This window comes from Shewanella loihica PV-4 (genome assembly GCF_000016065.1).
Lineage (GTDB): Bacteria > Pseudomonadota > Gammaproteobacteria > Enterobacterales > Shewanellaceae > Shewanella > Shewanella loihica.
Genome location: NC_009092.1, coordinates 2,534,418 through 2,592,088 on the forward strand (window position 1 = coordinate 2,534,418; position 57,671 = coordinate 2,592,088).

General features: G+C 52.9%; 46 protein-coding genes and 1 other annotated feature (1 of these 47 only partly in view). Of the genes, 26 read left to right on the plus strand and 20 right to left on the minus strand.

Annotated elements, in window-relative coordinates:
- The first annotated feature begins 149 nt into the window (after window positions 1-149).
- Entirely contained in the window at window positions 150-1,745 is a 1,596-nt protein-coding gene (gene nhaB / locus SHEW_RS11280) for a sodium/proton antiporter NhaB (protein ID WP_011865973.1), read from the plus strand.
- A gap of 87 nt (window positions 1,746-1,832) precedes the next feature.
- Entirely contained in the window at window positions 1,833-2,348 is a 516-nt protein-coding gene (dsbB, locus tag SHEW_RS11285) for a disulfide bond formation protein DsbB (protein ID WP_011865974.1), read from the plus strand.
- Window positions 2,349-3,260: 912 nt separating this feature from the next.
- On the opposite strand, the gene SHEW_RS11290 is transcribed toward dsbB, so the two are convergent.
- The 7 genes from SHEW_RS11290 to SHEW_RS11320 form a co-directional block, all read right to left on the minus strand.
- A complete protein-coding gene (locus SHEW_RS11290; RefSeq protein ID WP_011865975.1) occupies window positions 3,261-3,857 on the minus strand; it encodes a hypothetical protein in 597 nt (198 codons plus the stop codon).
- A gap of 131 nt (window positions 3,858-3,988) precedes the next feature.
- Complete coding sequence (locus SHEW_RS11295) at window positions 3,989-4,234, minus strand: hypothetical protein (RefSeq protein ID WP_011865976.1); 246 nt, start codon at window positions 4,232-4,234, stop codon at window positions 3,989-3,991.
- 148 nt (window positions 4,235-4,382) lie between these two features.
- Entirely contained in the window at window positions 4,383-5,300 is a 918-nt protein-coding gene (locus tag SHEW_RS11300) for a hypothetical protein (RefSeq protein WP_011865977.1), read from the minus strand.
- Complete coding sequence (locus SHEW_RS11305; RefSeq protein WP_011865978.1) at window positions 5,290-5,862, minus strand: DUF6932 family protein; 573 nt, start codon at window positions 5,860-5,862, stop codon at window positions 5,290-5,292. Before SHEW_RS11305 ends, SHEW_RS11300 begins: the two co-directional genes overlap by 11 nt.
- Before the next feature lie 1,152 nt (window positions 5,863-7,014).
- Window positions 7,015-7,455, minus strand: coding sequence for a YcgN family cysteine cluster protein (locus tag SHEW_RS11310; RefSeq protein ID WP_041406638.1), 441 nt, complete (start codon window positions 7,453-7,455; stop codon window positions 7,015-7,017).
- Between the two features lie 114 nt (window positions 7,456-7,569).
- Window positions 7,570-8,508: a lytic murein transglycosylase gene (locus tag SHEW_RS11315; protein ID WP_049766522.1), complete on the minus strand. Its 939-nt coding sequence runs from the start codon at window positions 8,506-8,508 to the stop codon at window positions 7,570-7,572.
- A 335-nt stretch (window positions 8,509-8,843) separates the two neighbouring features.
- Window positions 8,844-9,125, minus strand: a complete 282-nt coding sequence (locus SHEW_RS11320) for a YcgL domain-containing protein (RefSeq protein ID WP_011865981.1) — start codon at window positions 9,123-9,125, stop codon at window positions 8,844-8,846.
- A 126-nt stretch (window positions 9,126-9,251) separates the two neighbouring features.
- Between SHEW_RS11320 and minC the strand changes: the two genes are divergently transcribed.
- From minC to minE, 3 genes are read left to right on the plus strand one after another with little or no spacing between them, the layout of a single operon-like run.
- Entirely contained in the window at window positions 9,252-9,917 is a 666-nt protein-coding gene (gene minC, locus SHEW_RS11325) for a septum site-determining protein MinC (RefSeq protein WP_011865982.1), read from the plus strand.
- A gap of 24 nt (window positions 9,918-9,941) precedes the next feature.
- On the plus strand, window positions 9,942-10,751 hold the full coding sequence (minD, locus tag SHEW_RS11330) for a septum site-determining protein MinD (protein WP_011865983.1): 810 nt from the start codon (window positions 9,942-9,944) through the stop codon (window positions 10,749-10,751).
- A 2-nt stretch (window positions 10,752-10,753) separates the two neighbouring features.
- On the plus strand, window positions 10,754-11,014 hold the full coding sequence (gene minE / locus SHEW_RS11335) for a cell division topological specificity factor MinE (protein WP_011865984.1): 261 nt from the start codon (window positions 10,754-10,756) through the stop codon (window positions 11,012-11,014).
- A 109-nt stretch (window positions 11,015-11,123) separates the two neighbouring features.
- Here the strand turns inward: minE and rnd are convergent, their stop codons facing one another.
- The 7 genes from rnd to tsaB all read right to left on the minus strand — a co-directional run bounded on the left by rnd (window position 11,124) and on the right by tsaB (window position 18,089).
- On the minus strand, window positions 11,124-12,230 hold the full coding sequence (rnd, locus tag SHEW_RS11340; RefSeq protein ID WP_011865985.1) for a ribonuclease D: 1,107 nt from the start codon (window positions 12,228-12,230) through the stop codon (window positions 11,124-11,126).
- A 90-nt stretch (window positions 12,231-12,320) separates the two neighbouring features.
- Window positions 12,321-13,994: a long-chain-fatty-acid--CoA ligase FadD gene (fadD, locus tag SHEW_RS11345; RefSeq protein WP_011865986.1), complete on the minus strand. Its 1,674-nt coding sequence runs from the start codon at window positions 13,992-13,994 to the stop codon at window positions 12,321-12,323.
- A 198-nt stretch (window positions 13,995-14,192) separates the two neighbouring features.
- Window positions 14,193-15,128 (minus strand): alpha/beta fold hydrolase, encoded by a 936-nt coding sequence (locus tag SHEW_RS11350; RefSeq protein ID WP_011865987.1) that lies wholly within the window; start codon window positions 15,126-15,128, stop codon window positions 14,193-14,195.
- A 2-nt stretch (window positions 15,129-15,130) separates the two neighbouring features.
- On the minus strand, window positions 15,131-15,979 hold the full coding sequence (locus SHEW_RS11355; protein WP_011865988.1) for a class I SAM-dependent methyltransferase: 849 nt from the start codon (window positions 15,977-15,979) through the stop codon (window positions 15,131-15,133).
- 82 nt (window positions 15,980-16,061) lie between these two features.
- Window positions 16,062-16,763, minus strand: coding sequence for a M50 family metallopeptidase (locus SHEW_RS11360; protein WP_011865989.1), 702 nt, complete (start codon window positions 16,761-16,763; stop codon window positions 16,062-16,064).
- Between the two features lie 145 nt (window positions 16,764-16,908).
- Window positions 16,909-17,280: a hypothetical protein gene (locus tag SHEW_RS11365; RefSeq protein WP_011865990.1), complete on the minus strand. Its 372-nt coding sequence runs from the start codon at window positions 17,278-17,280 to the stop codon at window positions 16,909-16,911.
- Between the two features lie 65 nt (window positions 17,281-17,345).
- Window positions 17,346-18,089: a tRNA (adenosine(37)-N6)-threonylcarbamoyltransferase complex dimerization subunit type 1 TsaB gene (gene tsaB, locus SHEW_RS11370; protein WP_011865991.1), complete on the minus strand. Its 744-nt coding sequence runs from the start codon at window positions 18,087-18,089 to the stop codon at window positions 17,346-17,348.
- A 429-nt stretch (window positions 18,090-18,518) separates the two neighbouring features.
- Between tsaB and SHEW_RS11375 the strand changes: the two genes are divergently transcribed.
- Window positions 18,519-19,436, plus strand: a complete 918-nt coding sequence (locus SHEW_RS11375) for a DMT family transporter (protein ID WP_011865992.1) — start codon at window positions 18,519-18,521, stop codon at window positions 19,434-19,436.
- Window positions 19,437-19,448: 12 nt separating this feature from the next.
- A complete protein-coding gene (locus tag SHEW_RS11380; protein ID WP_011865993.1) occupies window positions 19,449-20,750 on the plus strand; it encodes an NAD(P)/FAD-dependent oxidoreductase in 1,302 nt (433 codons plus the stop codon).
- A gap of 12 nt (window positions 20,751-20,762) precedes the next feature.
- Here SHEW_RS11380 and yoaA read toward each other — a convergent pair whose 3' ends face one another.
- A complete protein-coding gene (gene yoaA, locus SHEW_RS11385; protein ID WP_011865994.1) occupies window positions 20,763-22,688 on the minus strand; it encodes a DNA repair helicase YoaA in 1,926 nt (641 codons plus the stop codon).
- A 282-nt stretch (window positions 22,689-22,970) separates the two neighbouring features.
- Window positions 22,971-23,091, plus strand: a sequence feature (His leader region).
- A gap of 68 nt (window positions 23,092-23,159) precedes the next feature.
- Here yoaA and hisG point away from each other — a divergent pair.
- The 17 genes from hisG (at window position 23,160) to SHEW_RS11465 (ending at window position 47,703) form a co-directional block, all read left to right on the plus strand.
- Window positions 23,160-24,059 (plus strand): ATP phosphoribosyltransferase, encoded by a 900-nt coding sequence (gene hisG / locus SHEW_RS11390; protein ID WP_011865995.1) that lies wholly within the window; start codon window positions 23,160-23,162, stop codon window positions 24,057-24,059.
- 34 nt (window positions 24,060-24,093) lie between these two features.
- Window positions 24,094-25,395 carry a histidinol dehydrogenase gene (gene hisD, locus SHEW_RS11395; protein WP_041407212.1) on the plus strand — a complete coding sequence of 434 codons (1,302 nt, stop codon included), beginning with the start codon at window positions 24,094-24,096 and terminating at the stop codon, window positions 25,393-25,395.
- A gap of 1 nt (window position 25,396) precedes the next feature.
- Window positions 25,397-26,479: a histidinol-phosphate transaminase gene (gene hisC / locus SHEW_RS11400; protein WP_011865997.1), complete on the plus strand. Its 1,083-nt coding sequence runs from the start codon at window positions 25,397-25,399 to the stop codon at window positions 26,477-26,479.
- A gap of 67 nt (window positions 26,480-26,546) precedes the next feature.
- On the plus strand, window positions 26,547-27,614 hold the full coding sequence (gene hisB / locus SHEW_RS11405; protein WP_041407214.1) for a bifunctional histidinol-phosphatase/imidazoleglycerol-phosphate dehydratase HisB: 1,068 nt from the start codon (window positions 26,547-26,549) through the stop codon (window positions 27,612-27,614).
- The gene (hisH, locus tag SHEW_RS11410) at window positions 27,611-28,285 is read left to right on the plus strand and encodes an imidazole glycerol phosphate synthase subunit HisH (RefSeq protein ID WP_011865999.1); all 675 of its coding nucleotides are present in this window, start codon (window positions 27,611-27,613) and stop codon (window positions 28,283-28,285) included. The genes hisB and hisH overlap by 4 nt, the downstream gene beginning before the upstream one ends.
- Window positions 28,282-29,019 carry a 1-(5-phosphoribosyl)-5-[(5-phosphoribosylamino)methylideneamino]imidazole-4-carboxamide isomerase gene (gene hisA / locus SHEW_RS11415; protein WP_011866000.1) on the plus strand — a complete coding sequence of 246 codons (738 nt, stop codon included), beginning with the start codon at window positions 28,282-28,284 and terminating at the stop codon, window positions 29,017-29,019. The genes hisH and hisA overlap by 4 nt, the downstream gene beginning before the upstream one ends.
- Window positions 29,001-29,774: an imidazole glycerol phosphate synthase subunit HisF gene (gene hisF / locus SHEW_RS11420; protein ID WP_011866001.1), complete on the plus strand. Its 774-nt coding sequence runs from the start codon at window positions 29,001-29,003 to the stop codon at window positions 29,772-29,774. Before hisA ends, hisF begins: the two co-directional genes overlap by 19 nt.
- A gap of 28 nt (window positions 29,775-29,802) precedes the next feature.
- A complete protein-coding gene (gene hisIE, locus SHEW_RS11425; RefSeq protein WP_011866002.1) occupies window positions 29,803-30,423 on the plus strand; it encodes a bifunctional phosphoribosyl-AMP cyclohydrolase/phosphoribosyl-ATP diphosphatase HisIE in 621 nt (206 codons plus the stop codon).
- A 488-nt stretch (window positions 30,424-30,911) separates the two neighbouring features.
- Window positions 30,912-31,991 (plus strand): GGDEF domain-containing protein, encoded by a 1,080-nt coding sequence (locus tag SHEW_RS11430; protein WP_190272387.1) that lies wholly within the window; start codon window positions 30,912-30,914, stop codon window positions 31,989-31,991.
- Window positions 31,992-32,388: 397 nt separating this feature from the next.
- A complete protein-coding gene (locus SHEW_RS11435) occupies window positions 32,389-33,129 on the plus strand; it encodes a response regulator (RefSeq protein ID WP_011866004.1) in 741 nt (246 codons plus the stop codon).
- A 6-nt stretch (window positions 33,130-33,135) separates the two neighbouring features.
- Window positions 33,136-35,418, plus strand: coding sequence for a tetratricopeptide repeat protein (locus SHEW_RS20135; RefSeq protein WP_011866005.1), 2,283 nt, complete (start codon window positions 33,136-33,138; stop codon window positions 35,416-35,418).
- Between the two features lie 510 nt (window positions 35,419-35,928).
- Entirely contained in the window at window positions 35,929-37,746 is a 1,818-nt protein-coding gene (locus tag SHEW_RS11445) for a S8 family serine peptidase (protein WP_011866006.1), read from the plus strand.
- A 258-nt stretch (window positions 37,747-38,004) separates the two neighbouring features.
- Window positions 38,005-38,172: a pentapeptide repeat-containing protein gene (locus SHEW_RS21035; RefSeq protein ID WP_223294814.1), complete on the plus strand. Its 168-nt coding sequence runs from the start codon at window positions 38,005-38,007 to the stop codon at window positions 38,170-38,172.
- A gap of 387 nt (window positions 38,173-38,559) precedes the next feature.
- Window positions 38,560-42,036 (plus strand): S8 family serine peptidase, encoded by a 3,477-nt coding sequence (locus SHEW_RS11450; protein WP_011866007.1) that lies wholly within the window; start codon window positions 38,560-38,562, stop codon window positions 42,034-42,036.
- A gap of 81 nt (window positions 42,037-42,117) precedes the next feature.
- Entirely contained in the window at window positions 42,118-43,329 is a 1,212-nt protein-coding gene (locus tag SHEW_RS11455) for a proprotein convertase P-domain-containing protein (RefSeq protein ID WP_011866008.1), read from the plus strand.
- 275 nt (window positions 43,330-43,604) lie between these two features.
- Window positions 43,605-44,711, plus strand: coding sequence for a phosphoribosylaminoimidazolesuccinocarboxamide synthase (locus SHEW_RS11460; RefSeq protein WP_011866009.1), 1,107 nt, complete (start codon window positions 43,605-43,607; stop codon window positions 44,709-44,711).
- Between the two features lie 829 nt (window positions 44,712-45,540).
- Complete coding sequence (locus SHEW_RS11465) at window positions 45,541-47,703, plus strand: M3 family metallopeptidase (RefSeq protein WP_011866010.1); 2,163 nt, start codon at window positions 45,541-45,543, stop codon at window positions 47,701-47,703.
- Window positions 47,704-47,819: 116 nt separating this feature from the next.
- Here SHEW_RS11465 and lpxM read toward each other — a convergent pair whose 3' ends face one another.
- From lpxM to pheS, 4 genes are all read right to left on the minus strand, one after another.
- Window positions 47,820-48,755: a lauroyl-Kdo(2)-lipid IV(A) myristoyltransferase gene (gene lpxM, locus SHEW_RS11470; protein ID WP_011866011.1), complete on the minus strand. Its 936-nt coding sequence runs from the start codon at window positions 48,753-48,755 to the stop codon at window positions 47,820-47,822.
- Window positions 48,756-48,875: 120 nt separating this feature from the next.
- The gene (gene ihfA / locus SHEW_RS11475) at window positions 48,876-49,172 is read right to left on the minus strand and encodes an integration host factor subunit alpha (RefSeq protein WP_011866012.1); all 297 of its coding nucleotides are present in this window, start codon (window positions 49,170-49,172) and stop codon (window positions 48,876-48,878) included.
- A 4-nt stretch (window positions 49,173-49,176) separates the two neighbouring features.
- Window positions 49,177-51,564, minus strand: a complete 2,388-nt coding sequence (pheT, locus tag SHEW_RS11480; protein ID WP_011866013.1) for a phenylalanine--tRNA ligase subunit beta — start codon at window positions 51,562-51,564, stop codon at window positions 49,177-49,179.
- 15 nt (window positions 51,565-51,579) lie between these two features.
- Window positions 51,580-52,563 carry a phenylalanine--tRNA ligase subunit alpha gene (gene pheS, locus SHEW_RS11485; protein ID WP_041407220.1) on the minus strand — a complete coding sequence of 328 codons (984 nt, stop codon included), beginning with the start codon at window positions 52,561-52,563 and terminating at the stop codon, window positions 51,580-51,582.
- 392 nt (window positions 52,564-52,955) lie between these two features.
- Between pheS and SHEW_RS11490 the strand changes: the two genes are divergently transcribed.
- Entirely contained in the window at window positions 52,956-54,458 is a 1,503-nt protein-coding gene (locus SHEW_RS11490) for a methyl-accepting chemotaxis protein (RefSeq protein ID WP_011866015.1), read from the plus strand.
- A gap of 129 nt (window positions 54,459-54,587) precedes the next feature.
- A complete protein-coding gene (locus SHEW_RS11495; RefSeq protein WP_011866016.1) occupies window positions 54,588-57,227 on the plus strand; it encodes a PAS domain-containing protein in 2,640 nt (879 codons plus the stop codon).
- 58 nt (window positions 57,228-57,285) lie between these two features.
- On the opposite strand, the gene SHEW_RS11500 is transcribed toward SHEW_RS11495, so the two are convergent.
- Window positions 57,286-57,671, minus strand: partial view of a putative ATP-dependent zinc protease gene (locus SHEW_RS11500; protein ID WP_011866017.1) — the 3' end only. Its footprint extends 541 nt past the window's final position; the window shows 386 of its 927 coding nt (coding positions 542-927); its start codon lies off the right edge, out of view; it ends in the stop codon at window positions 57,286-57,288.

The window sequence follows — 57,671 nt, forward strand, 5'->3', positions numbered from 1 at the left end:
TGTGATATAGATTGCAGTTAATGTCTGTTTTTGGGCAATGGGGACCATAAAGGTATTAAATTCTACATATCATTAGGATACACTGAATTGAACAGCGGACAGTTCGTTAACTTTCTGTCAAAAAATAATTATATAGATGAGAGGATGCCATGCCTGTGACCATGAGTCAGGCGTTTATTGACAATTTCTTAGGAAATTCTCCTAAGTGGTTCAAAATCGCAATTTTATCATTCTTAGTGATCAACCCGATCGTCTTCTACCTCAACCCATTCGTCGCCGGATGGTTACTGGTAGTCGAGTTCATCTTCACGCTGGCAATGGCGCTGAAATGTTATCCCCTACAACCCGGTGGTCTGCTGGCCATCGAAGCCGTCATCATAGGCATGACCTCGCCTAGTCAGGTGCTACATGAGATAGAAGCCAACCTTGAGGTACTACTGCTATTGATCTTCATGGTGGCCGGCATCTACTTCATGAAACAGCTGCTGCTGTTCGTGTTCACCAAGATGATCACCAAGATCCGCTCTAAGGTAGTGGTCTCCTTGATGTTCTGTATCGCCTCGGCCTTCCTGTCTGCCTTCCTCGATGCGCTGACGGTAATCGCCGTTATCATCGCCGTGGCCGTAGGTTTCTACTCCATCTACCACAAGGTGGCCTCTGGCAAAAGTTTTACCGACGATCATGACCACACCTCGGACAGCCATGGTGAAGGGCATTCCCTGTGTGAAGATGAGCTGGAGGCGTTTCGTGGCTTCCTGCGTAACCTGCTGATGCATGCCGGTATTGGTACCGCATTGGGTGGTGTGTGCACCATGGTGGGTGAGCCGCAAAACCTGATCATCGCCGCCCAGGCCAACTGGCAGTTCGGTGAGTTTGCCCTGCGCATGGGCCCGGTCACAGTGCCTGTGTTCATCTCGGGTATCGCCACCTGTTTCCTGGTGGAGAAGTTTAAGTGGTTTGGCTATGGCCAACAGCTACCAGAGGCGGTACACAAGATCCTGTCCGATTACGCCTCTTATGAAGATGCGCACCGCACCAAGCATGACAAGATCAAGCTGGTTATCCAGGCGTTTGTGGGTGTATGGCTGATCGTCGGCCTGGCCTTCCACCTGGCCTCAGTGGGTCTTATCGGTCTGTCGGTGATCATCCTGACCACCGCCTTTAACGGCGTCACTAACGAGCACGCCCTGGGCAAGGCCTTCGAAGAGGCACTGCCCTTCACCGCGCTGCTGGCAGTCTTCTTCGCCATCGTGGGCGTGATCATCGACCAGCAACTGTTCGCCCCTGTGATCCAGTGGGCACTGAGCTACGAGGGTAACACTCAGCTGGTGATCTTCTATATCGCCAACGGCCTACTCTCTATGGTGAGTGATAACGTGTTCGTGGGTACCGTCTATATCAACGAGGTGAAAGCCGCGCTGTTAGATGGCCAGATCACCCGCGATCAGTTCGACCTGCTGGCGGTGGCCATCAACACGGGTACCAACCTGCCATCTGTGGCAACCCCTAACGGTCAGGCAGCCTTCCTGTTCCTGCTGACCTCGGCGATTGCCCCATTGATCAGGCTCTCCTACGGTCGCATGGTGTGGATGGCGCTGCCCTACACTATCGTCTTGTCTATCGTGGGCATCCTAGCCATCGAGACAGGATTCCTGGGCGAGATGACCCAATACTTCTACGATTCCCATATGCTGATCCACCACTCGGTGGCGGAAGCGGCCAAGGGCGCAGTCACCGGACACTAATTTGTTGATTGACTGAACTTATCTAGTTTCGTAAAGTCTTAAAAACGCCTCTAGCAGTTAGAGGCGTTTTTTTATAGGAGAATATCGTTGAGTGCCCTGACCCGATTTGCACAGTCTCGTTTAGCCTGGACTCTACTGCTACTCACAGCCGTAGGCCTGGAAGCTTGTGCCCTCTTCTTTCAACACGTGATGAAACTCGACCCCTGCGTCATGTGTATCTATCAGCGCTTAGCGGTACTCGGCGTACTCACCGCCGGCCTCATCGGCGTGGTTGGCCATCAATTCCGCCTGCTGCGTTTCCTCGGCGTACTCCTGTGGGGCGTTAGCGCCGCCTGGGGCCTCAAGCTGGCACTGGAACTGGTCGAGATGCAGACCAACCCATCGCCCTTCTCCACCTGCTCCTTTCTGCCGGAATTTCCAGAATGGATGCCGCTACACGAGTGGTTCCCTTCTGTCTTCCTGCCGACGGGCATGTGCACCGACATCCCCTGGGAGATGTTTGGCATCACCATGTCACAGTGGATGGTGGTGGCCTTCAGCACCTACCTGATAGCCCTGGTGGTGTTTATTGTTCCGGCATTAATGCCGACTAAGAAAGCCTAATTGCGTTTAGGTTATCGCTTATAAGAAACGCCCTTAATGGGCGTTTTTTTGTGGCTAGCTATCGCCTAGCCACGCGTGTCGAATATCAACTCATCTGCCTTGAATCCGCTTAAGTAGTGCCAAGCTCCATAGCTACTTACCAAGAACGTCTTAAGTCGTACCTTCACTGCAACCTAACGCCTGCCCGGCGGGGGTTGTGCAGATACACCTGTGAGACGGTGAGTGAAGCACCGCTTCGTGCTCACGAACGAGAGGCATGGATGCCGAACTGGCATTTAAACAGGGATGTTGTTTGAACATATCCCTATAGGCTCTGCCGAAACATCCCTGTTTCGGAAGCTCACCGGCGTATCTACACCCGGTATCTATCGTCTCTTCGATTTGGCGGCATTGATGATGAGTAGCTTATCAAACGTTCTATTGAGTTATAGCCAAAGGCTTTCGTTTTCAAATATAGATTTGGGAATTTCGATTCGGCTGTATAACGACAACCTACAAAGTCATCTGTTAAGGGGGTCTTGAAGCATGCCTTCACTGCAACCTATCGCCTGCCCGGCGGGGGTTGTGCAGATACGCCTGTGAGACGCCGTGAATAAATCCCTTTAGGCTCTGCCGAAACATCCCTGTTTCGGAAGCTCACCGGCGTATCTGCACCGGATGTCTAACGTCTCTTCGATTTGGCGGCATTGGTAATGAAAAGAAGATAAGACAGAGATTAGAGGTACAAGCCCCTACTTAAGAATGAGGGGCTACTATGTTTGAAAACTAAGATAAATAGGCTAAACGCCACATTCAGTGTGAGTAATGATACCCCCTAGCCTAAGTCATCTACGATAAGCACAAACCCTAACACGGAGACAAAAATTCCACCTGTTGGCTTCACTTTTAAATACTTGTTTTGTAACCAAATCATTAAGATGAAAATCTGTACCTTGCACAATACGACTTTAAACTTTCATACTCCATTTTATCGGTATCTATATCAGAGTACATTGGTGCCACTTTATCTTCTATTCTGCAATGCCGTGCATTAATCACATAGCCTTTTCCATTATCGTATGTTTTGACCGTAAGCCCAATGTTGTTTGATACAGACCAATTTCTGTACTGGGTGTATTCAATCCATCCTAGATATTCTTTCTTTGAGGGTGGGTATCCAGACTTTAAAGGCCATATTTTACCATTTATAAACACAGCAAAACCTTCTGCAGCGGGTCCAAAACCGGGAGCACACTCTCCAGCTCCAGACTTACAGTAGCCTTTTACTTCAACAGTAACGTCTTTTGTTAAATCGCATATAAAAGGACTTTTTTGTAGCTCATGTGCCGTTACAATTTTTGAATCCTTTTCCATGCCTTCATAGCTAGGGTTCCATACCTGAAACGTATTAAGAGAAAAGTATGACAAATCTTTATTACAGGAAATTTGGATGAAATCCCAAGATTCATCAGCTTTTAACTGAGGAGAATAGAAAACTATACAACACAATAGAGCAAAAATATTTTTCATTAGAACCCTCCTTAGTTCTAGTTAATTAAGTAGTGGCTAATACCACAATAATGGGCTGATAATACCTGGCTATACTGTTTAGCAAAGCAAAAATTGAGCCAAGATTTATAATTCCAGCTTTAATTGGCTTATTATGCCTTTTTACGATACTTGCGCTCTGAGAAGTACCAAAGCCAATTGCTCCAAATTAAACCGCCAACTGGAAAAACAATAATAGCGACAAGCGGTCTAACCCAAATAGGTTCTTGTGGCTGAAACAACTGCATCAAAGTTGACCATAGCACTGCAGTAGAAACGCCCCAAAATAAAAAACCATTCATCCAGATAAACCTAGCTTTGCCCTTGGCACGTACTTGCTTCCATTTTTCCATATTCATCGACTTCTCCATAACTCGATTACCCCATAACGCCACATTCAGCGTAAGCAACTTTAGCACCCAGCCTACCCCATCGCACGATGAACACAAAACCCAACGCAGAAACAAAAATGCCAAGTGTTGGGAATCGCTGTTAAATGTATTGTTATCAATTTTTATCGATAAATTCTAATAACTTATAGACTACTCTCTCTGGACGATGAAGTGGTTTTATAGACTTGGTCATTAAGTTAACACTGACTAGTTTACCTATTAGGTCTGAACTAAATTGTTCGGCCGCTAATCTAGTTGTTGATCCATAGATAATTTTCCCTTCGCTAGTTGAAGCCTCAAACTTACAGTGTTCAGGAAGCAGACCTAACACCTTTAGTCTCACTAGCTCTTCATCCTCGTCGATTTCCGTTGCTTCGGTTCTTTGTCTTGCTCGGTGAATGAAGCTTGAATCAAAACAGTACTCCAGCTCATCACCAACTAGGCGCATTGTTGAATGTGCTTTATCTAGAGTAATAAAAAAGTCCTTTAGTGACTGTAGTACCCGCTTATCTAAAGATTCGATTAATTTCTCAAATTTTTCTTCATTCGGTTGAGCTGATGCATCAATTAACTCTAAAACATCGTCCACTGTATGCTTTAGCGCTGTTTCTGTAATTTCTAGTTGATCTGAAATCTCATCAAGAATAAAGCCAAATGATCCTTTAGCTACCTGCGTGACCATGAGGTTTGAGTTAGCTTTTAGTGGAATTTTTCCACGCTCACCAAGACTGCCATTTTCTTTACTTGCAAACGCCTTATTGATTAATTCTTGAAAATTATCTAATACATTACCAGCAAAACTAGCAAGTATACCTTGAGAGCCTAGTACAGGTTCACCACCAAAAAATAATGCAACACTGGCATGGGTTTCGTTAGCATTTTTAAGCAGTAAAATTTCTGAATTTAGTTTTTCTAACTTTTCTCGATATTGTAACTCTCCGACGACATCTCCATACTCAATAGCTTCAGATAGGAGTTGTTCTACCGCGTATTTGTCGGACGTTAAGCTATTCAATTTCAATTTACGAGGCATCGTAACCTCCACTTACCAACTTTTGAAGAACCTCTGTTTCATTATAGGAAAGATCTACTTCTAGCATTCCTTTCCACAAACTAGTTTCTCGTTGATGTGAAAATAGACCGAACCAATATTTTGTATGAGATACAATGGCTTTGGAAGGCAAATCTAAGTCAGCAAAGTAAGCATCACACTTGTAAGACGCTTTTGCCATTTCAGGGGAGAATAAATCTAAATTGCTTTGCACAAAACCCTTCCAGTCCTCAAGACTGAAGCCTTTAGGTCTATGGGCGAACGTTACCAAATCAATATCATTTGGTGCTCTGCCTCTCGTTTTCTCCACATTCTCTACAAAGCTTCCATCAAGCCATTGAAAGCCATTTGTAACGCCTAAGCTTTTTAACTTTGAACGGTATCGAAGAAAGCCTAAAAGAATTTCAGTTCTTTCCTTACTTGTAGCAAAGTGCTCAACAAAAGCTTCCAAAGAAACTTTGTAAGGAGCTTGATTTGCTGGTTTTGTTGGACCATCACCAACAAAAGGAGGAAGCACTCCTGACTCTTCAAACTTTGGAATCAAATTCCATCTCCTTTAAAATCTATAACGCTTACTAACGAGAATGCCGAATATGTAATAACTATCACCTCACGCACCTAAATTATTTTAAATACATGAAACTTACAGCAAAAACAGCATCAAATTATCAGAAATAAAGTAACTCACCTTAAAACAAAGTGGGACCTAACATATAAAAAAAGACGAGACCTTTACCGCTTTCTATTAGAAATAAATGGGGGCAGAGTTAACTTTTTAAGGGATTTGATTGGCACATATTGGTTGGCTTTTTCATTCCCTGAATGGCGTGATCGATGTTTGATTCGAGTTGGCCTAGCTCTGTCCTTGATTGGTGATACTTTAATCTGTTTTGTAGCTGAGATTCAACATCTCATTTCACACTTTCGTGAAATTTTTCTTTAGGAATAATAGCTTGTATCAATGAGTAACAGACAAAGCCAAATCGAAGAAACGTTAAATATCGAGTGTAGATGCATCTGCGGACGTCGATGGCAGGGATGCCATCGTCGAGCCTCCAAGGATGGATTTACGGCGTGTAGCAGATGTATCTGCACATAAGCCCACCGCAGGTGATAGATTGCAATGAAGATGCGACCTTCAAATCTTCTGTAAATACAAATGTGGCCAAATGTTCCGCCCCATTGGGCACCCAATGACGCTAAATCGAAGAAGTGTTAGACAACCAGTGTAGATACGGCTGTGGCCTTCGGTGACAGGGCCGAAAATGTTCCCTACATTTTTCGGCATTCCCTACATCCATGTAGGTCAGATGATCTCGCAGAGCCCACACGGACGTGCTTGCGGCGTGCCAAAAGAGTGCTTGCACAACCCTCGCCGGGCAGGCGTTAGGTTGCCATGAAGGTATGACCTTCATAATCCCATCAAATACCCAAACTGATAGACGCTCCAACCCAAACATCATCCGATACCAGAAAGGTTAAATCGAAGAGACAATTAACTTGGTGCAGGTGCGGCTGAGGCCTTCGACAGCAGGGATGCTGTCGTAGAGCGCCCAGGGAGGGGTTTACAGCGTGCCGCAGCAGCACCTGCACGAAGAGCCTGCCGCAGGCAATAAGTAACATTGATGACTAACGCTACTGCAAAGTGATTGAAATCAAAAAGACTAAAACCACTTTTCACTAGTTGAGTGAAGAACTAGTCACAATCCTTCAGCGGCCACAAAACAATATGGTCCTCAAGGTACCTCACCTTGTTCTCATTCACTATCTTGTTGCGGGTCGACATCCCCAGCTCATGCATCTTGGTCTTGTCGCCGGTTAACAGCGGATGCCAACTGGGAAGGTCCCGGCCCTGATACAGGCGGCGGTAGGCGCAGCTGTCTGGCAGCCAGGTGAGCTCGGCGATGTTATCTACCGTCACCTTAGTGCAGCTGGGAACGAAGGTAAAACGCTGCTCATAGTGCATGCAATTACACGCCTTTGCATCGAGCAGCTTACAGGCGGCGTTGGTGTAGTAGAGCTCATCGGTTTCATCGTCGATGATCTTGTTGAGGCAACACTTACCACAGCCATCGCACAGCGATTCCCATTCCTGGGCACTCAACTCTGCGAGGGTTTTCTCTTTCCAAAACGACATCTTTACAATTCTTTCAAGGGCCAACTCTTTAAACGCCATATATTTCAATGCTCAAGAGTTGGCGGAGTGCTTAGGCGCCAAGCCAGCTTAAACCGGCTCGGCGTCTCGAGTAGCCTATTTTATCTCAGGATACTTAATTCTTTCTGACAGGTAGGTCACAGCCAGGGTCAGATGATCCGACGCCTGGGTCTGTCGCAGTACTCGGTAGTTGTCATACACCAGATAGCTGCGACCGCCTTTGCCATCGGGCCTTATCAGCGACACCTGCATGTCTTTGCGTGATGGCAGGTCGCTGCCATTGAAGCGCCTTACGCCAAGCGCCTGCCACTGGTCAAAGCCTTTGTGTACCTCTAGCCCCACCAGATCCTTGGGCAGTTCGCTAGGGGATTTCACCTGGCGTCCCCAGGTGCCATCATAATCCCAGCCGAGCTGCTTAAGATAATTTGCCGTGGTGGCGAAGGCATCGGCGAGGTTCTGCCAGATATCCACCTTACCGTCGCCATTACCATCTTTGCCGTATTTGGCCAGTTGCTTGGGGGTAAAGTGGGGGTAGCCCATCAGGCCGGAGGCATCGCTCTTGAGGCTGTCGAAGCTAAGTTGGTCACGCTCCATCAGCTTGAGCGCCGCGAGAAACGCCGCATCCTGGCCATCGCTATGATAGGCGTTGGAGGCGATCACCGTCAGCGCCGGATAGTCGCTGGCATCGAAGGCCGAGGCTATGCCCCAGTAGGCCAGTATAAACCTTGGCTGGACGCCATATTCCTTACCTAGACGATCGAAAAGCGCCTTGTTATCGCGATACAGGCCTCTCGCCTGCTCAACCAAGGCTTCGCTGACCCGCTCTGGGAGATAGGTATCCAGATTTTGTGGGCCATTTTGCGGGCCATTGGCGGCGGGTTCGTTAACCATCGCCTTCTTGAACAGCTTTATCTGATCGAAAACCGCGTCTATGGTGCCTTGGGCGATCCCCTGCTCGACTGCTTGCTGCTTTAACTCAGAGAGATATTGATCGTAACTGAGCGCTGACTCTTGGGCTTGCAAGGGGCTGGTCAAAAGCAAGCCATTTGCAAGTAGAGCACTTAGCAAAACATTCTTCAAAAACATGCACTTTCCTATCGGTGACAAGGGTCTGTTTATCTTTCAGGTTTAATTTTTGTTCAGTCTAAACGCGTTTTGCTCGCGGCGTAAGCAAGTAAAGCATAGTCAGCTATGTAAATTGCGCACAACAATGAGCAGGACGCGTTTAGAAGAACCCTCCGGGCAGCTTTTGAAGACAATTTCTACTGCGTTATCGCCCGTTTGTGTAGAATAACTACACCACACGAGCTCTGCCTTGTATAAATCCCCTTCATAATGCTGCAAAAACAAACAGGAAAGGTCAACAGACCCTAATCTCTGCTATAACCTATCTCTTTCTTGTACTCTTCGAGTAGGTTAACCGGCGGTGGTGGTAATTGAAGATAATACCCCTTCTCGGCTAGTTCAACTTTTACTTTTTCGATATCGGCAAGGGCTAACTGTTCACGTTTGTTTAGCGGCAGCAACATCACCAGTTCTGGCGTGCCAAACATCTTCATCAGAGGCTCGGGTACACGCTCGAAATCGTTGCGTTTCTCCACAAAAAGATAGCTATCGGGTTTTAAGCGACTCTTATATACAGCACAGATCATATAGGGTGAAATTTCCAGTTTATTCAACTTGCCAGCAAATTGCGCACACTATAACATGGAGCGCAAGGATTATAATAATATCTAACCGGCCCAGGCCGGTTAATTTTATCAAGAGCAAGTTTAGGAATGCAGAAACCTAGCCTCGAATTAAAAGGCTCTTCATTTACGCTTTCAGTGCTGCACATTAACGATGCAGATCTCGACGGGGTCGCCCGCGAACTCGACGATAAACTGGCCATCGCGCCGCAGTTTTTTCTTGGTGCGCCCCTGGTGGTTAACCTCAGCGCCATCTCAGACCCCGATTACAACCTCGCCGGCCTCAAAGATCTCTTGATCTCCAGGCAGTTGGTGATTGTGGGGATCACTGGTGCGCCGAGTGCTATCGCTAATCAGGCCAAGGCCTTGGGGCTTGCGCTGATCAAGTCTGGTAAACAGAGTCAGACCCAGCCGCAGCTGCCGAAAACCACCAAGATAGTGAAGCAGAACATTCGCTCGGGGCAGCAGATTTACGCGCAAAATGGCGATCTCATCATCATAGGCGCCGTGGGTAATGGCGCAGAAGTGATTGCAGATGGCAGCATACACATATACGGTAGTCTTAGAGGCAAGGCCATGGCGGGTGCCAATGGCGACAAGAATGCCGTGATCATCGCCCAGAATATCGATGCCGAGCTGGTCTCCATCGCCGGGCAATATTGGTTAACCGAGAATCTACAGGCACATGCCTCGATCAAGAGCGGTTGCATCAGGCTAGACGGCGACAGCCTTACCGTCGAAGCACTATCGCTATAGAAATTGAAAAGGACAGAAACAAACATGGCACAAATTATTGTTGTCACCTCAGGTAAGGGTGGAGTGGGCAAGACCACTTCGAGTGCGGCCATTGCCACCGGCCTGGCATTGAAAGGACATAAAACCGTGGTGGTCGATTTCGATATCGGCCTGCGTAACCTGGACCTCATCATGGGGTGTGAGCGCCGCGTGGTGTACGACTTCGTCAATGTGATCAACGGCGAAGCCAACCTGAATCAGGCGCTGATCAAAGACAAGCGCACCAGTAACCTGTTCGTGCTGCCCGCCTCTCAGACCCGTGATAAAGACGCCCTGACCAAAGAAGGGGTCGGCCGCGTACTGGACGAGCTTAAGCAAGAGTTCGAATACATCATCTGCGACTCACCCGCGGGCATCGAAACCGGCGCCATGATGGCGCTCTATTTTGCCGACACGGCGATCGTCACCACCAACCCTGAGGTTAGCTCGGTGCGTGACTCGGACCGTATCCTGGGCATGTTGCAGAGCAAGTCTAAACGCGCCGAAGAGGGGCTTGAGCCGGTCAAGGAGCTGCTGCTACTGACACGTTACTCCCCTACCCGCGTCGCCACCGGCGAGATGCTGAGCGTGGCCGACGTAGAAGAGATCTTGGCCATTCCGCTACTTGGGGTGATACCCGAGTCGCAAGCCGTACTCAAGGCCTCTAACTCGGGCGTACCTGTGATCATCGACCAAGAGAGCGATGCCGGTAAGGCCTACAGCGACGCCGTGGCACGACTAACGGGTGAAGACGTAGAGATGCGTTTCGTCACCGAAGAGAAAAAAGGATTCTTGAAAAGGATATTTGGTAGCTAATTATGTCTTTACTCGATTACTTCAGAGCGAAAAAAGAGCCTACGACCGCAACCACCGCCAAGGAGAGATTGCAGATCATCGTCGCCCATCAGCGCGGCGAGCGTGATGCGCCAGACTACTTTCCGGCGATGAAGCAGGAGATCATCGAGGTGATCCGCAAGTATGTGCAGATAGACAGCGATCAGGTATCGGTGCAGCTGGATCAGAACGACGACAACCTGTCGGTACTGGAACTGAACGTAACCCTGCCGGAAAAGCCATAGGCGACTAGCAGGTCTTATTCAATAGGCAGAATATGCATACAGAAAAGCCCTCAATTGAGGGCTTTTTCATGGGCGCCGTTTGGCGTTTAGCAAGTTGGATAATCCTGCCTTAGCAGCTTATCTCGGCCAAGGCGTCCTTACTCAGCTCACCGCGCCAGCCCTGTAACACCAAGGGCATCTCGCCCTGGCCATCGTTCCAGCGCCATTGAAGGTACTCATGAATATGACGCTTAGAGCCCAGCAGCTCCATCGGCACCTGATGGGTTTCCGCCACCTGGGTTAGCGCCTGTTTGATCGCCTTAAAGGCCGACTTATAGCCGGGTTTCAGGGCGATCACATCGATAGCCTCGGGCAGGTTATCCAGATCCGCCTTGGCCATCTCGGCGATGATCGCCTTGGCATGCAGGCGCTTCTCCTGCTCGGTCAGCTCTGTCATCCTGAAGATCTCACCCGTACTCTTAGGCTGCTTCTTGGCCAGCGCCAGCAGCGCGTGATCTTTGATGACGAAGCCCAGGGCTAAGTCTCTGTCCAGCGCCTTTTGCAACCGCCACTTGGCCAGCACCTTCAGATAGGCCAGCTGCTTAGGGCTTAGCTGGAAGGCGTTCTTCACCTTGAGGTAGGCGGTGTCCCCATCCGGGCTCTCCAGACGCCCCTGGGTCATGCGCTCACCCTCTTCGAGCAGCCAAGGCATTCTGCCAGACTCTTGCAGCTTTTCTAGCAGCTGAGGATAGAGCCGATAGAGATAATCCACATCGTTGGCCGCATACTGCAGCTGGGCATCGCTGAGCGGACGTTTCATCCAGTCGGTGCGCGACTCGCCCTTATCCAGCTGCACGCCCAGGCAGTGCTCCACCAGCTTGGCGTAGCCCATGCCATGACCCCAACCACAGAAGGCGGCGGCGATCTGGCTGTCGAACAGCACCTTAGGCTGACAGCGACCGTAGCGAGCCAAGACTTCGAGATCTTCGCTGCAAGAGTGCAGCACGCTTATCATATCGTCGCGCTCCAGCAGGGCCCAAAATGCAGAGAGATCGCTTACCGCAACAGGATCGATCAGCGCCAGGGTCTCGCCGTCATAGACCTGGATCAGTCCCAGCTTGGCGTAATAGGTGCGGGTGCGAACGAATTCAGTATCCAACATCAGGACCTTAGCCTGACGATACTTGTCCACCAACTCTGTTAGGCTGGCATCATCCTCTACATATTGAAAGGTCAAATCTCATCTCCAAATGCTATGGCTCGGTGAACACAAAAGCCGGCATAATGCCGGCTTTGAGTCACCTACAACGGGTGGTTTCCTATATAACTAGGCCGATTTGGCTTCGTCACGCAACTCGCGGCGTAAGATCTTGCCCACGTTGCTCTTAGGTAGCTCATCCCTGAATTCTACCAGCTTAGGAATTTTATATCCCGTCAAATGATGACGACAGTGCTTGATCACCTGCTCTTCGGTCAAAGATTTGTCTTTTGGTACCACAAATACCTTCACCAGCTCGCCGCTCACCTCATGGGGAACGCCGACGGCGGCGACTTCCAGCACCTTAGGATGCAGGGCAACCACCTCTTCCACCTCGTTGGGGAAGACGTTAAAGCCAGAAACCAAGATCATATCCTTCTTGCGATCCACGATAAAGAAGAAGCCTTGCTCATCCATGTAACCGATATCGCCGGTGGCCAGGTAGCCATCCTTATCGATCACCTTGGCCGTCTCTTCGGGGCGCTGCCAGTAGCCTTTCATCACCTGAGGGCCCTTGGCAAACAGCTCGCCGGTCTCGCCCTGAGGCAGCACATTGCCCTCCTCGTCACGCACCTGCATGTCGGTATTGGCAACCGGGAAGCCGATAGAGCCGTTGTAGCCCTCCAGGTTATAGGGGCAGCAGGTCAGCAGCGGCGAGGCCTCGGTCAGACCGTAACCTTCCAGTAGACGCGTCTTGGTGATCCCCTGCCACTTATCGGCCACGGCGCGCTGCACCGCCATACCGCCACCGATAGAGAGCTTAAGGTTGGAGAAATCCAAGGTCTTAAACTCTTCTGAGCTAACCAGAGCATTAAACAGGGTGTTCACCCCGGTGAGCGCCGTGAATGGATGCTTCTTCAACTCAGACACGAATGCCGGGATATCCCTTGGGTTAGTGATCAGCAGGTTGTTCGCGCCTTTATGGAGGAACAAGAGGCAGTTCACCGTCAGGGCGAAGATGTGATACAGGGGCAGTGCGGTAACCACAAACTCCTTACCATCGGCGAGCAGCGGCGAATAGGCCGCGTCGGCCTGCAGCAGGTTGCTGACGATATTGCCATGGGTCAACATAGCGCCCTTAGATACACCTGTGGTGCCGCCGGTGTATTGCAAGAAGGCGATATCGTCCCCCTTGATAGTCGGCTTCACATACTGCAGGCGGCGTCCCTTAGAGAGCGACTGACGCATAGAGATGGCATGTGGCAGATGATACTTAGGCACCATCTTCTTGATGTACTTGACTACAAAGTTCACTAGGGTGCGCTTAGGCGCGCTGAGCAAGTCGCCAAGACCTGTGAGGATCACGCTCTTCACCGGCGTCTGCTCCACCACCTGCTCCAGGGTGTTGGCAAAGTTAGATACCACGACGATCGCCTTGGCACCCGAGTCGTTGAGCTGATGCTTCAACTCTCTTGGGGTATACAGAGGGTTCACGTTGACCACCACCATACCGGCACGCAATATGCCAAACAGGGCGATGGGGTACTGCAGCAGGTTAGGCATCATGATCGCCACGCGATCGCCCTTCTGCAGCTTGAGTTCGTTTTGCAGATAAGCCGCAAAGGCACGGCTGCGCTCTTCGAGTTTTCGATAGGTCAGCGTCGCGCCCATGTTCACAAAGGCGGGCTGATCGGCATACTTGGCTACCGAGCTTTCAAACAGGTCGATCAGCGAGCTGTATTGCTTTGCATCGATAATAGCGGGCACATCATGGGGTAAATTTTTCGTCCAAAGCTGTTCCACGAGTCTCTCCTAAATCCCCAGGCAGAGTTAGGTGAATGAGGCCATTCACTTAAGGTTTCAAAAACAGAAACTAAACACTGACTTATAAATATTGTAGGTAACACCCGAAAAATCATACGGGCGTTTTAATTTTGAACATCATCACACAATTAGAGTAAAAATCCTAGTGTAATTTTACCATTCCTCCCCGAGGGGCTGTCACGCTAAAAATGCCTTAATTGCCGCAGCCACCTCCAGGCTATTGCCCATATGGAGATGATGGTCACCTTCGAGGGTCACCTGGGTGAGATCTTGATACCAAGAAGCGGCGGTTTCGCATAGATCTTCGCCAGCGGTATCATGGGCTTCAGACACCTTTTCTGTCTGGTGATAGCCCATCAGGGGATAACCCTCTTTGCCTCTAATGACCAGCACCTTGCCAGCGTGGCCCTGCATCAGGCCGCTGACATGGTCAAAATCGAGCCTCATGGGGGAGTCTAGTTTGAGTCTGGGATCGCTACGCCAGTAGTAGTGACCGTCTGTTAGCTGCAGGTTGCGCTCGAGGATTAGCCTACACCAAGGCATATCTAGCCCGGTGAGTTTATGCCTTGCCCTGACGGCGGCATCCAGCATCACAGGCTTAGGTGCAAGCTGACTCATAGCGGCCCGCTGATGGGCATCGAAGCTGCGCCTGAGTCTTAGCTTGCTCTTAGCGGGCGCCTCAAACAGGGGCGCGAGCGCCTCGATAACGATCCAATGCTTGGCCTTCTCGGCAAAGGCGGCGCTGTAGGCCGAGGCCACTATGCCGCCCAGCGAGTGACCTATCACACCATGCAGGGGCTGATGACGCACTATGGCATCGATAAGCAGCTCGAGATCATAGAGGTAGTCTATCCAGTGCAGCGGATAACCGCCGGGCCTGTGCTGTGACGCGCCGTGGCCCGGCCAATCGATTGCCAGCAGGCGATACTCGCTTAAATGCTCCGCCAGGGGCGCAAAGCTGTTGGCATTATCCAACCAACCGTGCAGCGCCAATAGCAGAGGCTTATCCGCCTCCCCCCACAGCCGACCAGAGAGACGAATATGGGGCAGTGATAGCATCACTTCATTGCCATCACTTGAGGGCTGACACAGAGGGGCTAGCGGATCGCTCATGGTTAAGACTTCTTCACAAATTTAAGCGTCATGCGGTCGCTCTCGCCGATGGCAAGATACTTGGCTTTATCCTGATCGCCCAGACGCAGGCTCGGCGGCAGGGTCCAGACACCCTTAGGATGATCTTTGCTGTCCTTAGGGTTGGCATTGACCTCACTGCTGGCCACCAGGGTAAAGCCGACTTTCTCTGCCAGCGCGATCATCTCATCCTGCACCATGTAGCCTGTGCTCAGATCCATGCCAGGGTTTGCCCTGTGCTCCACCACGCCAAAGGTACCACCAGGCTTTAACACCTTATAGACCGAGTCGAACACCTGCTCCAATACTCCGGACTTGGCCCAGTTGTGCAGATTTCTGAAGGTCAGCACCACATCTGCGCTGTTAGGTGCGCCAAGCTCTATAAGCCTTGGAGGGTCGAAACTGATACTCGACGCCTGGCCTAAGGTATCGCCATGATCCTTGAGCCACTTATCCAGCGCCTTACCCAGGCGGATACGATAGCCGGGTACCTCTAGGCCCTCTGGCGGATTGGCATCGAAATTCGCGGCGATATAGTGACCCTCTTTTGCCAAGTATGGGGCGAGGATCTCGGCGTACCAGCCACCGCCTGGCCAGAGTTCCACCAGGGTATCGCTTGGCTTAACGCCGAAGAAGCTCAGTGTCTCCCCCGGGTGACGATACTGATCACGCTCGATATTTGCCGCTTGTCTCAGTGGATTGGTGAGCGCATCTGTGACCTGCTGATTGACCAGATGGGTCTCGTTAGCCAGGGCATAGTTTGGGCTGACCAGACTAGGCGCCGCCACGCCTATGGCTAATGCCAGTGAAGCCGCTAAGGTTAAACTCTTCATATTGTCTCCCTAGATATTAGATAAGGCTAAAACACCTAAGCTATCAGGCTAATAACGAAAATTAAACTAGATATACAGTCGGTTACACTTTTTGCGTGCTCAGCTGATTGGCGCTATCTACCCGGCGCCAACAGAGCCAGAGCATGGTTAAACTGGTGAGCAGCCAGATGCCTACCCAGATCCAGGCCGGGATCCAGGTCTGCTCCGCCAGCATGGCCGCATCGCCGCGCCCCGGCATGCCAAGCAGCACTGTGGGGCTGGCGAGCGCGTTCAACATCACCATCAGCGCCATCACCCTGAGGGCAAAGGTCAGCAGTGGACTATGACTGAGTTTTAACGGCAGCAGAAACAGCAAGGCGAGCATCAGCAAGATAGCGACGGTGAGCAGACCCCGCCCCCAGAGCACGATACTCAGCAATACCACCAGCCCGAGACAGCTAAAACTCACGCGGATCCCCCTGGCCCAGGTCGCCAGATGAAAGATGAGTAGCCCCCAGAGCGCGGCGCCGAAATAACCGGCAAAGCCTATCAACACGGGCCAGCCCCCCTGGCTCACGCACAGACCGGCGCCATTGGGATAAAGTTCGATATGACTGACGATTCCGCCGCTAAACAGGGTCGCCAGGGCGTGAGATGCCTCGTGAAAATAACTCTCCAGCCACTTAAAGGGAACACTCAGGTAGGGAATGCGGGTGACGACTAAAGCCAGCAGCATCTCGACCATGAAGAGACTGCGAGTCGGCATACCGGCGCGAGAAGAGGGAGAATCGATAGAAAAAGCCATACTGAAGAACCCGTCCTATAGGTTGTTGATGCCTTAATGGCCGGCAATTTAGACACGCTGGCGCTACGCCGAAACATCTTCCTTTATTGAAGACTAAACATATCCCTGTTTACGAGACTAAACATGAACCTAGCTAAACATCAACCTAGACATAGGTGTCTATGCCCACCATCTGAGAGATGGCATCGCGCTGGGCGGCGTGTTGGTGCAGCAGATATTGGCCTATGGCGCCACGACTGCCGCCAGTTTGTTGATCGTATTCAAGCTTGGCGCTGAGCCGCTCTTCGAGGGACTCCTGCTTGCGCTCGACCAACTGAGTGGCGTCGCCAGTGGCATCACTAGTTGCATTAGTATCGATACTAGCGAGATCGACATTATCCCTTGCGGGCACGGCCGGCCCCACTGGCGTTACATCGATAACATTGGTCCGCAGAGCCTGCTGTGGGGCGATAGCATCGCTAATGGCAGAGGCGCCAGAGGAGAGCCCGGGCATCAGGTTAGATGACGAAACTTGCATGCTAGTTATTCCCCCTTCTCTCCTGACAGTCTGGTTACGCGATAATGCTTCAAGCCTACACTAAATTACTCGCGACCGGGCAGTTTTTTCCAGGTCACGGTATCACGCAGATACACAGGCTTTAGCTGATCCACATCGGTCGCCTGCCCCGCATTCACCGCGGCTTCTGCCAGCGGCAGCATGTGGCGCGCCAATGGGAATTTGGCTTCCTCGACCAGAGTCATCGCCTCAGTCACCAGCGCCGGGTAGGCATCAAACCCTGTGCCGCATGCAGCGATCGGCGCACTAAAGTCTAATCCGCTAACAGCCTGTGCATTGGCCCCCAGCTCGCTCAGCTTCTGCTCGGGCGCGCAGACTTGCTCTTCACCGACCAGGCTCGCCAAGCCATCTACAGACAGGTACTCGCCGTAGTAGATCTCGCCCATGCGCGCATCGATGGCGGTCGCTACTTGAGTCGCGCCCTTTATCTCGATAGCCGCCTGGGCCATGGCCGCCAGGGTTGAGATCCCTACCACGGGAAGATCTTGGCCTAAGGCCAGCCCCTGGGTCATAGAGGTGCAGATGCGGATCCCGGTGAAGCTGCCTGGCCCACGGCCATAGGCGATCACATCCACCTGACTCAGCGCGATTCCCGCCTCTTGCAGTACTTCCTGCACCATGGGTAGCAGGCGTTGGCTGTGTTCCCGCGGCGCATCGGCCTCACGGGCAAACACCTGTCCCTGATATTGCAGGGCGACCGAACAAAACTCGGTGCAGGTGTCCAGGGCGAGTAAACTTAATGGGGCTGAGAAATCTTTATTTTCCGGCATGCAAAAACGAACCAAATCTGTCGCGATATCATGGCATTGCGCGGCTAATCGAACTGCACTAACGCCTTATCGCCAAAACCATAGGATGAATGGCGCCGATTATAACGTAAAACCCGCTTAGGTATAGCCTTAATTGCCCGCATCAAAGCTGTAAACCAAGCTATTTTAGCGACTAGACGTCACTTGCCCTTTGGCCCTATAGCCCCTTGAGTTGATATCGACGCCAGGGCAAAAAATCCGTTTTCTCTTTGAGATAAACCCGATAGGATAGGCTCACGCTTATCGGCTTCTTAGCTTATTTTGGCGCTTAAGTCGGTGCTCAAGCCAGCACGCAAGCTAATGACCTAATACAAAATCAAATACAGAAAGCTAGCACAGACACTCAACCCAAGGATCTAGAGTCGCACTCAGATGTAGGCTAATGACGTAATGAGTCAATCAAGAGCACAGTCCCAACCTCTGTCACAATCGCCATCGCATTTATCCTCCCAGGCCGTGATGATGGCCCTAGGCTCGGCCATTTTAATGGGCACAATCGGCGCACTGGCGCGCACCGCCAACCTTGAAGCCAGCATCATCACCTTCTATCGCCTGCTGATCGGCGCCGCCTGTCTCATCGCCTACATGCTTGCCACAGGCAAGGCCAGACAGATCCTGCATCGTCCGGGGAAACGCCATCTGTTTAATGGCGCTATGCTAGCCGGTTTCATGGTGTTTTACGTGCAATCAATAGGTTACATCAACATGGCCAATGCGGTGATGCTGATCTATCTCGCCCCCTTGGTCAGCGCCATTGGCGCTCACTTCCTCTTCCATGAGCGGCTGACGCGCCAGGACCTGCTGGCCATAGGCATCGCCCTTATTGGCGTCGTAGCCATATTGCCCAGCCTTGAGAGCCTCACGGGCAGCACGGCCGAACTCAAGGGCTATGGCTTTGCCCTGCTGGCGCTATTGAGCTACAGCGGTTTCATGTTAATCAATCGCCGCCCCGCAAGTGCCAGCCCCTATCAGAGCACGCTTATCCAACTGAGTTTCGGCGCCCTCTGCTTGCTGCCCTTCGCCCTGCATCAAGCCGTGATGCCAAGTTTGACCCAGTGGTTCTGGCTGGCGCTGATCGGCGTATTTCCGGGCTTTCTGGCGATCTTATTCGCGGTCAAGGCGCTACGGGTGTTGCCCGCGGCCACTTTCGGCACCTTGGCCTATATCGAACCTGTGACCGTGGTGATCCTCGGCTGGAGCCTGTTTGCCGAGCACCTCACCCCGATGCAATTAATGGGCTGCGGCCTGATCATCTGCGCCGGACTGATACAGACGCGCAAGCGACGCCGAGCGCCGCGCCCCCAATAGAAGGAGTTGTCGATGAGTGCAAAGATCCCAAGAATCGTGATAGTGGGCGGCGGTGCCGGCGGACTCGGCCTAGCCACCCAACTGGGACACAAGTTAGGCAAGAAGCAGCGGGCAGAGATCCTACTGATAGACAAAAACCGCACTCATATCTGGAAGCCCTTGCTCCATGAGGTGGCCACCGGCTCCCTCGATGCCGACCTCGACGGCGTGGTCTACTCCGCCCATGCGGTGAAACATGGCTACCAGTTTCAATTGGGGGAACTCACTGGGCTGGACCTTAAGGGCAAACGATTACAGCTCGGCGCCATCAGCAACGATAAGAGCGAAGCGCTACTGCCCGCCAGAGAACTAGAGTACGACACCTTAGTGCTAGCGGTTGGCAGCGTCAGCAACGATTTTGGCACCCCGGGCGTGAAGGAGCACTGCTTCTTTCTCGACTCCCACCACCAGGCGAACCGTTTTCATAACGCCCTGCTCGACAGCTTCACCCGCATGCATCAATCGGAGGAGCAGCAAAAGCTCAATATCGCCATCGTCGGCGGCGGCGCGACTGGGGTAGAGCTGTCCGCCGAACTCTACCATGTGACCGATCTGCTCAAGAGTTATGGCCTGAATAAGATGACCGCCGACAGGCTGAGTATCACACTGATCGAGGCGGGCCCGCGCATCTTACCCGCCCTGCCCGAACGTATCGCCGCCTCGGCCACCCGCGAGCTGATTAAACTGGGCGTGTCGGTACGCCAGAGCACCCGCATCGAAGAGGCGACCTCTAAGGGCTTTGTCACTGCAGGCGGCGAGTTGATCGCCGCCAACCTGATGTTGTGGGCGGCCGGGGTCAAGGCGCCTGATTTTATCAAGCAGATAGAGGGACTTAACCTCAACCGCGCCAATCAGATATTGGTGCGTCCTACCCTACAGGCCCAGGGGCATGACGATCTCTATGTGATCGGCGATTGCTGCGCCTGTGAGCAGGCCGATGGCAGCTTCGTGCCGCCAAGGGCGCAATCGGCGCACCAGATGGCCCAGTGTGTCGAGCACAATATTCTCAACGAGCTCAGAGGCCTGGGTCTCACCGAGTATGAGTATGTGGATCACGGCTCCCTGGTCAATCTGTCACGTTTTAGTACCGTCGGTAGCCTGATGGGTAACCTCACTAAAGACAGCATGTTTGTCGAGGGAAAGATCGCCCGCTTCATGTATATCTCCCTCTACCGCATGCACCAAAAAGCAATTCACGGCCTGGCCAAGACCATCGCCCTCTGGTTGGTGGAGAAGATGATGCGAGTGGTGCGCCCGCGAATGAAGCTGCACTAAGCAGGCTTAGCGCTAGTCTATGGTTTGCAGGAAATGCACCGCACTGTCGAGATCCCGGGTGCGATGCATGGGCGGCAGCGAGTTGATAAAGGCCTGACCATAGGGGCGATTGACGATGCGATTGTCGCACAGGATCAACACGCCCCTGTCTTTCTCATCACGAATCAGGCGGCCGACGCCCTGGTTAAGCGCTATCACCGCCTGGGGCAGCGACAGGGTCATGAAGGGATCTTTGCCCTCACGCTGCACCCCGTCAGCCCTGGCCTTGTAGAGGTTATCGTCCGGCGAGACGAAGGGCAGCTTGTCGATGATGACGCAGCTCAGCAGCTTACCGCGTACATCCACCCCCTCCCAGAAGGCACCCGTGCCCAGCAACACGGCGTTACCCAGCTGTCGGTACTTCTTAAGTAAAGTCTGCTTGCCCGCCTGTCCCTGCACCAGAAGCGGATAATCGATCCGCCCCTGTAACATCACAGCCACCAGATTGAGCATGCGATGGCTAGTAAACAGCATGAAGGTACGCCCCTTGGCGGCATTTATCGCCTTCACCGCCACCTCCACCAGCTGCCTGGCGGCGCGCTCCTGACTGGTGACCGACGCCAGATGGCGCGGCACACAGAACAGAGATTGGCGCCGATAGTCGAAGGGGCTGTCTAATATACTCGTGTTGGCCTTCTCCAGCCCCATCGCCTTGGTAAACAGCGACAGGTCGCGATTGATCTGCAAAGTGGCCGAGGTAAAGATCCAGCTGACATCCGGGCTAAACAGCGACTGACACTCTTTGGCCACCTTGATGGGCGAGATCCTCAAGGTCAGGTGCTGATAACCATAGTCTATGCTGTAGGCGCTATCTGGGTTATCGCATTGAATAAACACGGTTAACTTGCTGAGCAGCCCATCGATTTTTTCGACGCCATCATCGAACGCCTCGTTGCGGCCAAGATAGCCCAGCAGCATGGTGCGATAGGCGGTCAGCTCGGACACCAGTGCCCATGATGCCTCCATCAAGGCCTTGTCGCCGATAAGCCTTCGCCAGTCACGCTCCTCGGTGGCAAACAGCAGTCCCTGCCAATGGAGCAGCTGAGTATGGCAGCGGGCCGTCATGGCGCCAATCTGCGGCGAATCTGCCATCTGAGTGCGATAGAGTTCGTTAAAACGTTCCAGCAGGCGGATGAGGCTCTTGATGCTGAGCTGCTGGCCGAAATAGGTCACGGCGATATCTGGCAGCAGATGCGCCTCATCGAAGATCACCACGTCGCTGTCGGGTAACAGCTCGGCAAATCCCGTCTCTTTTAGGATGCGATCGGCGAAAAACAGGTGATGGTTGACCACTATGATTTTGGCATCGAGCGCCTTGGCGCGGGCCTTACGGGTAAAGCAGGCCTCATAGTGATCGCAGGCCTTGCCAATGCAGGACTCTTTACTGCTCACCACCAGCGGGATCGCCGGGGAGTTTTCCGGCACGGCGTAGAGACTGCCGATGTCGCCATCCACCGTCTGGCTGGCCCACTGATCGATTCGCAGCAGGTCATCGAGGATCTTGCCATCGTTCACCTCGACGCCGCTGAGCTGCTTCTCCATCAGGTATTGGCACAGGTAGTTGCTGCGCCCCTTGAGCAGAGCCACTTTTGGCCTGATCCCTAAGATGTTGAGCAGTGCGGGCAGATCTTTGAAAAACAACTGCTCCTGCAGGTTTTTACTGCCGGTGCTGACGATGACCTGCTTACCGCTGAGCAGCGCCGGCACCAGATAGGCGTAGGTCTTGCCCACGCCGGTGCCTGCCTCGACCACCAGGTTGTCGCCCTTTTGCAGGGTCTCGCTCACCCGAGTCGCCATCGTCTGCTGCTGGACACGACAGCTATAGCCCTTGATATGACGGCTTAAGCTGCCATCTGGGGCGAATACCTGCTGTACATCTTGGGTCAGTCGTATATTCAATGAATGGCTGATGATAGTTAATGTTTAAAATGACATGCTGGCATTATGCGGATTTTCTTACCCAGTACAAGCCACAAAGCACCCGCGATAAAGAAACAGGAAATCATTGAGATCCAATGGGGATATTGCAGTGTTAGTTGAATAATTTTCAATCGACCCAAATTAGCACTTGCATACACCGAAAAACTTGATTAGTTTAAATACAACTTAGGGCAGACACCCTGCCCACTGATACGCCATAAGCGAGAGAAGACAGAATATGACACAGCGTTTGAATACTATCCATCATCACCATCATATGCGGTAGCCTTCGGATGCTTACTGCCGGAGGACTATTTCCTTCTGGCGGTTGATTCAAAAGCGATCTAAGACCCCTGGAAGGAATTCCGGGGGTTTTTAGTTTTTAGCTTAAGATTTTGTTTTAAAACGATTTAAACAATTTTACTGAATCAACAAATGAGGAAACATCCTATGTCAGAGTCAAACCGATTACGTATCGCCATTCAAAAGTCCGGCCGCCTGTCCAAGGAATCCCAGAAGCTCCTCAAGAGCTGCGGCATCAAGTTTAACGTTAACGAACAACGCCTCATCGCCCACTCTGACAACATGCCTATCGACCTTTTACGTGTCCGAGACGACGACATTCCCGGCCTGGTGATGGACGGCGTGGTCGACCTTGGCATCATAGGCGAGAACGTGCTCGAAGAGGAGCAGATCGAGCGCCAGACCCTGGACAAGCCGAGCGAGTGCATCAAGCTGCGCCAACTGGATTTCGGCGCCTGTCGCCTGTCGCTGGCGGTACCTACCGAATTTCGCTATCAGGACGCCAGCTCGCTGGAAGGCCTGCGCATCGCCACCTCCTACCCTAACCTGCTACGCCGCTACATGCAGGAGAAAGGCATTAGCTATCGCGACTGTATGCTCAAGGGCTCGGTAGAGGTTGCCCCCCGCGCTGGCCTGGCCGACGGTATCTGCGATCTGGTCTCAACTGGCGCGACGTTAGAGGCCAACGGCCTGTACGAGACTGAGGTGATCTACCGCTCCATGGCCTGCATCATCCAATCGACCCAGGAGCAGAGCGAGGCCAAACAGGCGCTGATCGATAAGATCCTCTCCCGCGTCAACGGTGTGGTGCGCGCCAAGGAGAGCAAATATATTCTACTACACGCCCCGACCGAGACACTGGATCAGATCGTCGCCCTACTGCCCGGCGCCGAGAACCCGACCGTACTGCCGCTCAACGATGACACCAATCGCGTGGCGATCCACGCCGTCAGCAGCGAAGATCTCTTCTGGGATACCATGGAGGCCCTTACCCAGCTAGGTGCCAGCTCCATCTTGGTGATGCCAATCGAAAAGATGATGGGATAACGCCATGACGACAAACACCATGACATCCACACAGATGCAGCGCCTCGACTGGCAGGCGCTCAATGACCAGGCAAGACGCGAGGCCCTGTCACGCTCGCCCCTGATTGGCGACGCCAACCTTGAGCAGCAGGTCAAGGCGATCATCGACCAGGTGGCCAGCCAGGGCGACGTGGCGCTAAAAGCCTTCTCACAAAAATTCGATAAGGTAGAACTCGACGCCCTGCGCCTTAGCGATGCGGCGATAGCAGCCGCCAGCGAGCGAGTGACGCCCGAGATCAAGGCAGCTATCGAGCAGGCCAAACAGAACATCGAGACCTTTCACCAGGCCCAGGCCTTCAAGGGGATCGACCTTGAGACCCAAGCCGGGGTGCGCTGCGAGCTGCGAAGCGAGCCAATCGAAAAGGTGGGCCTCTATATTCCCGGTGGCAGTGCGCCGCTCATCTCTACCGTGCTCATGCTGGCACTGCCGGCCAAGATAGCCGGTTGTGAGCAGCGGGTGTTGGTCAGCCCACCACCGATCGACGATGCTATCGTCTACGCTGCTAAGGCCTGTGGCATCACAGATATCTATCAGATAGGCGGCGCCCAGGCGATCGCCGCCTTAGCGCAGGGGACAGAATCTGTGCCTGCGGTCGATAAGATCTTCGGCCCGGGCAACCGCTATGTTACCGAGGCCAAGCGCTTAGTTGCCCAGGACAGCCGCTGCGTGGTGAGCATAGACATGCCCGCCGGCCCCTCAGAGGTGCTTGTGATCGCCGATAACGAGGCGAATCCCGACTTCATCGCCGCCGATCTCCTCTCTCAAGCCGAGCACGGCCCCGACTCTCAGGTGATGCTGGTCACCGACAGCCAAACCTTGGCAGACGCGGTCAACCAGAGCCTTGGCGAGCAACTGGCAAGACTGCCCAGGGCCGAGATCGCCATGCAGGCCCTGAGCGCCAGTCGCACCTTGATTGTCGAGGATATGGCCCAGGCCGCCGAGGTTTCTAACCGCTATGGCCCTGAGCACCTGATCATTCAGACCCGCGCCCCCCGTAAACTGCTGAGTAAAATCCGCGCCGCCGGTTCGGTATTTCTTGGCGCCTACACACCAGAGTCCGTTGGCGATTACGCCAGCGGCACCAATCACGTGTTGCCAACCTATGGCTATAGCCGCGCCGTCTCCAGCCTGTCGCTGGCCGACTTTAGCCGCCGCTTCACCGTGCAGGAGCTGAGCGCCGAGGGCTTGCGCGGCCTAGGCGAGTGCGTGATGACCCTGGCCAGCGCCGAGCAGCTCGATGCCCACAGAAATGCCGTCGCCGTGCGCCTTGCCACGCTAACGGGCGAGGAGAAATAAGATGAGTGTAGAAGCTAAGATGAGTGTAAACGCGACATCGCTCGCCGAGCGTCTCGCCAGACCCGAGCTCCTGACGCTTGAGCCCTATCAGTCGGCGCGTCGTATCGGCGGCGAGGGGCAAATCTGGATCAATGCCAACGAGTCGCCCTTTATCAACAGCGACCTGGACAGCCTCAACCGCTACCCTGAGTGTCAGCCGCCCGAGCTTATTACGCGCTACGCCGAGTATGCGGGCGTAAGCAATCAACAGGTGCTTACCAGCCGCGGCGCCGATGAAGCCATAGAGCTGCTTATCCGCACCTTCTGTATCCCGGGCCGCGACAGCATCGCCTGCTTCGGCCCCACCTACGGCATGTACGCCATCAGCGCCAAGACCTTCAACGTCGGTGTCAAGGCGCTGCGCCTGGATGATGAGTATCAGCTGCCACAGGAACTTTGCAGCCAGGTAGGCGATGCCAAGCTGGTGTTTATCTGCAATCCCAACAACCCAACCGGCACGGTGATCGCCCCAGACGCCATAGAGGCGGTGATCCGCAGCCTGCCAGATACCTTGGTTGTGGTGGATGAGGCCTATATCGAGTTTTGCCCAGACTACAGCGTGGCAAGCCTGCTGGATAAGTATGACAACCTGATCGTGCTGCGCACCCTGTCCAAAGCCTTCGCCCTAGCCGGTGCCCGCTGCGGCTTCATGCTGGCAACCCCTGAGGTCATCGAAATGGTGATGCGGGTGATCGCCCCCTATCCAGTGCCGCTACCGGTCGCCAAGCTGGCGATAGATGCGCTAAGTAAGGATGGGATAGCCCGAATGCAGACCCAGGTCGCTCAGCTCAAGGCCAACGGCCAACGACTCGCTGACGCCTTACGGGAAGCTGGCGCCAGAGTGCTGCCCGCCTATGGCAACTTCGTGCTGGCCTATTTCGACCAGGCAAATGAGATAAAAGTCGGTGAGATGCAGGCACGTCTCAAACAGACAGGTGTCGTCGCCAGGGCCTACAAAGACCCTGCCCTTGCCGATGCGATACGCTTTAGCTTTGCCAGCGACGCCCAGACCGAGACGCTGATCGCCATACTCAAGGCCGACTAATAGAGCCGCACCCAGCCAGACAATAACGACAAATTTAAGATAGAAGCAGATTTAAGGTAGAAGCATGATGAAACAGAAAATCCTCTTTATCGACCGCGATGGCACACTGATCGAGGAGCCAGTCACCGACAAGCAGGTCGATAGCCTGGCCAAGCTGGTATTTGAGCCTCAGGTGATCCCCGCACTGCTCAAGCTACAGGGCGCCGGCTACCGCCTGGTGATGGTGAGCAATCAGGACGGCCTTGGCACCCCCTCCTTCCCCAAGGATGACTTCGATGCGCCCCAGAATATGATGATGCAGATCTTCAACAGCCAGGGGGTCAAGTTCGATGATGTGCTCATCTGCCCACACTTTGACGATGAAAACTGTAGCTGCCGCAAACCTAAGCTGGGTCTGGTCAAGGCTTACCTCACCGAGGGCCGGGTCGACTTTACTCAGTCGGCGGTGATCGGCGACAGAGAAACCGATCTGGGCCTGGCCGAGGCGATGGGCATCACAGGCATACAGTACAATCGCGACACCTTGAACTGGGACGCCATTGCCGAACAACTGCTTGGGGGCAACCGCGTGGCGACTGTGGTGCGTACCACCAAGGAGACCGACATCAAGGTCACTGTCGATCTCGACAGTCAGCTAAAGAGCAGCATCAATACCGGCATCGGCTTCTTCGACCACATGCTGGATCAAATCGCCACCCACGGTAACTTCAGGCTAGATGTGAGCGTCGATGGCGATCTGGAAATCGACGATCACCACAGCGTCGAAGACACGGCCCTGGCCATTGGTGATGCCCTCAGGCAGGCCCTTGGGGATAAACGCGGCATCGCCCGCTTCGGCTTTAGCATCCCCATGGATGAAGCCAGCGCCAGCTGCCTGCTGGATCTCTCCGGTCGCCCCTTCATCAAGTTTGAGGGGCAGTTCGAGCGCGAGATGGTCGGCGAGATGGCCACTGAGATGGTGCCTCACTTCTTCCGCTCCCTCGCCGATGGCCTGCGCTGCACCCTGCACCTCTCGACCCAAGGCGATAACGATCACCACAAGGTGGAGAGCCTGTTTAAGGTCTTTGGCCGTACCCTGCGCCAGGCGGTGAAGGTCGAGGGCGACGCCCTGCCATCGAGCAAGGGGGTGCTATGAGCAACCCTGATACCATCATCATAGATACCGGTTGCGCTAATTTGAGCTCGGTGCGTTACGCCTTCGAGCGGATCGGCGCCGACGTCGAGGTGAGTGACGATATCGACAAGATAAAGGCGGCCACCCGAGTCGTGTTGCCGGGCGTTGGTACCGCCAGGGCCGCCATGAAGGCGCTGAAGGACAAGAAGCTTATCGACACCATCTGCTCCCTCACCCAGCCTGTGCTCGGCGTCTGCCTCGGCATGCAGATGCTAACCAAGGCCTCACAGGAGCGCGGTGGCTTAAGTTACGGGAATAGTAGCAAGGACTGTCAGTGCCTTGGGCTGATCGACACTAATATCGAGCAGCTGGACGCAAAGGGCCTGCCGCTACCCCACATGGGCTGGAATCAGATAAGTCCGAGCGAGCACCCGCTGTTTGCCGGGGTTGCCGAGGGCAGCTATGTCTATTTCGTTCACAGCTACCGGGCACCGCTGGGTGATTTCACCATCGCCAAGTGCGAATATGGCGAGGGTTTTAGCGCCGCCATCGCAAAAGATAACTTCATGGGGGTGCAGTTCCACCCGGAAAAAAGCGCCGCGGTGGGCGCCACCATATTAAGAAACTTTATGAAAATGAATGCCGGCAGCTTTGCAGGTAACCACAAATCTACACAGGAGAGCGCCCAATGATCATCCCTGCAATCGATCTCATCGAGGGCCAAGTGGTGCGTCTCTATCAAGGCGATTATGCCCAGCAGACCACCTTCGATCTGAGCCCGCTCGCCCAGCTACAGGCCTATCAGGCCCAAGGCGCCACCTGGCTGCATATCGTCGATCTGACCGGTGCAAAAGACCCTGACAGACGCCAGACCCGACTCATAGGTGAACTGGTCGAGAATCTCGAGGCCAACATTCAGGTCGGCGGTGGCATTCGCAGCGAGGCCCAGGTCAAGGAGCTGTTAGATCTCGGGGTCAAGCGAGTGGTGATAGGCTCCCTCGCCGTCAAACAGCCAGAGCTGGTGCAATCCTGGCTCGAGACCTATGGAAGTGATGCCATCTGCCTGGCACTGGACGTGAATATTAACCAGGCGGGTGAGAAGATAGTCGCCGTGTCTGGCTGGCAGAGTGGCGGCGGTAAGACGCTGGAATCTCTGGTGGCCACCTTCGCCCCCTATGGGCTCAAGCACGCCCTGGTTACCGACATCAGCCGTGACGGCACACTGCAAGGCAGCAATACCCAGCTCTATCAGGAGATCGTAGCGCGTTATCCCGATATTGAGTGGCAGGCCTCGGGCGGTATCGCCACCCTGGACGATGTGAGCGCCGTGCGTAATAGCGGCGCCAGCGGCATCATCATAGGCAAGGCCCTACTCATCAACAACTTTACCGTGCAGGAGGCGATCGCATGCTGGCCAAACGCATAGTTCCCTGTCTGGATGTCCGTGACGGTAAGGTGGTCAAGGGGGTTCAGTTTCGTAACCATGAGATCGTCGGCGACATAGTACCCCTGGCCGCACGCTATGCCGCTGAGAGCGCCGATGAGCTGGTATTTTACGACATCACCGCCAGCGCCCACGACAGAGTGGTGGACAAGAGCTGGGTCAGCCGCGTCGCCGAGCAGATAGATATCCCCTTCTGCGTCGCCGGCGGCATCAAGAGTATCGAGCAGGCGCGGGAAAAGCTGGCGTTCGGCGCCGATAAGATCTCGATAAACTCGCCGGCGCTTAGCGATCCCGGCCTGATCGACCGCCTGCAGGATGAGTTTGGCCGCCAATGTATCGTGATAGGCATAGACTCTTACTATGATGCCGACACCGACAGCTACAAGGTGAAGCAATTTACCGGTGACGAGGCCGCCACCAAAGATACCCAGTGGTACACCCAAGACTGGGTGGAAGAGGTGCAGAGACGTGGCTGCGGCGAGATAGTGCTGAACGTGATGAACCAGGATGGCGTTCGTCAGGGCTATGACATCAAGCAACTCGCCATGGTGCGCGCCATCTGCGACGTGCCTCTCATCGCCTCAGGCGGCGCCGGCACCATGGAACACTTCCTCGAGGTGTTCACCCAGGCGGGTGTGGATGCGGCCCTCGCGGCCAGCGTCTTTCACAAAGGGATCATAGAGATAGAGGCGCTTAAGCGATACCTGCTCGACAATGGTGTACAGATGCGCCTGTAACCGCCCCAAATTTGTTCAAGGAATAAAGATGAAAAACCTAGAAGATTTTAACAACTTAGATTGGGACAAACAGCAGGGGTTGCTGCCCGCAGTGGTCCAGAACCACCTCACGGGTAAGGTGTTGATGCTGGGCTATATGAACCAAGAGGCGCTGGCCCAGACCCTGGCAAGCCGCAAGATCACCTTCTTCAGTCGCAGCAAGCAGCGCCTGTGGACCAAGGGCGAAACCTCGGGCAACACCCTAGATCTTATCGCCATCGACAGCGACTGTGACAACGACAGCCTGCTGGTGCAGGTGATCCCCAATGGCCCCACCTGCCACCTGGAACGGGAAAGCTGCTGGCCCGACGGCGAGGCGCACCCCTTTATCGACAATCTGGCGAATCTTATCGCCTCGCGCAGGGGACAAGATGCCAAGAGTAGCTACACCGCGCACCTGTTCGAGCGCGGCACCAAACGGATCGCCCAAAAGGTCGGCGAAGAGGGACTGGAGACCGCCCTGGCAGCCGCCACCCATGACAAGGAGGAGCTGATCAACGAGGCCTCAGATCTCATCTATCACCTGCTGGTGCTGCTTGAAGATCAAGATCTTAGCCTGGAGGATATCACCGCCAACCTGCTAGCGCGTCACAGCGCCGCCAGCAAATAGACTAAGGCTAGCGTAGCCATACAATCAAGGGCGTCCGGGAGAAGCGGCCGCCCTGATCTAAATCTTGCCATGACGGTTTATGCCCCCCCCCCTCTATCCCCTTTTCTTACTCCTCTGGGCGACTGAATCCACTATCTCTAAAATCCACTACGTTATCTCTAAAATCCGCTACGCTATCGCAAAAATCCACTTCCCTGGCGCAAAAATCCACACCGCTATTGCAAAAATCCACTCTGGCACATAATATACATTCATATACAAAAGAATACATGGTGTAACAAACGGACTTATTAGCAACAAATTCATTACAAACTCACCGATGAAATGCCCACTGATGTTAGCGTTTAAACAAGAGGTATCCGGTTATGGCTAGGCGTTTTCGACAGCTCACACTCAAAACAACTACATGCTTTGCCTGTAGCTTAATACTACTGCTCTCTAGTCAAGTCGCGGCAAATGCTAGCCTTACTCAACCTCAGCCTATGCTCATGCCTTATGCACTCACATCTCACGCCCTCATGCCTGGCACGTTGGCCGCCCCCTATAGCATGGTCGCCACCGCAAGCCCTAGACTCGATCAGAGCGGCAAACCATTCCAGTTTGCCCCGGCGCAATCTAACCTGGCTTCCGTAGGCCTTTCCCAAATTTCCAAGGTCTCAGCATCACCTCTGCACGACCCAAGCCGTCAGGTCGGCTTTGCCTCCTCATGGCTGGGCGAGCTCAAAGCCCATTATCCGAATCTGCTGCTTCATTATCTTGCGCCGCTTATTGCCATCGCCTTGGTGATGCAGCGGGTTTACAGACAGGCTAGTACCCTATCCAGAACACGACTGGAGCAAGCGATCGATGAACGCACTCAGGCGCTGCAACTTGAAAACCTGCGCCTGCAGGAGATGAGTCACAGAGATCCCCTGACCGGCCTTAAGAATCGCCGCTTCATCGAAGAGATGATTGCCCAAGACCTGAATCGGGTCGACCGCAGCTATGACGCCACGCAGCTAAGGGGTGAAGGCACGCCGAGCAAAGCCGACCTGCTGGCGCTCATCATAGATATCGATCACTTTAAGCCCATTAATGACACCTATGGTCATCTGGCCGGCGATCGCGTACTGAGCCAGGTGGGTCAGCGACTGACGACACTGTTTCGCAACTATGATTATGTGGTGCGCTGGGGCGGTGAAGAGTTTCTGGTGGTGGCACGCTTTATCGATCGCCAAGAGATAAACCACCTCGCAGAAAAAGTCCGTCACGCCATCGAGTCGATGGAGATCGAACTCGACGCTAAGCGCAACATCAAGATCACCGCCTCGGTCGGCGCCGCCCCCTACCCCTTCTCCACAGCCCAGGCGGACAGGATAAGCTGGGAGCAGGTGGTTCATCTTGCCGACATGGCGCTGTACCAAGCCAAGACCAGTTCGCGTAATACCTGGGTTAGTTACAGGGGGAGTGACCAGCTGCCTATCCCGGATGAGCTGCAATTAGACCCCGCCAAGATCCCTCGAATCGCTATGGTTTCATCTAAGCCATTGTCTAGGCAGAGTCTCGATCTAAGGAAAGCCTCTCTATAAGCAAAGCTTCTAGCCTCACCATCTACAGCCTTATCTCGTTCTGAGTGCTAAGTGCTAAGTGCTAGGTTTTATGTTTAAGGCAGGGAAGCCTTAAACTTTTTATCTCCCATCAGCTTAAAACCCTTCCATTACGCGGTTAACTCATGTCACTAACTTATGCTGCTAGCTTATGTCGCTGGCTATAGTTTCTAGCCACTCTTCGAAATTAAGCTTCGAAAATAAACGTCAAAAACAGACTGGAAAATAAGCTTGTTTGCCCGGAAGTTGGACCGATTTAGCGCTAACTATTGCTTTCACAACAAGTTTTATATACATAAACATACATTGGAATACAAAAGTGATATATAATAACTGGCAATAAACCTTTTACAGTATTGCAACACTTCAGAGGGATATCGTGAAGGATAATAACTGGATACTGATTGTCGATGACGATGCCGATCTGGCAAATCTGGTCGCCGATTTTCTCGAAATGAACGGCTATAAAACCGAGATAGAACACAACGGTGCCAAGGCCGTCGAGCGCATCATTGCCGAGCAACCTATGTTGGTTATCTTAGATGTGATGCTGCCCGACATGGACGGCTTGTCCATCTGCCGCGCGGTGCGTCATGGCCATCCGGGGATCGAGGGTAGCTACAACGGCCCTATCCTGATGCTGACCGCCCTTAACAACGATATCGACGAAGTTGCCGGCCTGGAGACAGGCGCCGACGACTACCTAGCCAAACCCGTGCGCTCCCGGGTGTTGCTGGCCAGAGTCCGGGCCCTACTGAGACGTAAGCCTGAGCCACCTGTCACCGAGAAGCTCAGTAAACTGCACAGCAATAACGAAAGCCTCATCGAATTTGACGGCCTCAGCATAGATAAGAAATATCAACGTATCCAACAACATGGACAGGATATCGAACTCACCACTGCCGAATTTGAGCTGCTGTGGTTGCTGGCCAGCCGACCCGGCGAGATCTGCGACAGAGACTCTATCTCTGATTACTTCAGCGACCTGGGATACGAGAGTTCCCATAGGACCATAGATCTCAGGGTGTCACGCATTCGCCGCAAGCTTGGCGACGATCCCAGCCACGCCACCCGCATCAAGACGATCCACGGCAAGGGTTATCTGTTTGTCGGAGACTGACTCTAGATGCGAAAAAAGCCCATTGCCTTACTACTGCTCGCGATACTGATCAGCCTCAGCCTGGTCGGTATCACCGCACGTATGGATCCTCCCGAGGCAAGGGCCGACATCACAGAGCGAGAGGCGCAGCTGACGACGCTACCGGAAAACCAACAGGGAGAGCTGCTCACCGCGCTGGTCAAACATTATCGCGACAACGACCCCCTCAAGAGCCTGGCCTATGGTGAACAGGCGCTGACCCTCTTCTCCAAGATCCCCGACGATATCCGTAAGGTCACAGTGCTGAACAACATGGCCTGGATATATGTCTCCCTGAGTCAGTATGAAAATGCTCAGCTGCGCACCGACCAGGCCAAACAACTGGCCAAGGCAAGCAATGACCCACATGGACTCTTTACCGCACAGACCATGCAGGGGATCATCTATTGGCGCAAGGCGGACTATCAGACCGCCCTCAAGACCTTCGAACAGGCACAGGAGATAGCCAAGCAGGAGAAAAATCTCAGGGGCATCGCCAGCACGACCAACTATATGGCGATCATCTACCAGACTCTGGGGCAACCTGAGAAGGCGCTCGACTATTTTATCCGCGCCTTCAACATTCAAAAAGAGGTGGGGGATGAGAAGAGCATTGCCGTCTCCCTCAATAACATCGCCAACATGTATGGCACCAGCGGCAACTATAGCCTGGCGCTGGACTATCAACTGCAGTCGAGGAAGATTCGTGAGGAGCTGAACGATCTGCCTGGCCTGGCCCAGATCCTGGGGAATATCGGCCTCACCTACTTCTATCTGAAGGACAGCGAACAGGCCCTCTCTTACCTGCAACGCTCTCTGGGTTACTACGAATCCCTCAAGGATCAACAGGGCATCGCCGAGATCCACGGCAACCTAGGCATGGTCCATCTGCACGAGCATCAATTGGAGTCGGCGCTGTTGCAGTACCAAGAGGCCCTGGCGCTGGCCAAGGCGATCCCTGATACGGCGCTCGAGGCCAGGATCAACATAGATCTCGCCAATGCCTATATCGAACTCGATGACCCCGAACAGGCCTTCAAGCAGATCACCACGGGCTTAGATCAAGCCAATAAGCTGGGTATCGTCTCCCTCAGCGCCTATGGCCTGCTGACCCTCGCCAAGGTGGAGAAGCTACGCGGCAACAGTGAACGCGCCCTCACCTTGAGTGCGGCGGCGTTAAACAGCTCCCAGCAGCTGCAAGATAAGCGTATCGTGCGCGATGCACACGAGTTTCGCTATCAGCTCTACAAACATCTCGGACAGGCCGAACAGGCGCTGGCGAGTCTAGAAGCCTTTAAGCAGGTAAACGATGAAATGTTTAACTCTGAGAGCGATCAGAGAATGGCCTTTCTCCTCAGCCACTTCGAGGCCGAGCAGCAGGAGCAGCAGATAAAGTTGCTGCAGGCCGATCAGGCGCTGCAGAAGACCCAGCTGGCGCAACATACTTATCAGCGCAACGTATGGCTAGGCGGCCTAAGCGTCTTGTTTATCATCCTGCTCCTGCTGGTGAATCGTCATCACCAGCGCAAGATCAACGCCTCCCTCAATCAGAACATTCAATCTCAACGTGAATTAATTCAAGCCGTTGCCCACGAGTTTAGATCCCCGCTTGCCCGGGTTCAGCTGGCCTTCGACATGCTGGAAGAACAGTTTGAGCAGGACAAACCCACTCGCCTCATCGACACCATCAACAAAGGCCTGAGTGAACTGGAGAAGCTGATCAAAGAGGCGCTGGATTTCATCCAGATAGAGAGTAAATCCAGGCCGTTGCACCTCTCACAGGTTAACCTCAATAAGCTGCTGGGTGAGTTGATGGACGCCAATAGTGTCCTCTACCCCGACAAGACCTTTAAGCTGGAGGTTAACCCAAGCGAAGCTTGCCTGGTTAAGGCCGATAGCACCCAGATTGCGCGGGCATTTTCCAATATACTGCGCAACGCGGCCCGATTCGCCCGCTCTCAGGTACTCATTAGCCTCAAGCAAGAAAAGTCCCGTATCCTGGTCATCATCGAAGATGATGGCCCAGGGATCCCCACGGAGCAGAGAGAAAGGGTGTTTGAACCCTTCGTCAGGCTAGATCAAAGCCGTTGTCGGGACTCGGGCGGTATCGGCCTGGGTCTCGCGCTGGCCAAGAAGATATGCGAAGCCCATGGTGGCGCCCTCACCATCTCCGCGTCCCAGCTCGGCGGCGCCAAGTTGTCGCTCGCCTGCCCTTTAGTTAACAGAGAGTCTGATAACAAAAATTCTTCAACCAAGGCAGCTGAACACTAAGCGGTAGAACATAAGGCAACGGAACATCAAGCGGCCGCTCACCAAGCTGCCACAAGCAAAGCCCCTGAAAACAGATAAGCTAGAAACAGAAAGTTGGTAAGGCCTGTAGAAACAGGTCTATAAAACCGTTCCGCTAATAATGCCAATTCGCAGCTCATCCCCCTTCCTCTTCTAATGCCCCTGCTAATCTCCCTGCTGATAAGCCAACTTTTCACGCCCAAGCGACGAGAATTCATCCGGATGCATCCCAACATTTTCCGCCTAATGCACTAAACCATCCTAAAAAATGTTTGTTATTTGTTAAATACATTTGATCAAATGAATATCTTTGTATATAAATGTATATTCAAAGCTGTAAATCTTGCAGAGAAATCCCCCTCAGCAAGGGGAGCGGCGCCATGAGCCTAGCTCATCCCTACCACACACAATAACAACGAGGCACCTGAGCCGGCAGCGGTATAGCAGGATATGCGAGCTGCCAATGCAACAGGAAATCGTGGAGCATATAAGATGAAAATCAGTAAACTAGCAGGCATGATCTCCCTAATCACACTGGGCATCGCCGCCTCGAGTCAGGCAGCAGACAACCGCTATGTGGTTCAAGTCGATAATCAACACAAGGGCATAGTGAAGGCCCTGGCAGTCAAGTCGGGCGCGACAATCGAACTCGACGGTGATGGCTTCTTCGCCGCCAGCTTTAACGCCCAGGATCTCGCCCAGGTCAAAGGCCTGTTAAACAATCCCCATGTGAAGCTGGTCGAGGAAGACCAACGCCGTACCCTGCAGTCACTCTATCAGGATGATGCAGGCGACCCTATGTTGAGCCAACTCACCCCCTATGCCATCTATCAGTCTCAGGCAGATCAAGTTGATTTCGTGCCGGGCGCCGGCATTAAGGTGTGCGTGATCGACTCGGGCCTGGATAGAAGCAACCCTGACTTTAACTGGGGAGCCATCACAGGCGATAACGATTCAGGCACAGGCGATTGGGATGTCAACGGCGGACCTCACGGCACCCACGTTGCCGGTACCATAGGCGCGGCAGACAACGGCATAGGTGTCGTTGGTATGGCACCTGGGGTCGATATGCATATCATCAAGGTCTTTACCGCTAGCGGCTGGGCCTACTCTTCTGATCTGGCTCATGCCACCGACCTCTGTAGCCAGGCGGGCGCCAACATCATCAGCATGAGTCTAGGTGGTGGCGGTGCGAGCAGCATTGAATCTAACGCCTTCGAAGCCTTTACCCAGGCAGGTGGCCTGGTGGTCGCCGCTGCGGGCAACGATGGTAACAACGCCCGCTCCTACCCAGCCGCCTACCCCGCCGTCATGATGGTTGGCGCCAACGATGCCGATAACAATATCGCCAGTTTCTCACAATTTCCTAGCTGTAGCAGTGGCCGAGGCAAACATGCAACCCAAGATGAAATGACCTGCGTAGAAGTCACCGCCGGCGGCGTACAAACGCTGTCTACCTATCCTGCCGAGATGGCCACCATAGCCGCTATGTCGGCGGATGATGTTTTCTTCGAGGCCTCGGCCATGGAAAATATCGGCAGCGCCAGTGGCAGCACCTATTTCATGGGCACGGCCGAAACCTTAGACACCCGAGCCCAGGGAAGTGTCTGCGTTATCGATCGCGGCAACATCTCCTTCCATGACAAGGTCGCCAACTGTGAGGCCTCTGGCGGTATCGGCGCCATCATCGTCAATAACGTCGACGGCATGCTATATGGCACGCTGGGTGACGCCAACAGCACTCAGATTCCCGCCGTGGGTGCGGCGCTCAGTGACCGCACAGCCCTGATTTCAGCGACTCAAGCCTCGGTGTCTATCGCGAGTGGCGATTACGGTTATATGAGCGGCACCTCGATGGCGACCCCTGCCGTGTCGGGCGTAGCGGCACTGGTGTGGTCAAACTTCCCAGAGTGTACTGGTAGCGAGATCCGTCAAGCACTTAAGGCGACCGCCGAAGATCAGGGCATACCTGGACACGATGAGTATTTTGGCTATGGCATAGTCAAGGCCAAGGCGGCTTATGACTATCTGCAAAGCAGTGGTTGTAATGGTCAAGGCGGCACGCCGGGAACCTTTAGCCTAAACGCCGAGTATGAATACGCGCGAGGCAAACACAGGGTTAACCTGACGACGGTCGCGGCATCGAGCCCTAAGGTAGATATCTACCGTAACGAGCAGCTCATCGCCACGGTAGCGGCAAACACCCTCTATACCGATAGCTTTGGTCGCAAGGCGACTGGCAACTTCAACTACAAGGCCTGTGAGGAAAATACCCAGATCTGTACCGAGACCCAAAGCGTCAACTTCTAGTCACGGAGATTTGTCGCTGCAGCCAATCAAGGGCGATTTGGTAAGGTGCTGATAGCCTTAGAGATGAGTGCTGTAGCGGCTGACGCTAGCCATTGAGCAATAGCTCATCAAGCGTGAGCTCATTGGGCACTGTCTCGCTAAGAAAAAGCTCGCTAAGAAAAGGCTCGCTAAGAAAAAGCTCGTAAAGCACAAGCTGATTGAGCACAAACTCGTTAGACACGAGCGACTTAGGCGTAAGTAAATTGAAGGGCGGAGATCATCTCATTTGATCTCTGCCCTTTTTCTCGATTAGACAGAACCCAATTAGCCAGAGCGGGATTAGACAAAGCTCGGCTAGACAAATCTAGGCTAGACAAAGCTCGACTCGACAAATCTCGGCTAGACAGGGCTCGATTAAACAGCGCCCGATTAAGCAACGTTAGTTGAATCCCAGTGTTTGTCGTCTAAGGATTCGTCGATCCTAGTACATTTCCCCAACTCATACACTGCTTCACCACTTCCATACTATATACAGAGCACTCGCCTTCTCAATCGCGTCTATCTCCAATCAAATTCTATTTATTTATAAATATCAGTCTATTGCGAGCACTCAGTCAGATTAACACACAAAAATCTATATACATAAATTCACATTTAAGACGAATTTGTGACATTTTTGATAAACAAATGTTGATCAAAATCAAATCGAGGTATATAAATGTATACATATCGAATACATTTGTATGTGATATAGCCCTATTGAAGACCTCATCAAGTAACTGGGTGCGACAACACTGAGTACTTATAAATTTTATAACAACAGGAGAACAGTTGATGACTACACCCAAGAAATCATCTTCCAAGCTGCTCACAACACTATTAGGTGCCTCACTCTTAACTGGTTTGAGCCCTGTAGCACTGGCCGTAACCAAGGCGCCGCTGAAGGCAATGCCGCAGTACGATAACCAAAGCGTACTAGTCAAGTTCAAACAGAAAGTCACTAAGAAAGATCGTAAGGCGCTGACCCGTAACCTGGGCGTCTCTTTCAAAGATAAGAATAACGACGGCGTGGATGACCGCCTGCGTAACATCGCCAATGGTCGCCTGGCCGTGCTGGATCTGGGCCAGGGTCGCCAGGTAGAGGCCGTCCTCAACAGCCTGAAAAACCACCCTTTAGTTGAATACGCAGAGCCTAACTACATAGTACACACCACTGCGGTGCCCAACGATACTTCATATGCAAGCCTTTACGGCATGCAGAAAATCCAAGCTGAAACGGCCTGGGACTATGTGATCGGTGATTCTTCTGTTGTTGTTGGTGTGATCGACACCGGCTTCGACTTCAACCACCCAGATCTAGCTGACAACATCTGGACCAACCCAAATGAGATCGCGGGCAACGGTATCGATGACGACGGCAACGGCTACATTGATGATATCCACGGTATCTCAGCTATCCTGGATAACGGTAACCCGTCTGATACAGGTGCTCATGGCACTCACGTATCTGGCACTATCGGTGCCAAAGGTAACAACGCCCTGGGTGTTGTCGGGGTAAACTGGCAAACCAACATGGTCGGCTGTAGCTTCCTCGGTACAGGCGGCGGTACCCTAGCCGACGGCGTTCAATGTATCGACTATATGATCGGTCTTAAAAACGCCGGCAACAACGTCCGCGTGCTGAACAACAGCTGGGGTGGCGGTGGCTTCACCCAAACCCTAAAGGATGCCATCTCGGCGGCCAACAATGCCGACATCCTCTTCGTTGCGGCTGCGGGTAACGATTCTGCAGACATAGACAACGGTGGTTTCTACCCTGCCGGTTACGATGTGCCTAACGTAGTAGCGGTAGCCTCTACCGATAGCGCCGACAACCTGTCTGGTTTCTCTAACTATGGCGATCAACTGGTTCACCTGGCTGCACCGGGTTCATTCATCCTGTCAACGACGCCTAATAACAGCTACGACACTTTCAGCGGTACCTCTATGGCGACACCGCACGTAGCCGGCGCCGCAGCGCTGATCCTGGCCGGTAACCCGAACCTGACCACGTCTCAGCTAAAAAGTGTACTCATGAATACTGGTGATGCGCTTACCGCTTTGCAAGGTAAAACCATCTCAGGTAAGCGCCTGAACCTTGCCAACGCCCTGATCGATTCAGGCGGAGCGGGTCCTTCTTTCTTCATGGAAGCAACACCAACTAAATCGACCGTCAACCAAGGCGACAGCCAAGCTTATGCTATCGATCTGGTGGCTGCGGGCGGTTTCAATGGCACAGCGACTATGAGTCTGAGCAGCGTACCTGAGCTCAACGCAGACGTGGTATTTGCTCAAAACCCAGTTGCGGGCGACACCACTAACACAATGACGATCAATACGACCGAGCAAACTGCGCCAGGTACGTACAACATGACGGTCAACGCCACCGACGGCAGCGTTTCTAAAAACATCAACCTGGAGCTGAAAGTATGGCCTCAAGGTACTGTTTCTACTATGTTGACCAGCAACCAAGTCGTGCCTATCAGCGATAACGATCCTTCATTCCCTGCAACCAGCAGCATCAATGTTCCATACGACATGACGCTGACTCAGGTTGAAGTATTTGTTGACATCACCCACGCTTGGGCACCTGACATGCTTGTGTCTGTCATTTCACCAGCCGGCGAAGAAGTCATTCTGCACGACCGTGCGGGCGGCAATGGTACAGGCCTTGTTGGCAACTTTATTCCTACCGAATACGAGCTGGACAACGCATTGGGTGAGTGGACACTGAAAGTTGTTGACGAAGTTGCGGGCGACACGGGCGCTATCAACAGCTGGTCGCTAAAACTGACTGGCGCACCATCGGCAGGCACGGACTTCGTACCAAACGTACAGATAGCGACGCCTGCTAACCAAGGCGCGTACCTGACCGGTGAAACCGTCAGCTTCAGTGCAAGCTCAAACGACACCGAAGACGGCGACCTGACGTCTGGCATCGTTTGGACCTCAAGCATCGACGGCGTGATCGGTAACGGCGCATCGTTCACTAAGTCTAACCTGTCGGTAGGCGACCACGTGATCACCGCGACCTCTACTGATTCAGCGGGCCAGGCTAGCACAGAAACTGTTGAGCTATCTGTTGCCGATGCTAACACTACAGTAAGCGGTGCTAATAGCACGGCAATCGCGATGCCTGAGATGGGCGGCAAGGTATTCACTGAAATCGACCTACCTACCGGCGTTGCTATCGATGCAATCGAAGTCAATGTCGATATCTCGTTCGAATCGGTTCAATACCTGAACGTGTGGCTACAGTCTCCGTCTGGCACCCTAGTTAAACTGGTGACTTGGCGTCAGTTCTGGAACAAAGACCTGGTTAAGACCTTCAACCCGGTTGAATTCGCAGGCGAGTCGAGCATGGGTACATGGCGCCTGTTTGTAGAAGATACCTCTAGCTACATCATGAATGGCGTACTGAACAACTGGAGCATCTCGGTATCTAACGGTGATGCGGTACTTCCACCTCCTGCCGAAAACACAGCGCCTGAATTGACTATCACTGCACCTACTGGTGGCACTAGCTTCAACCTAGGCGACAGCATCACCTTCGAAGGCAGCGCAATTGACGCAGAAGAAGGTAACATCAGTTCACGTATCGACTGGTACTCAAACCTCAACGGTAAGATTGGTACTGGCGGTCTATTCAGCACTAACTCACTAAGCGTTGGCGACCACATAGTGACAGCGGTTGCGTGGGACAATGATGAAGCATTCGACCAGAAGCAAGTATCTCTAACTGTTGTGGACGCTCCGGCTAACGAAGCGCCAGTGGCTGACTTCAGCTTCGCTGCTGAGTTCTTGAACGTACAGTTCTCTGACCTATCAGGTGACACTGACGGTGCGGTCACTACTCACTCTTGGGATTTCGGCGACGGTGCAAGCTCAACGCTAGCTAACCCTTCACACAGCTACGCAGCTGCGGGTACTTACACTGTTACCCTAACTGTAAGCGATGATGACGGCGCCGAGCACTCAGTCACTAAAGAAGTAACTGTAACTGAGCCATCTATCGTACTAGAAGGCAGCGCAAGCAGTGATGGTAGCCGTGTGGTAGCAAGCTTGTCTTGGACTTCGAAGAATAAGGTAAACTTCGATGTATACCGCGACGGTGCCCTAGTAAGCTCTGGTGTAAGAAAAACAAGCTACACAGATCGCTTCAGCTCTAACGCTACTAGCTTCACTTACCAAGTATGTGAAACTGGCACAAGCACCTGTTCTTTAGAGGAAACCATTGTGGCTACTCCTAAGACTAAAGGTAGAAACAAGTAAGTTGTAACCCAGGGAAGGCTCTGCCAAGAGCCTTCCTTTTTTTCTATCTAAATCTAATTTTAGCTAACGCTATCTAACGTTATGAAAAGCAATCACTCCGCCGCTGGATTGACCTACATCCAGGCCGGGCAGACACCCGAGGCACAAGCGGTGAACAACAACCGACTCTCCCTATTCGCGATACTCCTGCTATTTATGCTAACGCCCTTCACCCATGGCTCGAGCGAATTTCGCGCCCATCAGAGCCGCTATGACGACCCACTACTCAATATGGTTGCCGAGGACAGGGAAACGCTTGAAAAGTTTAACGCCCAGAGCAAGGCAACTATCGGCTCAGTAGAGAGGAAAACCAAGCAGATCGACTCTATGTCTCAGGCAATTAAAACGAACACAAAGACCGGAATACCGCTAGCTAGCGAGCATAAGAAGGCTTCAGCCACTCTAGGGGGGGAAGCCGCGGCAACATCGATCGCAAAGCGGAACAAGCCCACGGCGTCAACACAGGGTTTCATGCTATCGGTAAAAGAGCAACGCTTAAGCAGAGCAGCCGGCGAGACCGCGATTTACCACTTCTCGACACTTGTAGACAGGACGCTTGAAGACAAAGCACCTGAAGACAGAGCACTTGAACAGAGAGCGCTTATAGACACTAGCCTTACAGGAACGAGTTTGGTTAGTGAGAAATTAGGGGGACAGATATGCCTGAGCCTGGCCTCCTCGCTTCCCGGCGCCAGGCTCTCTAAGGAAAGGGTTCATCCTGGCGACACATTCAGCCTCTTGGTGCCATCAAATAGTGACGCCCGATGGGGCGACTACATGTTTACCGTGACCGCCTCGGCTGACGGCGGCAATTGGGTCAAGCAGCAAAGTGTCAATCTTAGCCTGCTTCCCGGCGACATACGCGAGATACAGCAGGCCAACTTCACTTGGCATCCCATCACTGACAATGCTCCTGAGGGGATAGTGAGCCGCATCGCCGTCGAAGATGAACTTGCCGCCTTTGGCGTGCGCGTTTTAGTTAATGTCTCCCATACCTGGCACAGGGATCTTAGTATGACTCTCACCTCCCCCACGGGCACAAGCTATCAGTTGGTGAGCGAAAGCCATGCTGGAGGAGACAATCAGCATCGGGAATATCGTACCCAGGCCTTCAATCACGAGGCGATAAAAGGCGACTGGATCCTCAAGGTGAGTGACCTGGCCGCAGGCGACATAGGCACGCTAAGGGGCTGGCAACTTCTCATCTCGGGTTACTCGGCCGCCCAGCCACAAGATATAAGTGCTAGTCCTTAATCCTCCATAGACCAAAGTCCATAGTCCTTGCTGTAACATGAGCCAGATACGTACTGAATCACAGCTGACCAACACCCGAGAATCCTAGCCCTGAAAGCCGCCATTTCGCGCGAGAAAACGCCAATTTTATCGTGCATCTTACATTCACCTTCTTCCAATGAGAACACTCTGTTTTCGCAAAAGAATTAAAGCGAAAAAGCTGTTGTCCCATAGCAGTTCTGCTACAATTTCGCCGTAATTTCCTCCTCTAACATTACATATAAAAATAGTACCCTATGAATCAATCTAATAAAGTTCTAGCCGTTAACGATGATCTGCCCATCCGCACCGACAAGCCGGTACATTCAGGTAAAGTCCGCAGTGTTTATTGGTTAACCGCCGAAGACAGTGCGCGCCTGATCGAGCAGAAAGGTTATGACGTTCCCGCCGACACGCCGCTGGCGATCATGGTGATCAGTGACCGTATCTCTGCCTTCGACTGCATCTGGCAAGGCGAAAACGGCCTCAACGGCGTCCCTGGCAAAGGGGCGGCGCTTAATGCCATCTCTAACCATTGGTTCAAGCTATTTAAAGAGAAAGGCTTAGCAGACAGCCATATTCTGGATGTTCCACATCCTTTCGTGTGGATCGTGCAGAAGGCGCAGCCGGTGATGGTCGAAGCGATCGCCAGACAGTACATCACAGGTTCTATGTGGCGAGCCTACAGCAAGGGCGAGCGCGACTTCTGTGGTATCACACTACCCGAGGGACTGGAGAAGGATCAGAAACTGGAAGAGGTGCTGATCACCCCATCGACCAAAGGCGTACTGACGGGTCTTGAGGGCGTTCCCGAAGCCGATGATGTTAACGTCTCTCGCGCGGATCTGGAGCGTCACCTGGAAGGCTTCAACTTCCACAGCAAGGGCGATATTGACCTTTACGAGAAGCTGCTTAAAGAGGGCTTTGCGGTGATCAGCGAGGCCCTGGCCGAGCAAGATCAGATCTTCGTCGACACCAAATTTGAATTTGGTTACGTGAAAGATGCCAGCGGTCAGGAAAAATTGATCTATATGGATGAAGTCGGCACCCCTGACTCATCACGTATCTGGGACGGTGAAGCCCGTCGCAATGGCAAGATCGTCGAGAAGTCGAAAGAAGGCTTCAGACAATGGCTGCTAAACCACTTCCCAGATCCCGATATTCTGCTCAACAAGGAGCGTATGCCTGAGCGTTTCGCCCTGGCGCGCGACAACAAGCTGCCAACCGAAGTGATGATGGATATCTCTAACACCTACGTAGGCATCGCCGAGACCATCATAGGTCATAAGCTACACCTGAGCGAGAATCCTCGTCAGGAGATCATCGACATCCTGCGCGATGAGTATCAGCTGATCCAAGCCTAATGACGCTAAGCTTCTGATGCTCAACCTGGCATAATTTGCCAGGGCAAGATGAAAGAGCCAGGATTAGCTAAAAACTAAGGCCAGCGTTCAACAGACGCTGGCCTTTTTATGCGTGTTTATCTGCATTTCACCTGAGATTCGATTGGGCCTTTTTATTGGAAAGTCACCCAGAAGTGGTTTCATCATGCTTGAGCTTGAGCCCTAAAAGCCGCTAGCAATGGCATTAAAACCTGCCACAGCTCGCTCATAAGGCAATGATGAAAGAAAATTAATCTGCTAAAGCAGATAGACGCGGCACCTAAAAACTCGATTAATCTTCGCCAATGATTCGCTTTGCCCAAACATGACCAAGATGGAAACTTACCTCAGAGAGAGAAACCTCATCCGCTGTCGGCCGACATAGCTTAGCTCAAATAACGACAGCACATCCATTTAAACGGTTTAACACACAATACCCAATAAAATCAGCACAATACGAGGAGCCCGAAATCACCTCAATCAACTCATGCCTGGATATTCGGTGGTGATAAAAGCTGCAACTCGTCTCTAAAGCACCGCTCGCCGCAACTTCATAAAGCTAAGGCAATGAAATGAACATTAACTAACGAGACACAGACAAGACGGGATCTGGCAACTCAAACCACAGCTCAAAACCCGGCTGCAAGGATGGCCTTAATATTTTCTCACAACTTTATTAATCCAATCTTAAACTTTTGATTTGCCGCGCCCCTGCCCCGCTTGATAAGGTATGGCGGCAATCACATCTTTAGCGCCCCCATGCCTGTTAGGCAGTAAAAAAACGATTGGGCGCCAGCAACAGGGAGAACCCATGCGTAAGTCTATCCTCACTACGGCTATCTTAGCCGGTCTATATCTCACTGGCTGTACACCAGCGAGTCAGGAAGCAATCAATACAGAAGTAGCAAGTACCGAAGCGGCGAAGCCTGCCGTACAGGCGAGTGAAGGCCAAATCAATGCCAGCAACGTACTGCTCAAGAAGAGCGTGTTACAGTATCAGGCGCCTGAGTTTGATAAGATCACCTTCGACGATTATGCCCCCGCCTTCACCCAAGGGATCATAGAGCACGATAAAGAGATCCAGGCGATCATCGACAACCAAGCAGCCGCAGATTTTGACAACACCATAGTTGCCATGGAAAAGTCTGGCAGCCTGCTTACCCGCGTGGCCAAAACCTTCTTTAACCTGGCCAGCGTTAACTCTAACAGCCAGGTACAAACCCTGGAAGCCGAGCTAGCACCTAAGCTGTCTGCGCACTGGGACAACATCTTCTTAAACCCTGAGCTGTTTGCCCGCGTCGAGAGCGTCTACAAGAGCCGCGACAGCCTGAGCGCCGAAGATAAACACTTAGTCGAATATTACTACCTGGCATTCGAGCGCGCCGGTGCCAAGCTATCTGACGCAGATAAAGAGAAGATGCGCGATCTTAACGGTCAGCTCGCCAGCCTGACCACAGAGTTTTCTAAGAACGTTCTCGATTCATTTAAAAACGAAGTGATCATAGTTAAAGACAAGGCGGAGCTCGACGGCCTATCTGACGCCGAAATCGCTACCCTCGCCCAAGCCGCAAAAGATGCCGGCAAAGAGGGATACCTGATCACCCTAGTGAACACCACTCGCCAACCTATCCTCTCCAGCCTGAATAATCGCGAGCTAAGAGAGAAAGTGTGGAAGACCTCGGCAAACCGCGCCATGGCGCTTAACGGCCCAAATATCGTCAAGCAGTCACACCTGCACGCCGAAAAGGCGGCGCTACTTGGCTATGACTCCTGGGCAGCCTACACGGTAGCCGATCAGATGGCCAAGACACCGACGGCCGTGTATGAGATCTTAGATGACCTAGCCCCTAAGGCTGTGGCCAAGGCCAAGCTAGAGGCGGCGGACATCCAGGCGCAGATTAAGGCATCGGGTCAAGACTTCGAACTGGCACCTTGGGACTGGGCCTATTACAGTGAGAAGGTTCGTAAAGCCAAATACGACCTGGATCAGAGCCAGGTCACGCCTTATTTCGAGTTTAACCGCGTCCTCAACGACGGTCTGTTCTTCGCCATGGAGAAACTCTACGGCATCACGGTCAAGCCGCGCAAGGATCTGCCTGTATGGAACCCAGATGTGCTGGCCTATGAGATCTTTAACAAAGACAAGAGCTCTATCGGCATCTTCTATCTGGACCCTTATGCCAGAGAAGGTAAGAACGGTGGCGCCTGGATGGATGAGTTCGTAACCCAAAGCGGCCTACTAGGCACTAAGCCTGTGGTCTACAATGCGCTGAACATTCCAAAGCCGGCTTCAGGCCCAACCCTGATGACCTATGATGAAGTGAGCACCATGTTCCACGAGTTCGGTCACGCTGTGCATGGTCTCTTCTCTCAGGTGAAATACCCAAGTGTGGCGGGTACGGCTACCCCGAGAGACTTCGTCGAATTCCCATCACAGGCCAACGAAGACTGGTCAATCGATCCTGAAGTCCTGGCCAACTACGCCAAGCACTATCAGACCGGCGAGCCTATCCCTGCCGAGCTGCTGAAGAAGGTCCTGGCGGCGAGCAAGTTTGGACAAGGCTTCGATACTACAGAGTATCTGGCGGCGGCCATCCTGGACATGGAGTGGCACTCAATTGGTGTCGATGCCAAGATCGACGACGTGGCTAAGTTTGAGCAGCAAGCTCTGGCTAAACACGGCATCGACTTTGCGCCTATCCCACCTCGCTACAAGTCAGCCTACTTTAGCCATGCATTCGCCGGCGGCTATTCGGCAGGCTACTACGCCTACCTGTGGACCGAGGTCTTTGCGGCAGACGCCTTCGACTTCATGAGCCACAACGGCGGCCTGTCACTGGAGAACGGCAACAAGTTCCGCGACAACGTGCTGTCTAAAGGTAACAGTGAAGATCTGATGCAGGACTACATCAAGTTCACCGGCAGAAAGCCAACCGTGGATGCCCTGCTAAAACACAGAGGCCTAACGGAATAAGTCTGAATTTCAGGCATTAAAAAGCGGCTCATAGAGCCGCTTTTTTTATCGCTATCTGCTTCAGCGTAATCGTATCCCTAACTCTAACGCTAACCGCAAAGCACTAACTTTAAGAGCTAGTAGAGAGAGGCTTCGCCCGGCGGACGGGTACGCAGGAGTTTGAGGAACCACATATATTGCTCTGGATAGGCGTTTATCACCTGCTCCACCGCACGGTTTAATGCTAAGGCCTCATTCTCCTTGCCTTGCATCTCCTCGGGTGAGATGGGCGGCAGTACCGTTAGCAGATACTGACGCTTTTGCTGATCATAGCCAATCTTCACCGGCATCACCTGAGCATTACCGGCCGAGGCAAGACGCCCCACTACAGGCAGAGTAGCCTTAACAGTGCCTAGAAATGGCGCGAAGACACTCTTCTCAGGGCCTAAGTCTTCATCTGGCAGATAGAAGAAGCTGTTATCGTTTTTCAGCTCAGACAGGAGCGCACGTATACCCGCCTCGCGCATATAGACGTTGCCGCCCTTGGAGCTTCGCATGCGGTTATTGAACCAGTCGAACAACTTGTTACGATGAGCCTTGGCCATGGTCACCATGGGGAGCTCCAGGTTCAACCTGAGCCCAGCATATTCTATGCCCCATACATGGGGCATGATGAAGATCACCGGCTGACCGGCATCACGAGCGCGCTGCACATGCTCGAAGCCGTCAAGCTGGACGCGGCGACGCAGATTAGCATCTGAGCGCAGCAACAGCTCTGACTGCGCCAACAGGATCAATACAAAACTCTCGATATTCTCATCGAGTAGCTTATCGATCTCAGCCTTTGATTTATCCGGGAAACAGGTCTCCAGGTTTGCCCTAGCCACCTTGAGAGGCTTCTTGGCGATCTTCTTCACCAGACGCGCAAGCAGGCGCGCTATCGGATCCCTTAGCCAGGCGGGCATCAGGCCGAAAAACACCAGCACCCCTATAGCAAACCAGGTGGGCCAATGCTTAGGATGTAATAACTCGGCGCGAAAGCGGCGATCGAAATACTTAGGTTTTCTAGACAAGAGTACAACCTCTTACTCATCCAGCGCCTGTGACCACACAGGCATAAACAACAGATAACCAGTTCAGAAGAAACAGAAAAAGCCACTCAAGGAGTGGCCTTCTCTATGTATTAAGTCGGATTATTTACCGGCGTTAGCCTCTTCAACACGACTCTTAAGTTTCTGTCCTGGACGGAAAGTCACCACGCGGCGAGCAGAAATCGGGATATCCTCGCCTGTTTTAGGGTTGCGACCCGGTCTTTGATTTTTGTCCCTTAGGTCAAAGTTGCCAAAGCCAGATAACTTGACCTGCTCACCGTTCTCGAGGGCTTGACGAATTTCTTCGAAAAATGCCTCAACCATCTCTTTCGCAACTCGCTTGTTAATACCAAGCGTTTCAAAAAGATGTTCTGCCATTTCGGCTTTGGTAAGTGCCATACTTTTAATCCCTCAACAGTGCGTTGAACTCGGTCTTGAGTTCAGAAACTACTTTTTCTACCATTTCAGCAATTTCTTTCTCTTCAAGTGTACGAGCGTTGTCTTGTAGTGTAAGTGCAATCGCCAGACTCTTTTTACCTGGTTCAACACCTTTACCTTGGTATACATCGAACAAGTTTAAGCCAACCAACTGATTTTCGCCAACTTTTCTTATCAAATTTACAACATTTCCTGCCGAGACATCTTCATCAACCAGGATGGCAATGTCACGTCGGTTTGCTGGAAACTTAGACACAGTCTGGGCTTGCGGCAAACTTGCGTGCAATAAGGCGTCTAATTCGAGCTCGAATACGATGGTTTTACCATTTAAGCCGAAGGGCTTTTCCAGGCTCGGATGGACGGCACCAATGACACCAATCACACGATCATTTCTTAAGATTTCAGCACATTGCCCCGGATGAAGCGCCGGATGAGATGCTTTTTTAAAAGTAAATTCATCCTCTGAAACTGTCAAGCCGATAATGGCTTCCAGATCGCCCTTAAGGTCGAAAAAGTCTACAGTTTTTGATTCCATCGACCAATGTTCGTCATTTTGGTTACCGGCAATGACGGCACCTAGCATAGCCTGCTGACGCACACCCGATTCGGCGTTGGCATCTGGCACGAAACGCAGACCGGTTTCAAACAGGCGAACACGGTTTTGCTGGCGGCTCTGGTTGTAGCCCACGGCAGTCAACAGACCGGTGAACATAGACAAACGCATGGCCGACATCTCAACCGAGATAGGATTTGGCAGCACCATAGCATCGCTGCCCGGATGCACCAGTTGCTGCAGCTTAGGATCGACGAAGCTGTAGGTCACGGCTTCCTGGAAGCCACGGGCCACCATCATGGCGCGTACGCGCTTAAGGTCGATATCTGACTCATTGTGTAGAGGCATGCTTAGGGCCGCTACTGGCGCAACATTCGGAATGTTGTTGTAGCCATAGATGCGGGCAACCTCTTCGATAAGATCTTCTTCGATCGCCATATCGAAACGGTAAGTCGCAGTAACAACCTGCCAGTTGTCATCCACACGTGATACGCCAAAACCAAGACGCTCAAGGATCTCGGTGACATCGGCATCTGCAATATGATGGCCGAGCACGCGATCTAGCTTGCTGCGACGCAGCAGTATGTTGGCAGGCTGAGGCAGATGCTCGTCGGCCTTAGACTCAACCACAGGGCCGGCTTCGCCGCCACAGATCTCTAGCACCAGGCGCGTAGCACGGTCGATCACCTTATGTTGTAGCTCAGGGTCGACGCCACGCTCGAAGCGATGTGACGAGTCAGTGTGCAGGCCAAGACGACGTGATTTACCCATGATCGCCAGCGGCGCAAAGAAGGCGCACTCCAGCAGGATATCTTGGGTCTCACCGGTCACACCCGAGTACTCGCCACCAAACACACCAGCCAAGGCCAGAGGTTGGCTGTTATCGGCGATAACCAGGGTATCGTTTGGTACGGTAATTTCGTTGCCATCGAGAAGAGTCAGCTTCTCCTCACCATCACCCAGACGGATCTGGATCTTGCCGTCGATCTTCGCCAAGTCGAAGGCGTGCATCGGCTGGCCGAACTCGATCAACACATAGTTGGTGATGTCGACGATAGGATCGATAGAGCGAATGCCGCTGCGACGTAGTTTTTCCTGCATCCAGAGTGGCGACTGCGCCTTAACGTTAACGTTTTTCACCACACGACCCAGGTAGCGTGGACAGGCGCTAGGAGCCTGGTTGTCGATCTCGATAGCATCTTCGATGCTAGGGGTGACCGCTTCCCATGTCGGGGCAACAACCGCTTGACGGTTAAGTACACCCACTTCGCGGGCCAGACCCACCATGCCAAGACAGTCGGCGCGGTTAGCGGTCAGATCGACATCGATCACCACGTCATTAAGGTCCAGGTACTCACGTACGTCTTGACCGATAGGCGCATCGAGCGGCAGCTCGATAATGCCGTCGCTCTCGATGTCGATACCCAGCTCGCCATAGGAGCAGAGCATGCCAAATGATGGCTGACCACGTAGCTTGGCCTTCTTGATCTTAAAGTCGCCCGGCAATACCGCGCCCACCATAGCCACGGCCACTTTCAGGCCCAGACGGCAGTTTGGTGCGCCGCAGACGATATCGATCAACTCATCCTGACCGACATTAATCTTAGTGACACGTAGCTTGTCGGCGTCAGGGTGCTGGCCGCATTCGACCACCTCACCCACGATAACGCCTGAAAAATCACCGGCTACCGGGTCGACACCGTCGACTTCCAGACCCGCCATGGTGATCTGATGTGACAAATCGTCACGGCTAATACTTGGATTGACCCACTCACGAAGCCAAGACTCACTGAATTTCATTATTTACTCGCTCCGTTATTTGAATTGCTTAAGAAAACGTAGGTCGTTTTCGAAGAAAGAACGCAGGTCATTAACCCCATAACGCAACATAGAGAGACGCTCTACCCCCATACCGAAGGCGAAACCTTGGTACTTCTCAGGGTCGATGCCAACGCTGCGCAGGACATTAGGGTGAACCATGCCGCAACCCAAGACTTCTAACCACTTGCCGTTTTTACCCATTACATCCACTTCGGCTGAAGGCTCTGTAAATGGGAAGTAAGAGGGACGGAAGCGTACTTGTAGATCTTCTTCGAAGAAGTTACGCAGGAAATCATGCAAGATCCCTTTCAACTCCGCGAAGTTAACATTTTCATCGACGAACAGACCTTCTACCTGATGGAACATAGGCGTGTGGGTCTGATCATAGTCGTTACGGTAAACGCGGCCCGGAGAGATGATACGCAGCGGCGGCTTTTCCGTTTCCATGGTGCGGATCTGCACGCCCGAGGTTTGGGTACGCAGCATCAGCTTAGGATTAAAGTAGAAGGTATCGTGATCGGCACGTGCCGGATGATGCTCAGAAATGTTGAGCGCATCGAAGTTATGGAAATCGTCCTCGATCTCTGGCCCCTGCTTTACGCTGAATCCCAGCTCACCAAAGAAGGTTTCGATACGTTCGATGGTACGGGTCACAGGATGCAGGCCACCATTGTCGATGCGACGTCCAGGTAGGGTCACGTCGATGCTTTCGGCGCTCAGCTTAGCTTCGAGCTCCTGAGCCTTTAAGCCTTCGATACGCTCAGACAGCTTTTGCTGTACCGCTTGCTTCGCCTGATTGACCGCCTGACCAAAGGCTGGCTTCTCCTCTGGACTCAGCTTACCCATCATCTTCATCATGTCGGTGATCTTACCTTTCTTACCCAGGTAATCGACACGAAGGTCATCGAGGGCTTTCAGATCATCTGTCCCTTCGATTGCCTGTAAGGCCTGTTCTACGATTTCTGTTAACTCTGACATCATCTCTTCCAGTACGCCCGCCCTCACGCTGAGAGCCAAGACTTTCTATATGCTGACTATTTAATCTTTACGAAAATAGAAAAAGAGACAAATTTTACGTGACCATAAGACGTTTGACTAGGGCTTATTTGGTATTTTTCTAACGAAATCCGTGAGAAAAGGCCAAGCTGGCTAAGCATCAAACTCAGATAGGCTAAAAAGCCATCCCAAAATGTAATTTTGATTCGCCGCGATCACACCAAGCATGTACACTTGAGCCGTACCTTATTTAACAATAACGATAAAATCCCAGTACAAATAAACAACAAACAAACGCCCTGAGGCAAAATTCTCGTTAAGTAATCACTTAGCGATCCGATAACGAGATCATCCCCAGGCGGCAGAGAAAAGCTATGAGAGAAGTAAAGTTTCGATGGATAGATCAGTATCTTATCCATATGACCCTGAAAACCAAATTTACCATTCTGGCCATCATCCCCATCATTACCCTCATGGGGCTTTCCTATATCCTCTATGGGCAGTTCAATAGCCAGATTAAGCAGAGTCACCAGCAGAGTGCCTTGGCTGACGCCCAGAAGATGGTGGAGCTTATCGACCTGAGCCTTAAGTACGTGCCAGACGACAAGGCGGCGAGCTTTAAGCAGGAACTGGTCAGTGCCGGCTTTGCCGATACGCAATCGTCCCTCAACGCCAAGACAAGCCGCCTGGTACATGCCGGTGGTGGCACCTTAATGCAAGGGGACAGCCTGACAGCCCATAGCCGCGCCTCAAGCGCTAACCTGGTTGCCAAGACAGAAGTGACAGATCTCGACCAGGTACTGAGCTCGGCTCAGAGCGTGGTCATCATCAGCCTGGTGGCGCTTATCTTTGTTATCCTGCTAAGCAGCTACTATATCTCCACCTTCGTCGGCGGCGCCCTCTACACCAACGTGATGGCACTTAAACGCGCGGCCGATGGCGATCTCACCGGACGACTGAACTTCTTCGAGGTAAAAGATGAGTTCAGCATCCTGGCGGTGAGCATAGACACACTCGTCGAACGTCAGCATCAGCTGGTGAGCCGTATGACTCAGGCCAGCAGCCAGATCCGCACCGTAGTGCAGGCCTTCAGACAGACGGCCCAAGAGGGACAAACTCTGGCCGCCGAGCAGCGTCAGCATCTGGATTCACTGGCCACGGCAATGGAGGAGATGACCGCCGCGGTGAAAGAGGTGGCCCGCAACGCCGAGCAATCTTCTAACGAGACCCAAGAGGCCAACCAACAGGTTGAGGCGGGCTCGAAAGATATCGCCATCACGGTTCAAGCCATTGGCGATCTTGCCAACGAGATTGGCGACGCCTCGACGGCGGTGAATACCCTGAACGACAACGCCGCCAAGATCGACGAGGTGGTCACCACCATCAACGCCATCTCAGAGCAGACCAACCTATTGGCGCTCAACGCTGCCATCGAAGCGGCCCGCGCCGGTGAGCAGGGTCGCGGCTTTGCCGTGGTCGCCGATGAGGTCAGAACCCTGGCCGGGCGCACCCAGGCCGCCACGGTTGAGATCAAGTCGATGATCGAGGCATTGCAGACAGGCTCTCACGCACTCACCCAAGTGATGAAACGCACGGTCGAGAAGGCCCAGGACGGCAAGCAGCATGTGCTGGAGACAGGTGAGGATCTCAAGGCCATCGCCCATCACAGCGAGCGGGTATACGAGATGAGCGTACTGATCGCCACCTCGGCCGAGGAGCAATCGGCGGTCGCCAACGAGATCGCCACCAACCTGATGGAGATCCGCAACCAGTCTCACGACGTGGAACAGTCTGCCAACCAGTCTGTCTCAGGCTGCGACGAGCTGCACGCCACCGCCGAACAGCTGGATCAGCTATTGGTTGGACTGAAAGTCTAGTCACTAATGCTCTAGTCACTAAAAGCTAGTCACTTTAACGGCTTAGGGAGGCAACTCGTCACCCTAAGCCGACTTCATAAGAGTTTAATCCTGTCGCATTTTGATTTAATCTTGAGCTATCACTAATGCATGAATGGATCACAAGCCCCTATGGTCGCCAATGAGAAAGACGAGGCCGGCTCATTAAACACCCAGTGGAAAAACAGCCTTACCTTTAAATTCACCATAGTCCAATTTGTGGTCGCGGTTCTGATCATCGCCTCAAGCATCTGGTTGATCTTCTCAACCGAGAAGAAACATCACATGGACACCCAGCTCTCGCTGAGCCAGAACTATGGCCTGGCGGTCATAGAGCAGCTGCAACAGGTCACCTCCAAAATCGAGACACTGGCGAACACCATAGGCATAGTGGGCGAAACCTATCGCGGCCAGGATGAGGTGGTCAAAGAGCTGATCCCTTCCCTGCTGGATATTGGCGAGCGCCATCAGCTGATCGCCGGCGGCGGGATCTGGCCCGAGCCCGGCATGTTCGGTAAACAGAAGACGCGCAACAGCTTCTTCTGGGCGCGGGACAAGCATGATGAGTTTCAATACCTGGACAACTACAACAGCGCCGAAGGCCCTGGCTATCATCAGGCCTTCTGGTATCTACCGGCGAAATATTTCCAAGATGGCCATACCCACTGGTCTAAGTCCTATGTAGACCCCTACACCAAGGAGGTGATGATCACCGCCTCAGTCCCCATGCGCGCCGACCACAGCTTTATCGGCGTGGCCACGGTCGACATCGCCCTGCGCGGCCTGGATAAGCGCTTTAATTTTTCCGACCAGAATCCCCTCTCTAAAGGATATATCCTAGCGCTGGACAGCTACAACAATCTGCTGGCGGATCCTTTCGACGAGTCTGATAAGCAGCAGACCGCCATGCTCGGCCAGCCGCTCTCTAGACTTATTCAGCGCTACCCGCAGCTCGCCCCCATCGCCAAACGCATAGAGACGATGGACCAGGCCTTTAGTCAGCAGATAATGACCAGCCCGGCCTATCGCCCCGAACAGCTCGAGAAAGTACTGGTACAGACGCCTAGAGAGGAACGAGACCGCTTAACCACACTCATCAATGCCTCTATCAGGGGAAGCCATGGCAAGACGCCCATAGTGACCCTGGAGCTAAGTAGCGATCCCCTATTTAACGAGCCCGTGCTGGTGTCGATCCTCACCATGGCCCAGACCCAGTGGAAGATCATCCTAGTAACGCCGCTGTCGAGCCTCGCATCCCAGGCCAACGCCATCGCGCTGAAGATAGGCGCGTTTCTGTTGCTGGCGCAGCTCATCGCCCTGCTCATTCTGTTTATCTTTCAGCACAAGCTCTTTATCCGGCCAATCTTTCAGATCGTCTCGGCGCTGCAAAGCGGTAACCTGGGCAGGCTGGAACTCGATGCCAACAAGCGCCACGACGAGGTTGGCCAACTGGCCAAGGCCTTTATCGCCCGCAGCAATCAGCTGGAGATCGCCTATGCCAGTCTCGATGCCAGCAACCTAGCGCTGGAGCAACAACTGGCGATGCAACAACTGGCGCAGCAGGAGCTGGAGAATAAGAAGGAGTTGATCAACTCCCTGCTCAACGCCTCGCAAAACCTCATCTGCATCAAGGACACCCACGGCTGTTACTCCTTGGTCAACGACAAGTTCTGCGAGGTGATGGGCATAGAGCGAGCCCGGGTCATCGGCATGCGCGACAGCGACCTCTATCCGGCGCATATCGCCGAGATCATCAATCACCACGACCATATCATCTTAGATAGCGATCAAGCCCAGAGCTTCGAACAGCCCATGCCCACGGTACACGGTGAGCGTATCTACCTGATCACTAAGTACCCAATCAAAGACAAGGATGGCAACATCATCGCCCTGGGTGCCATGGCGGTAGATATCAGCAGCCTCAAGGCCAAGCAGGCAGAGTTGGAGCAAACCATCAAGCTACAAGGGGCAAGAAACACAGAGCTAAAACAGGCCTTAGATGCCAAGCCACAAGCCATGGTAAAAGAAGGGATAGATCCCAAAGGACTGGCGCAGCTTAAACAGATTGAGCTGGCCCAGCAGGCTATCTTGCCTCAAGTAGTTCATCAGTTACTGCGCCAGGAGCTGCAAGCGCTAGAGCAGATCTTTATCCAGCTGCGTCAGTTAGATACGGCCGATATCGATGAGCCTCAACTAGCCAAATTTACCGAGGCCCTGACATCCCAGATAGACATCATACGCCATGGTCAATCCTTGATCAGCGCAGACATCACAGATGTTCGCGCCACTGTAGCCGACCTCTTCTTGCAAGACCTGGTGGCCATGTTAAGGCCTCAACTCGAGGCCAAGGGCGTAGCGGTGGAGATAGACTGTCCCCATCACCTGACACTGCCCATCTCACCCTGGCATTTTCTGGTGCTCTGCCACAGATTGCTCGGCAACAGCCTACAACATGCGTTTCCCGACGGTCAGGCGCTCAATCGACCGAAACAGCTGAGCCTAGGTATTCGCTATCGAGAAGGCTTGCTCACTCTGACTCTGAGAGACAACGGCCTGGGGATTGGCAAAGCTCGGCTGGAGAAACTCACTCACGCGCTAGACAGCAGTAGCAATAATAATGACAAGGGACAAGGCTCCCTCATCCATATCAATCAGTGGCTCAAGGCTCACTTCAACGGCAGACTCACTGTCAGCAGCCAGAGCGCGCAGTTTACCGAGCTGGTATGCGAGTTACATCTCGATAAGGCATAAAAAATCCCCGGAGGTAGCCACTTCCGGGGACGCTATTTTGTCTGCCTTGACTAACAGGTTACTTCGCGACGTCGACCAGATAGTGGCCTTGCAACCAGTTACGACCTATCAAGAGCTTGTTGGTCATCTTTGTACGGTCTCTCAGGTTCACCTTGACCTTATACTCCCTGCCCGGCTCACCCACATTGAGTTCCACCATGTAGCGCACCTCACTGCCCTGGGCATTGCGAATAAGCGAGGTTTCGACGATACGGGCATGGACACGTTTTGTTTCACCTTTCTCGTTTTCCGTGGTGAAAGCGAGCATCTTACCGACATTCTGCTCCATATCTTCGACGCCATTTTCCACCTTAAGATCCACCGCGTGTAGCGAGTTTTCTACCGCGCCGGTATCGATGCGGGTATCAAACAAGAGGCCAGTCTCCAGGATGCTGATGGGGGCTC

Coding starts and splice junctions, on each gene's coding strand:
- nhaB (WP_011865973.1), top strand. CDS start 150: ATGCCTGTGACCATGAGTCAGGCGTTTATTGACAATTTCTTAGGAAAT.
- SHEW_RS11290 (WP_011865975.1), bottom strand. CDS start 3,857: ATGAAAAATATTTTTGCTCTATTGTGTTGTATAGTTTTCTATTCTCCT.
- SHEW_RS11295 (WP_011865976.1), bottom strand. CDS start 4,234: ATGAATATGGAAAAATGGAAGCAAGTACGTGCCAAGGGCAAAGCTAGG.
- SHEW_RS11300 (WP_011865977.1), bottom strand. CDS start 5,300: ATGCCTCGTAAATTGAAATTGAATAGCTTAACGTCCGACAAATACGCG.
- SHEW_RS11310 (WP_041406638.1), bottom strand. CDS start 7,455: ATGTCGTTTTGGAAAGAGAAAACCCTCGCAGAGTTGAGTGCCCAGGAA.
- SHEW_RS11320 (WP_011865981.1), bottom strand. CDS start 9,125: ATGATCTGTGCTGTATATAAGAGTCGCTTAAAACCCGATAGCTATCTT.
- minC (WP_011865982.1), top strand. CDS start 9,252: ATGCAGAAACCTAGCCTCGAATTAAAAGGCTCTTCATTTACGCTTTCA.
- minD (WP_011865983.1), top strand. CDS start 9,942: ATGGCACAAATTATTGTTGTCACCTCAGGTAAGGGTGGAGTGGGCAAG.
- minE (WP_011865984.1), top strand. CDS start 10,754: ATGTCTTTACTCGATTACTTCAGAGCGAAAAAAGAGCCTACGACCGCA.
- SHEW_RS11350 (WP_011865987.1), bottom strand. CDS start 15,128: ATGAGCGATCCGCTAGCCCCTCTGTGTCAGCCCTCAAGTGATGGCAAT.
- SHEW_RS11355 (WP_011865988.1), bottom strand. CDS start 15,979: ATGAAGAGTTTAACCTTAGCGGCTTCACTGGCATTAGCCATAGGCGTG.
- SHEW_RS11360 (WP_011865989.1), bottom strand. CDS start 16,763: ATGGCTTTTTCTATCGATTCTCCCTCTTCTCGCGCCGGTATGCCGACT.
- SHEW_RS11365 (WP_011865990.1), bottom strand. CDS start 17,280: ATGCAAGTTTCGTCATCTAACCTGATGCCCGGGCTCTCCTCTGGCGCC.
- tsaB (WP_011865991.1), bottom strand. CDS start 18,089: ATGCCGGAAAATAAAGATTTCTCAGCCCCATTAAGTTTACTCGCCCTG.
- SHEW_RS11375 (WP_011865992.1), top strand. CDS start 18,519: ATGAGTCAATCAAGAGCACAGTCCCAACCTCTGTCACAATCGCCATCG.
- SHEW_RS11380 (WP_011865993.1), top strand. CDS start 19,449: ATGAGTGCAAAGATCCCAAGAATCGTGATAGTGGGCGGCGGTGCCGGC.
- hisG (WP_011865995.1), top strand. CDS start 23,160: ATGTCAGAGTCAAACCGATTACGTATCGCCATTCAAAAGTCCGGCCGC.
- hisD (WP_041407212.1), top strand. CDS start 24,094: ATGCAGCGCCTCGACTGGCAGGCGCTCAATGACCAGGCAAGACGCGAG.
- hisC (WP_011865997.1), top strand. CDS start 25,397: ATGAGTGTAGAAGCTAAGATGAGTGTAAACGCGACATCGCTCGCCGAG.
- hisB (WP_041407214.1), top strand. CDS start 26,547: ATGAAACAGAAAATCCTCTTTATCGACCGCGATGGCACACTGATCGAG.
- hisH (WP_011865999.1), top strand. CDS start 27,611: ATGAGCAACCCTGATACCATCATCATAGATACCGGTTGCGCTAATTTG.
- hisA (WP_011866000.1), top strand. CDS start 28,282: ATGATCATCCCTGCAATCGATCTCATCGAGGGCCAAGTGGTGCGTCTC.
- hisF (WP_011866001.1), top strand. CDS start 29,001: ATGCTGGCCAAACGCATAGTTCCCTGTCTGGATGTCCGTGACGGTAAG.
- hisIE (WP_011866002.1), top strand. CDS start 29,803: ATGAAAAACCTAGAAGATTTTAACAACTTAGATTGGGACAAACAGCAG.
- SHEW_RS11430 (WP_190272387.1), top strand. CDS start 30,912: ATGCCTTATGCACTCACATCTCACGCCCTCATGCCTGGCACGTTGGCC.
- SHEW_RS20135 (WP_011866005.1), top strand. CDS start 33,136: ATGCGAAAAAAGCCCATTGCCTTACTACTGCTCGCGATACTGATCAGC.
- SHEW_RS11445 (WP_011866006.1), top strand. CDS start 35,929: ATGAAAATCAGTAAACTAGCAGGCATGATCTCCCTAATCACACTGGGC.
- SHEW_RS11450 (WP_011866007.1), top strand. CDS start 38,560: ATGACTACACCCAAGAAATCATCTTCCAAGCTGCTCACAACACTATTA.
- SHEW_RS11455 (WP_011866008.1), top strand. CDS start 42,118: ATGAAAAGCAATCACTCCGCCGCTGGATTGACCTACATCCAGGCCGGG.
- SHEW_RS11460 (WP_011866009.1), top strand. CDS start 43,605: ATGAATCAATCTAATAAAGTTCTAGCCGTTAACGATGATCTGCCCATC.
- SHEW_RS11465 (WP_011866010.1), top strand. CDS start 45,541: ATGCGTAAGTCTATCCTCACTACGGCTATCTTAGCCGGTCTATATCTC.
- ihfA (WP_011866012.1), bottom strand. CDS start 49,172: ATGGCACTTACCAAAGCCGAAATGGCAGAACATCTTTTTGAAACGCTT.
- pheT (WP_011866013.1), bottom strand. CDS start 51,564: ATGAAATTCAGTGAGTCTTGGCTTCGTGAGTGGGTCAATCCAAGTATT.
- pheS (WP_041407220.1), bottom strand. CDS start 52,563: ATGTCAGAGTTAACAGAAATCGTAGAACAGGCCTTACAGGCAATCGAA.
- SHEW_RS11490 (WP_011866015.1), top strand. CDS start 52,956: ATGAGAGAAGTAAAGTTTCGATGGATAGATCAGTATCTTATCCATATG.
- SHEW_RS11495 (WP_011866016.1), top strand. CDS start 54,588: ATGAATGGATCACAAGCCCCTATGGTCGCCAATGAGAAAGACGAGGCC.